Source organism: Shewanella sp. GXUN23E (assembly GCF_050865035.1).
Taxonomy (GTDB): domain Bacteria; phylum Pseudomonadota; class Gammaproteobacteria; order Enterobacterales; family Shewanellaceae; genus Shewanella.
On the sequence record NZ_JBOZWP010000001.1, the window covers coordinates 1 to 57,671 of the forward strand.

The window sequence follows — 57,671 nt, forward strand, 5'->3', positions numbered from 1 at the left end:
CAAAGAAAGGTGGTGGAGCTACGCGGGATCGAACCGCGGACCTCTTGCATGCCATGCAAGCGCTCTCCCAGCTGAGCTATAACCCCAAAATTCCTTTGCATTTGAGTGCACTGCCGTTTACCGACGCTCCCCTCAACTGCGAGGCGCATTCTATGCAGCACACCCAAATGTGTCAACGGCTTTTTTAGGAATTCATTCTGGTTGCTACAAATTCAATCGCCTTGGAGATTCTTTGTTCGCAACGGGCCTTTCCAATGAGCAACATGGTCAAATCCAGACCAGGAGACTGGCCTGCACCGGTCACTGCTACACGCAGTGGCATACCGACTTTGCCCATACCCACTTCCAGCTCTGCCGCGGTTTCTTCAATAGCGTTATGAAGCGCTTCCTGAGTCCACTCAGGTAAAGCAGCCAGCTTCTTCTGAATATGCTGCAGAGGCTCCAGCGCCACACCACGCAGGTGCTTCTTGGCGGCGCCCTCTTCAAACTCAGCGAAATCTTCGTAGAAGTAGCGGCTTGATGCAGCCAGTTCCTTCAGGGTCTTGGCGCGCTCAGCCAGGGCAGTAACAACTTCAGCCAGTGCCGGGCCATTGCTGATATCGATCTGCTGATCTGCCATATGCCATGCCAGGTGCTTGGCCACATACTCAGGATCCAGGCTCTTGATATAGTGCTGGTTCAGCCACACCAGTTTCTCGGTGTTGAATGCAGAAGCGGCTTTGTTGATATCGTCCAGCTTGAAGTATTGCTTCATCTCATCCAGAGAGAAGATTTCCTGATCGCCATGGGACCAACCCAGACGTACCAGATAGTTCAGCAGCGCTTCCGGCAGGTAACCGTCATCGCGATACTGCATCACACTCACGGCACCGTGACGCTTGGACAGCTTGGCACCATCATCCCCCAGGATCATAGAGACGTGCGCATACTCTGGAATAGGCGCACCCAACGCTTTGAGGATGTTGATCTGACGTGGCGTATTGTTGATGTGATCTTCACCGCGAACCACACAGGTGATACCCATATCCCAGTCATCCACTACTACGCAGAAGTTATAGGTAGGAGTACCGTCGCTGCGGGCAATGATCAAATCGTCCAGCTCTTCATTGGCAATCTCAATGCGGCCACGGACATGGTCATCAAATACCACACTGCCCTCTGTTGGGTTTTTGAATCGCACCACAAATGGCTCGTCAGTGTCGCGTGGCGCTTTATCACGGCAGCAACCATCATACTTCTGACGTTCCCCCTTTGCGGCCTGCTCTTCACGCAGCGCTTCAATGCGCTCACGACTGCAGTAACACTTGTATGCAGTGCCCTCTTCCAGCATTTTGGCGATGATTTCGTTGTAGCGGTCGAAACGCTTGGTCTGATAGTAAGGACCCTCATCCCAATTCAGACCCAGCCACTCCATACCTTCGAGAATGGCGTCTACCGCTTCCTGAGTGGAACGCTCAAGATCGGTATCTTCAATACGCAGAACAAATTCGCCCTGATTGGCGCGGGCTTCAAGCCATGAATACAGCGCAGTACGGGCACCACCTACATGCAAAAAGCCGGTTGGGCTGGGTGCAAAACGCGTCTTGATTGTCATAATGGGACACTAACCTATTTTGTCTGGCCTGAGGACTCAGGCTTTCACGGGAAAAAGTGGGTCATATTCTAACAGTCAAAAGCCAAAACGGAAAAGGGCAGCGCCCTTTGAGAATGTTCCGGCTCAGATTTAGCCAAGCCTCAATGCCAGGCTGGTGTAAAACCACTCCCCTGCTTTCATCTATGTCATCCAGCATGATCAATCAGTTGGCTTACTTAATTCCTAAAACAACTATGAATAGAAAAAAACCGCATAGGAAATGGGGTAGATTGAGTTTTACTTGAGAAAGTCGGGTCTACTAAGCTAACGCCATCACTCACGATAAAAGGAGGTTGCCATGGCCAATGTCAGTCAATCCGCCTCCCTGGATAGTATTGCGGCCTACCTGAAACTGGTTGGTAACTATGACGAGTCCACGGCCATGAAAGAGGCCAAGGAAGTCATGCACAATCTGGTGACCATGAGACAACGTGGCTTCATTACCGGCTGGTACTTTGACGAGCAGGGACATCTGGAATTATTGCCAAGCGATGCAGTCATTCACAAACTGAACAACGATTGAGCTCCTTTCATCCCAATCGTTGCTTCAACCGGTGAATACTCAGGCACTTATTCAACAACCTGGCATTTAATCAAGAGCTTGGTGCTTAATCAGGAATGAAGTGCTTTGACAACCTCACCCGACAATACCAATCACCGGGATAATCATGGCCGCCGGATGACTTATTGATTGCCTGGCAGCAAATCTCCCTGCATCAGCCCACCGCGCTTTGCCTGCCATAGCCACAGCATCAACAGTGCGATAATCACCACTGAGCCCAGCACCACTCCCGGCCAGCCGGCATGTTGCCAAAATGGCATCAGATAAGGACCACCCAGCGCCGCCCCCAGATAATAGCTGCACAGATACAAAGCCGTGGCTTTCGCTCTGTGATGCCGAGCGCGCTGCGCCACATAGGTATTACAGCAGGCATGGGTCAGGAAAAATCCCCAGGCCGTGATGAGAAATCCCGCCACGATAAACGGCAGACTGTCCATCAAAGTCAGCAAACTGCCCCCCAGCATCGCCAGGCTCGCAATATACCAGAGTCGATAAATACCTTTTCTGGCAATGACCCTGGCAGATTTGAACGACACCCAGGTGCCGCTGAGATAGCACAGAAAAATCAGCGTGGCCTCAAATCGTCCCAGCTGATAAGGCGCCTGCATCAGATGCAGCTGGATAAAGCTGAACTGGTTGACCATCACCATAAAGGCAAGGCCACCCATCACATAAGCCAAACGCAATCCCGGATCTTTAAGGTGCGAGGCAAAACCATTCAACACCTGCCTGAGCTTGCCCGATTCTGTCTGCTGCAATCCAGCAACCGGTTTGGGTAACAGCAGCAATACCGCCAAAGTGGCCAACAGCGTCAGCAGCGTCAGCGCCCACATGGCCTGCTGCCAGCTGAGATACTGGGCCACAAGCCCACCCAAAAGCCGCCCGACTATGCCGCCTACGCTGTTGGCACCAATGTAAAAGGCACCGGCAGTCAGCAACCACTGACTGCTGAGTTCATCGCGAAAATAGGCCATGGCGCAGGCCGGGATCACCGCCAGAATCGCGCCCTGAAGCAATCTGAGTCCCATCAGTTGTTCAAAATTGCCGGCGTACACTAACAGCGGATTGGATAACGACAGCAGGACAAGCGAAGCAACAATCAGCTGGTAGCGCCCATAACGGTCAGACAGCGCGGCCACCAGCAGCAGTGCCAGCGCCAATGAAAACACAGTGGCAGACAGCAACAAGGTCGACTGCCCCGGGCTGACATGAAATTGCTGGGCAATTAGCGGCAGCATCCCCTGCATGATGTAAAGATTGATATAAACGACCACTGACGCCAGGGATAACGCGCCAATCAGAGCTCTGGATTGATGGGACTTCAACAACACCACCGGACACCTTGCTGACCAAATACAGATAGCCAATGCTAGCAGTGCTGCAAAAATAACAATAATAGATATTTAACACAGCAAATATATGCAAATATTATATTTGGTCTGTTATCTCTACCGGCAATGACATGGAAATCCGGCAACTTCAGCAGTTTCATACGCTCGCCAAACGGCGCAGTTTTACCCTGGCCGCCGCAGAGCTCAACATGGCGCAGCCAGCGCTCAGCCAAAGCATCAAAAAACTGGAACAGGATCTCGGGGTTACTCTGGTGATCCGGCGTGCCGGCAAACAAAATGGCTCGGTGGCATTAACCGCTGAAGGCACAGTACTGGAGCAACATGCGCAGCTGATCTTAAGTCAGGTAAAAAACGCCCGCACCGAAATAAGGGCAATGGCACAGCTCGACGTCGGTCAGGTGCGTATTGCGGTCCCCGGTATGCTCGGCTCCTTCTACCTGCCCTCACGCCTGATGGCCTTTAAACATCAGTATCCCGGCCTGAAGCTGTCACTGTTTTCCGGCGGCACCCGGGATGCGCTGAGAATGCTGCAACAGGAAGAGGTGGATGTGGCGATTATTACTGCCGACGATCTCAGGCCCGAGTTTGCCCACAAACATCTGGTGAGGGAACAAATGGTGGTCGCCGTGGCCGATGACCATCCGCTGGCAACGCAGGAAAGTGTCACGCTGCAGGCGTTTTTCCAGCATGAGCTGGTGATGTTCAAAAAAGGCTACTTTCACCGTGAGTGGCTGCAACAACAGGCCGAGCAGTTGGGACTGAAACTGGATATCGCCTTTGAAACCAACCTGATCAACCTGATTAAACAGCTGGTTGCTCAGGGATTTGCCATCACCAGCATGTTGGATATGGCGGTATCGGCCAATGAAGGCATTGTCTGCAAGCCTTTCTGCCCGCCGGTATTTCTGGATTTGCATATTGCCTGGAAACAACAAAGGCCATTGGGTCAGGCCGACCGCGCATTTGTGGACTTCCTGCTGGACAATGCCTAAGGAAGGTGCGAATAAGTCCCGTGAGTGCTCTGCGAGTGCTGACCGCTTCCAGATGCGCGGCGCAATTTGAAGTTAATGGCCCTAGTCCTTATCGAGAGCTGCAACCAAGCAGATAGAGCTGTCAGCCTCGCCCTACAGGGCTTTCGAGCAATCACGATTTCTTTGGTATTCAACTTTGAAAGGCAACCAGCCTTCCTTTATCTGAATAGCCCGAACTCGCTTCTGCTCATAAGCCAGAGTGCCGCGAGGACTTGTTCGCACCATCCCTAACAAAAATGCCCCGGACCAGCCGGGGCATTTTCATTGCATCAATTTACAGCTGGCTGATCAGCGTTACAGCAGATCGAACCGGTCGGCGTTCATCACCTTGGTCCAGGCAGCCACGAAGTCTTTGACGAACTTCTCTTTGTTATCGTCCTGGGCATACAGTTCAGCATAAGCACGCAGCACTGAGTTGGAACCAAACACCAGATCTACCCGCGACGCCGTAAACTTCACAGCGCCGCTCCTGCGCTCACAGATATCGTAAGAGTTACGGCCGGTTGGCTTCCAGGTGTAATTCATGTCAGTGAGATTGACGAAGAAGTCATTACTCAGCACGCCGACTCTATCAGTGAACACACCCTGTTTACTGTCACCAAAGTTGGTACCCAGAACCCTCATGCCGCCAATCAATACTGTCATTTCCGGCGCGCTAAGCCCCAGCAGTTGAGCTTTGTCCAGCAACATCTCCTCTGGACTTACCACATAATGCTGCTTCTGCCAGTTGCGGAAACCATCCGCCAGCGGCTCCAGCACGGCAAAGGAATGCGCATCTGTCTGCTCGGCAGTGGCATCGCCACGGCCCGGTGCAAACGGTACCGGCACCTCGAATCCGGCTGCCTTAATCGCCTGCTCCAGTGCTACATTGCCGCCCAGCACAATGGTGTCGGCCACACTGATCCCAAACTCAGCGGCAATCGGCTCCAATACCGCCAGCACTTTAGCCAGACGCTCTGGTTCATTTCCTGCCCAGTCCTTCTGCGGAGCCAGACGAATACGGGCCCCATTGGCGCCACCGCGACGGTCAGAGCCACGGAACGTACGGGCGCTGTCCCAAGCAGTATTCAGCAGTTCCTGTTGCGTCAAACCACTGGCAGCAATCTTTGCCTTAACCGCATTCACATCATAATCAGTGCGACCTGCTGGCACAGGATCTTGCCAAATCAACACTTCTGCCGGTACATCCGGGCCGATATAACGGCTTTTGGGCCCCAGATCCCTGTGAGTCAGCTTAAACCAGGCTCGGGCAAACACCTCTGAGAAGTACTCAGGATCGTTATGGAAACGTTCAGAGATTTTGCGATACTCAGGGTCCATCTTCAGCGCCATGTCCGCATCAGTCATAATCGGGTTATAGCGAATACTTGGATCTTCCACATCTACTGGTTTGTCTTCCTCTTTGATGTCGATAGGTTCCCACTGCCAGGCGCCGGCCGGACTCTTTTTCAGTTCCCAGTCGTAACTGAACAGCAGATGGAAGAAACCATTGTCCCATTGGGTCGGATTGGTGGTCCAGGCGCCTTCGATACCGCTGGTCACAGTATTGCGGCCAATTCCGCGTGAGCTATGGTTGTTCCAGCCAAGGCCCTGCTCTTCAATACCTGCGCCTTCCGGCTCAGCCCCCAAATTGGCAGCACTGCCGTTACCATGGGCCTTACCCACAGTATGACCACCAGCAGTGAGGGCCACGGTTTCCTCATCATTCATGGCCATGCGCTCGAAGGTCACCCGCATGTCTTTGGCTGTTTTCAGCGGATCAGGATTGCCATCAACCCCTTCAGGATTGACATAGATAAGACCCATCATCACTGCCGCCAGTGGATTTTCCAGATCCCGCTCACCTGAGTAGCGGCTGTTTTCACTGCCACTGGGTGCCAGCCACTGCTGCTCGGAGCCCCAGTAGATATCTTTTTCAGGATGCCAGATATCCTCGCGGCCAAAGGCAAAACCAAACGTTTTCAGCCCCATCGACTCATAGGCTATGGTACCGGCCAGGATCATCAGATCGGCCCAGCTGATTTTATTGCCGTATTTTTGCTTGATAGGCCACAGCAGACGGCGGGCCTTGTCCAGGTTGGCGTTGTCCGGCCATGAGTTCAGCGGCGCAAAGCGCTGACTGCCGCTGCTGGCGCCACCGCGGCCATCAGCGATCCGGTAAGTACCGGCACTGTGCCAGGCCATGCGGATCATCAAACCACCGTAATGTCCCCAATCCGCTGGCCACCACTCCTGGCTGTCAGTCATCAAAGCTTTGAGGTCGGCCTTGAGCCCGTCGACATCCAGCTGTTTCACCGCATCGCGATAGTTGAAGTCAGTGCCATAGGGGCTGCTTTTGCTGTCGTGCTGATGCAGAATGTCCAGATTGAGTGACTTGGGCCACCAGCGTTGATTGGATGTTTCAGTGGACGTTGCACCACCGTGCATTACAGGGCATTTGTTGCTTGAACTCATATTCCGTTCTCCTCATCAGTCTCCGGCAGGCAATAGCCATTGTGCTTACCGAAGCCATCGATTAATCAAATTGGCATTCCTTCTCGATGACATCCACCGGAAAGGCTCAATACCGGGAAGCTCATATCAGCCATCCCAAATCAGGTATAGCGAAAGAGTAATCGAATTTTTAATTTACAGAAAACAGGATTAACCGATTAAGACGATAGCAAACCCAGAACGCCCTCTTTGAGATGATGAATGGGTCACGGCGTCCGGCAAGCATGCCCGTTAATATCAACGGCACTCTTTTGAGTCAGCCCGGGCATGACGGTTGTTACCAAAAAACTCCCCGGACGGAAGCCGGGGAGAGATGAAGCGAAATAACGTAAACCTCGGTTCAGCTGGCGTCAGCCTGGTTTTCCGGAGCTGCTGCCGCAAAAGCTGGCTGCATATTGCAGCTGTCCGCAATCCTGACGATATGGGGAAATGCGGTTAAATCCATATTAAACCGCCGCGCGTTATACACCTGAGGAACAAGGCAGACATCGGCCAGGGTAATGGTGTCACCAAAACAGTACTGCCCGGCCGATATTGCCAGCTGCGGCTCGATGGCAGAAAAACCGATATTGATCCAATGTCGGTACCACTCAGTTTTCGCCTCATCATCGACACCCAGCGTGCCGGTTAAGTATTGCAACACCCGCAAATTATTGAGTGGATGAATATCACAGGCTATCGTACCAGCCAGCGCCCTGACTTTGGCCTGGGTAACGGCATCGGTCGGCAATAGGCGTGGGACGGGAAACGCCTGCTCGAGATACTCGATTATCGCCAGCGACTGAGTCAGCACCTCGCCATTGTCCAGAACCAGAGCGGGTACCAGTTGCTGAGGATTCAGGGTGACATACTCAGGGCTGTGCTGCTCACCACCGTTATTCACCAAATGTACTGATTTATGAGCCGCCTCAATGTTTTTAATATTAAGGGCGATACGAACCCGGTAAGCGGCACTTGAGCGCCAGTAACCATATAAGGTCATCATGTGCTTACCCCTTATATTCAACAACCTGCTGATCTATGGCGCCAAAAATGCTGTGCCCTGCATCGTCAAACATCTCAATGCGCACCCGATCGCCAAACCCCATGAATGGCGTGGACGGCTTGCCGTCAGCGATGACCTCCAACATACGCTTTTCAGCCAGGCAGCTGGAGCCGGCGCTGCGGTCATAATTGGAAATGGTTCCTGAACCAATGATCGCGCCGCTGCCCAACGGCCGGGTTTTAGCCACGTGAGCAACCAGCTGGGCAAAATTGAACGTCATGTCCACGCCAGCATTGGGCTTGCCAAACAGCCCATCATTGAGGTGAGTCACCAGCGGCAGATGAACCCGGGTATCCTGCCAGTTGCCAGCCAGCTCATCGGGAGTCACCGCCACCGGCGAGAAACTGCTGGAGGGTTTGGACTGGAAGAAACCAAAGCCTTTGGCCAGCTCTGCCGGGATAAGGTTACGCAACGACACATCGTTGACCAGCATCAGCAGTTTGATGTGACCGGCAGCCTTATCCGCAGATATTCCCATGGGAACGTCGTCGGTGATCACCGCAATTTCCGATTCAAAATCAATCCCCCAGTCCTCGCTGGCCAGTGGAATACTGGCGCGCGGCGCAATAAAGCTGTCTGAGCCGCCCTGATACACCAAAGGATCTGTCCAGAAGCTTTCCGGCATGTCGGCGCCACGGGCCTTGCGTACCAGTTCCACATGGTTGACGTAAGCACTACCATCCGCCCATTGATAAGCACGCGGTAAGGGGGACAGACACAGGGTTTCATCAAAAGCCACTACGCCATCCAGAGTCCCGGCATTCAATGCCTGGTATTTTTGTTCCAGCCGGGGAGACAGCTCATGCCAATCGTCAAGCAATTGCTGCAGTGTATGAGCAATATCGGGCACGGCCACGGCATTGGCAAGATCACGGCTGACCAGCATCAACTGTCCATCACGACGACCATTCTGATATGTGGCTAGTTTCATTATCTTTATCCTTATAATTTTCGGCAGCGTCCTGCCCGACTGGCGTTAATTTCTACCTCATGTCCTGCGACAAATAAACAGCGTGAACTGAATCACACTATTTTAGTTGCCGGTCAGGTTTGTAAAGTCCCGATTACAGTAAGCAAATCTGCCCTGACAGCCAAAAGAAATGCCCGGGCAAATTGCGACGGGCATGTCTGAGAACCTGATTGAGAAACAGGTCAAAATGCGTGATTGGCCGCTTGGCTTAAGCACGCTGAATACTATTTGGGCTTATTGATCTTGTACTCACGCAACTTGTTGGCAATGGCCGTATGGGAAATACCAAGTTTTTTCGCCAGCTGGCGGGTACTGGGATAAGCCGGATACAAGCGTCTGAGCAAACTGGCCTCAAACTGCTTCATCGCGTCATCCAGCGAACCTTCAAATTGATGATCAAAATAACCAAAACCCTCGGCATAGGAAGGCAACTTCAGCTGCTCAACCGTCAGCTCGGCACTGCCATCCCACATGGACACCGCTCTGAACACGGCATTTTTCAACTGGCGTACATTGCCAGGCCAGGCATAAGTCAGCAAATGTTCACGGCACTGGGCTGAAATTCGCCGCACAGGGCTTGAGAGCTGCTGACTGTAATGTTCCAGGAACATCTCTGTCAGCGGCAGAATATCGACTCTGCGCTCCCGCAGCGACGGCAAATGGAAACTCAGCACATGAATTCTGTAGTAGAGATCTTCACGAAACTCACCACTCTGACACAGCTCTGCCAGATTCTTCTGGGTAGAGCAGATAATCCGCACATCGGCCCTCACCTCTTCATCACCGCCTATGCGCCGGAAGCTGCCATCCTGCAACAGTCTGAGTAATTTCACCTGAGCGGCACGGGACATCTCCGCGATCTCATCCAAAAATACCGTGCCGCCTTTGGCTTCTTCAAAGAAACCTTTTTTTACCACCTGACCATTACTGACATAACCAAAAAGCTCCTCCTCCGCCACGCTGTCAGGCAAGGCTGCGCAGTTAATGGCAATAAACGGCTTTTCCCGGCGCATACTGGCATCATGACAGGCACGAGCCATCAGCTCCTTGCCGGTACCGGTTTCACCGGTAATGAGCAGCGGCGCATCCAGCTGTGCCATACGTTTGGCCTGCTCCACCACCTGTTTCATTTTGTCACTGACGGCAAGCACAGATTCAAAACCGGCAATCTGGTTTTGCAGCGCATTGAACTGTTTGCCGACTCTGGCGGGAGATTTCAACGACACCACGGCGCCGGCAAGAATGCTGCTGTCATTCTCATCAGGCAGATAAATGGGTAACATTTCAGCCAGATATTCATTCTGACCGATATACACCCGGGTCGCCTGAGCCAGTACCTGCGACTCAGCCAGCCAGCGACTGAAATTAAATCCCTGAACCCAATGGTTCAATGGCTCATCCAGCACTTCATGTTCCCCCATTTCCAGGGTCATCAGTGCAGACTCGTTGACAATACGGATACGACCTTTGGCATCGAGGGAAAATACCGAGTCCGGGAGGGTTTTGAGCAAGGTTTTGAGGGCGTAGTGTTCCTGCTCAGAAGGCATGAATGACACAGTGCGCACATCGTTGACCGACTCGACTTTACGGATTTGTGGCATCAGGGCACTGAGGGTATTGAAGCTCACTTCGGCAAACTGAAAATATAAAAACCCTTTATTGCTGGCATCGATGGCAATGAGATTGATGCCGTAACGCTCCAGTACCACCAGAATATCCTTGGCCAAACCGATTCTATCCTGACAACTGACTTCCAAGCGCATGTTATGCTTCCTATTCAATGGTTTTCGGCTTTGTTATGATTCTGACTTTGCCAAAAATCCGGGGCTGTTCGCATTTGAGCTGCCGCAGAAGTCGTTGCGCTGCGCAAAATTGCTGGGGCATCGCCGCGACGAGCAGACAACAACAGATTGTCGGGGGATACCGCAGCCCGTTTTCAGACTATTGCTTGCAGACTATTGTTTTCAGAGCATGGAGCTCTTGACTGACAGCGACACAAAGCAAGACTGTAACGCCCCTCAACAGCTCAAATATCAGTATGAGCAGGGCCTGTCGGGATTCAGAAAAAGTGTTGATGTGTCCCTCTGAATGTCTTTCTTTGAATTTCCCGGGCGGCTCGCGGTATACGTTAAAAGGAAAAGTGCTGGCTGGCAAGAGTTGTTTACAGCATGTAGCGCCAGAGTAAATCGTCGTAGCGTAAACAGCCGCCTTGAAGCGGTGATTGCAGAAAAATAAACGCGTCACCAACAGTGACGCGTTTGTGATATTCAGCTCAGCGACCAACGATTACCGAGCTTGAAAAAGGTTTAACCTTACTTGGGACTCAATCTGTCCCCCGGGTTTCAACACTGTGGATAGCGGTGGCTGGCCACCCATTCAGTCCAGCAATAAGTCGGTTTTTGCCGCCATGATAAAATCATTGCGATGCAGTCCCTTGATGGAATGTGACCACCAGGTCACTGTCACTTTGCCCCATTCAGTCAAAATGCCGGGATGGTGAAACTCTTCCTCCGCCAAGTCTGCCAACTTATTGGTAAATGCCATGGCTTGTTTAAAGTTCCTGAACTTGTATACACGCTCAAGTTGCATGATGCCGTCGCGCACCTGCACACTCCAGTCTGGGATCGCCCTGATCAGCTCAGGTAATTCCGCATCCGTGACCTTGGGGGCGTCCGCCTGACAGGCTTCACACTTCATTTTTGCTAATTCAGACATCCTTAACTCCTTGTTATTCTATTTTATGCTGCCAAGGCACCGGGATAAACTGCCGGCATCCGCAGCCAATGCTGTCGCGCGAACTGTTTGCCTGTAACAAGCCCACAGAGACAGGCAAGTGCTACCGCAGATGCTCATCAACCGACCTTCACCTTGGGCTCAAACAAAGGCGCATACAACCCCAAGCGTTGAGCTTCACGCACTGCCGCCATAATGTCCATGCCCGCGATTTCATCCAGAAACTCAATATTGTCAATCACGTAATAAATAGGTTGCATGATATCGATACGATAAGGTGTCCGCAGTACCTGCAGCAAATCAAATGGCTTGCGCTGAGGTGCGTCGCCCATGGCATACAGGGTTTCTCCGGGTGAACTCAATATGCCACCGCCATAGATGCGCAGCGCCTCCCCGGGGGCCTGAACCAGACCAAATTCCACGGTAAACCAATAGAGCCTGGCAAGAAACACTCGCTCCTCTTTGCTGGCCGCCAGCCCCAATTTGCCATACACCTCAGAAAATCTGGCAAATGCCGGATTGGTCAGCAGGGGACAATGGCCAAATATTTCATGAAAAATATCCGGCTCCTGCAGATAATCAAATTCCTCTTTGGCACGAATAAAAGTTGCTACCGGGAATTGTTTACTGGCCAGTAACTCAAAAAATTTGCCAAAAGAGATCAGAGCCGGCACCGCCGCTGTTTTCCAACCGGTCGCCGCCATCAATATGTTGTCCACTTCAGGTAATTGGGGAATGCGGTCGGCGGGCAACGCCAGCGCCTTCAACCCATCCAGATACTGTTGACAGGCTCGCCCGGGCAAATTTCCGGCCTGACGGGCATAGAGTTGTCGCCAGGTATCATGTTCATCCGCCGGATAGGAAATCACCCCCTTCTCATCAGGCTGTCGTGCCGTGTATTGCGTGTGCTTGCTCATCCTGTGGCTCTCTCACAATCAGTGTCCTCAAGCAATAGTGTGACAGGCTGCACGCTTTGTTAACTTTTTGTAGAAAGGAATTCTGGTTGCTAAAGCACTCTGGACGTAAATCAGGCGTTACAAACCACAACATTCAGCATCAAAGCCCTGATGGCGGCGTTTCCATGTGTGTGGGCAATTGTTGACACACTCCCCAAAACCGCTTATTTCCCGGCTTCCACCAAGTTAGTGATGGCAATTGTAATCCCGACAATTACAATATGGCGTCGAATCAATAATGGAGATGCAATTCGCTCATGATTAAGCACAAAATCAGAAAGGCCGTGATACCTGTTGCGGGTCTGGGAACCCGCATGCTGCCTGCTACCAAAGCCATCCCGAAAGAGATGTTGCCCGTGGTCGATAAGCCTCTGATCCAGCATGTTGTCAGCGAAGCCATTGCTGCCGGGATCAAAGAAATTGTGCTGGTCACCCATGCCAGTAAAAACTCTATCGAAAACCATTTTGATACCAGCTTTGAGCTCGAAGCCCAGCTGGAAAAACGGGTTAAACGACAGTTACTGGACGAAGTTCAAAGCATTTGCCCAAAAGGGGTAACTATTATTGGTGTACGTCAGGCGCAGGCCAAAGGGCTGGGACACGCCATCCTGTGCGCCCGCCCGGTGGTGGGTAATGAACCATTTGCAGTGCTGCTGCCTGACGTGATTATCGATGATGCCGGCAGCGATCTGAAGAAAGACAATCTGGCCGAGATGGTCAATCTGTTTGATGCCACTGAGATCGGACAAATCATGGTGGAAGGCGTGCCCCATGAACTGGTCAATCAATACGGTATCGCCGATGTAGACGGTCATCGCCTGGCGCCGGGTGAGTCACACCCATTGATCCAGCTGGTTGAAAAACCGGCTCTGGACGAGGCGCCCTCTAATCTGGCAGTGGTGGGACGTTATGTGTTACCTGCCGCTATCTGGGAATTACTGGAAAAAACCCCGGCTGGCGCAGGAGAAGAAATACAGTTGACCGATGCCATCGCCATGCTGATGCAGCAGCAAACCGTCAATGCTTATTACATGAAAGGCAAAAGCCATGACTGCGGCAACAAACTGGGCTATATGCAGGCCATCGTTGAATATGGCATGCGTCACCCGGCCATTGGCAATGCTTTTACTGACTATTTGAACACTCTGACCAAAGGAATGAACTCATGACGATTCTGGTGACAGGCGGCGCAGGTTATATCGGCTCCCACACAGTGGTGGAACTGCTGAATGCCGGTGCTGATGTGGTGGTACTGGATAACCTGTCGAACTCCAGCATGGAATCCCTAAAACGTGTGGAAGAGATCACCGGCAAAAGCGTGACCTTTTATCAGGGTGACATCCTGAATAAAGCCCTGCTGAAAAAACTGTTCAGCGATCATAACTTTGAAGCGGTGATCCACTTTGCCGGACTGAAAGCTGTCGGAGAATCCGTCGCTCAACCACTGCGTTACTACGAAAACAATGTGACCGGCACAGTTGTCCTGTGCCAGGTGATGGCTGAGCATAATGTCAAAAATCTGGTATTCAGCTCCTCTGCAACTGTCTACGGCGATCCTGCAAGTTTGCCTATCACGGAAGACTTCCCCACCGGGGCCACCAATCCCTATGGTCAGTCAAAGTTAATGGTGGAACATATCCTGGCCGATTTGCATCACGCTGATCCGAGCTGGAATATCGCCCGTCTGCGCTATTTCAATCCTGTTGGCGCTCATGCCAGCGGTCGCATTGGTGAAGACCCCAATGATATTCCCAACAACCTGATGCCATTTATCAGCCAGGTAGCCGTCGGCAAACGTGAGTTTCTGAGTGTCTTTGGCGACGACTACAATACCCACGACGGTACCGGTGTACGCGACTATATCCATGTGGTTGATTTGGCAATAGGTCATCTCAAGGCTTTGGACAAACTGGCAACCCAACCAGGCCTGGTGACTTACAACCTGGGAACCGGCACAGGCTACAGTGTACTGGATATGGTGAAAGCATTTGAAAAGGCCTGTGGTAAACCAATTGCCTATCAGATCGCCCCCCGTCGCCCGGGTGATATTGCCGCCTGTTACGCCAATCCGGATAAAGCTATGGCAGAACTCGGATGGCAAGCGATTCACAGTATTGAAGACATGGCGAACTCAAGCTGGAAATGGCAGTCCAACAATCCTAACGGCTACCAGGCCTGAGTTACCAGCCCGTCAACAACCCCGCGTGCAGTTGATATACCGTGAGCGCGGGGTTGTTTCTCATTCCAAAAATCTGCCCCCCATCAAAACAAAACATAACGCATTGAATTAGAGCAGATAGTGTTAACTTGATGGCTATGCTGCCGCAAAGCACAGGCAAACGTTCCTGCATCCATGTAGCTTGCGACCCGACGAAGTCATAGTGGTGCTGCGTCAAGGCGACCCAACACAGTATCAAGTGCATTGAAACCCGCACGATCTGAATTGTTCAGACGATTAATGGAGCTGAATTAATTGCTCGCCGGCGCACAGGTCTGACGGAAACAACAAAGCCCGAGTCTCCGCTCAGGCCTTGTTGTTTTGATTTTGGAGTAATCCCGTGATTACCACCTACGCATTTTGTGACCTTTCAGAGCATAAAACAGAATGAACAGGTAACAGGGCAAACCTATCCAATAGGCAACTTGTGTGGAACCTGAGTAATACGCAATTTTGCCAAATGCCAGCGGCAAAATCGCGCCACCGGATATCCCCATGATCAGCAATGCTGATCCCTGGGCAGTGTATTTACCCAACCCCTCCAGCGCCAAAGGCCATACTGACGGCCATACCAGCGCATGCGCCATGCCCATCATGGCGACAAAAGTCACGGCATCAGGAATAACCGGAATGCCACTCCAGCCCCACAGTAAATCGGCAATCAAAGTGCTGTCAGTCGATGCGGTCGCCGCGCCAATAATGCATAAGGCTCCGGCAATGGCCGATAACATCAAAGCAGTTTGCTGGCTCAGAAACCTTGGAATACAGGTGACACCAATCAGATAACCGAACACCATGAACACCATGGTATAAGACGTCAGGGAAGCAAAGTTGATCACTCCCAGATTCTCGCCGAACAACCCAATGGTATCACCGGCAATAACCTCTACACCCACATAGGCAAACAGTGCAATGGCGCCAAGCACTACCTGTGGAAACTGCAATATGCCAGCCTTGTCACCATGTACCGCCTCTTCCTCTTCGAACTCGAGTTCAGGCAATGATGAGAACTTCACCAGCGCCACCAGAAACAGCAGAGCACCGGCCATATAGATGTAGGGCATGATAAGGCGGGAAGACAGCTCAGCCACCTGCGCCTGTCGCTCAGCAGCGGACAGTGCGGCCAGATGTTCCGAGTTAAAGTTCTCAAGTCCCGACAGTACCAGCGCAGTAAACAGCAGCGGCACAGCAACGCCGGCGCCTTTGTTGATAAGCCCCATAATGCTGATACGCATAGCCGCACTCTCACGCGGACCGATATGCACAACATAAGGATTGGATGCTGTCTGCAGGATCGTCAGGCCCGTGCCAAGTACAAATAACGCGATCAAAAATGCTGTGTAATCGGCACTTTTAGCGGCAGGAATAAACAGCAATGAGCCAACGACCATGATCCCCAACCCAAGCGCCATGCCATTTTTATAGCCTGTGCGCCTTAGAATAAAAGACATGGGCAACGCCATGACTGTGTAGGCAATGTAAAAAGCAAAGGTCACGAACAATGCCTGGAATTCGTTCAGTTCACAGATGATTTTCAGGAAAGGGATGAGTGAACCATTCAACCAGGTAACGAACCCGAAGATGAAGAACAACACCCCAATAATGGTCATGGGCAATACGCTTGAGCGTGGTTGCGCATCAACCTTACTCGCAACTGTCATTGTCATAATCCTGCTTCTTTATAATAATATTTCAATCAATTCCGGCAGTTATCCGCCGATCTTCAGCTCAAAGGCGATATCGTCACAGACCTTTGAACCCGCGTTAAACGCTCATCACCCAGCGGTTTCTGAAAGACAGACTATCAAGGTTACCTTCGCGTCATGGTACCTGAAAAGCCTCCCGGGCTATTCTTGATGTTAATGCAAGGTTTCAAAAAAGACAACGCTGTCATTTGTTTTTACCTGCGACAAACACATCTCAGACTTTGATAAAAATCTTTCTGCGATACATCCAGAACAAGAGCATCCATTCTACTGTCAACAGCCCAACAACAGCCAGCAATGGCTGCCATTGTGGCGTCACAGCGTTGATTATTCCGCCAAACAGGCTGTTGGACAGATAATCCCAGTGCATCAGACTTGAAGCCAGATAGATGATGATGGCATTCACACCGATGACGACAAATGGCATCATCGGCTTTTGCCACCCCAGCACATCTACCAGCAAATAGAACAGCGACAGCAACAGCAGACTCCAACCCACGCTGACCAGAACAAAGCTGCTGGTCCACAACTCCTTGTTTAAGGGCAATACAGGATCCAGCAACCACCCGGCTGCCAGCGACAACAGACCTGACAGCACCATCAAGCCAACCTTAGCGCCTTCATTTCGCCCGGATACAATTAGCCTGCCGGTAAACACCCCGGCCAGCGCATTGACAACAGCCGGTATGGTCGACAACACGCCCTCCGGATCAACCGGACGATGCCGGTAATGAATCCCGGGCAAAAAATGCATATCTACCCATGCATTAACTGAGATATCGGGAGTCAAACTGCCGGCCGGCACGCCAGGCAAAGGCAACCACAGGTGAACGGCAGCGTATGCCAGCAACAAGCCAATAGCCACCATGACCTGAGTACGCAATGAGGTATGCCAGACAAGCATCGCCGCCAAAAACCAGGCAAATGCAATTCTGCCCAGTACGCTGGCATAGCGCACTGCATCAGGATCTATCGGGATCCCCGTACCCCAGCCATGGTTGTAGAGAATACCCAGGCCCAGCAACAGCAGCAGTCGCACGACTGCATGACGGTATTTGGGCAGGCGCTGGCGAAATGGCAGCAAATCAAGACGCTGGGAAGACAGTCCGAGGGCAACGCCGGACAGGAAGATAAACAGCGGGAAAATTAAGTCGTAAAGTGTAAAACCATGCCACTGACTGTGTTTCATCTGGGCATCGGCAACCAGCCAACCAGACCAGGCCGTCAGGGCGAATAAAGCGGCAAACAGCTTTTCGCCCCCCAGGATCCAGAACATATCAAACCCCCTCAGGGCGTCAACAGACATGAGCCTGAGGCCTTTGCCTGATCTGCTGCGGTCAGCGGTTCCCTGGCTGAACTTGGGCATCATGCCTCCTGTCATTATTACCCTAAGGTTCTCTGATAAACCGCTTCACCCCTGATAAAACTGGTCTGGTTCACCAGCTGCGCATCCAGCAGGGCAAAATCGGCACGATACCCTGCTGCGATCCGTCCAAGATGGCTATCCATTCCCAGAAATTGCGACGGGTACAAAGATGCCATCCGCAACGCTTCTGCCAACGGTATGCCCAACTGTGTCACGGTATTACGTACCGCGGTCGCCATATCCAGCACACAACCGGCCAGCTCTCCGGTAACCGCATTGAGTCGGTCTCCCTGACGCACGACCTGAGTGCCAAACAACTCAAAGCTCTCCCCATGCGCCATACCAACCGGCGGCATGGCATCGGTCACCAGCATCATTTTGCCTCGTGGTTTCGCCTTAATGGCGATACGCGCCGCAGCGCGGTGCACATGATGACCATCGACAATAAGGCCGCACCAGGTGCGCTCATCATCAATGGCAGCGCCAACCACACCGGGTTCGCGGGAGCCCAAAGCCGACATGGCATTGTATAGATGGGTAAAACCGCAGGCACCGGCTTCAATGGCCGCTACCACTGTGTCATAGTCTGCGTTGGTATGACCCAGACACACCTTAACACCGGACTGAGTCAGCGCGCGGATGACTTCGGCTGACACATTTTCCGGGGCCAGTGTGACCACCTTTACCCCCAGATCCTGACGGGCAAATATGGCCAGCTCAGCGTCACTGATGCGGCGAATATGTGATTGCGGATGCACGCCTTTTTTGGGCACAGACAAATGTGGCCCTTCAAAGTGCACGCCCACTACCCCGGCGCTGCCACAGGCAATCGCCTCAGCGACCGCATCTGCAGCCGCCATCATCACAGTAACATCATCGGTAATGAGTGTCGGCAAAAAGGCCGTGGTGCCAAATTGGCTATGGGCTTGACCTATCAGCTCAATGCCGGAGCGGCTGGTATCAGCGTTGAATAACACCCCTCCCCCGCCATTGACCTGAACATCCACAAATCCGGGCACCAGAGTGCCCGGCAAACGCCGCTCAGCAAACCGGCTTTCACCATCAAGGGCCAGCACTATACCGTCCTGCACGTTGACCGGTACTGAACCAAGAAATTGTTCACCATCAAATACATTGTCGGCTATCAGGGTATATTTCATTTACGTAATTCTCTTGCTGTGTCAGCAAACGCCCCCACTATAGGGTCTGAGTGACTTTCTTGAGCCCCTTGGGATTGTCCGGGTCAATGCCCCGGGCAATCGCCACCGCCGCGACATCGATGTAAAAACGTTGCAAAAGTGCCAGCGGTGCCACTCTGGGATGTATCTGTGGCGACGTTTGGTGTAAATGGACCAGATCAGCGCCGCGGCTGGCGATGTTTTCAATTTGCGCAATATGGCTGGCATAGGATTCATCGGCTACACAGGCGTCGATCACCGTCAGCTTGTTTTCCACCAAAGTCACAGGGCCATGCAGAAACTCTGCACTGGAGAAGGCCTCGGCATGGATCCCGCAGACTTCCTTAAGCTTCAGTGCCAGCTCTTTGGAAATGGCATATCCCAGTCCGCGTCCCAGTACCACCAAATTACGCACATTTTCCAGGGACGCAGCCATTAATTGAGGCTCTGCATCCACCGCCTGCTGCAGCGCGGCTGGTAACCCGGCCACCGCTTGGCGCAGACTGTCACTCTGGGTCCAGGCGGCAGCCAATTGCAATAGCGCTGACAAGGTAGCCAGATAGCTCTTGGTCGCGGCAACGGCTTTTTCCTCACCGGCCTTGAGTGGCAACACCATATCAACGATGTCTTTGATTGGTGCGGCTTCATCATTGACCAGCGCCACGCAGTAAGCTCCGGCGGCTTTGGCCATTTTCGCCTGGGCCAGAATATCCGGGCTGCGTCCGGACTGAGAAATCACAATCACCAATCCGTCATTCAAACGCAGTGACTTGCCATACACGCTGGCCACCGACGGCGCCGCGGCAAAAGTCGGAATACCGGCTTCAATTTCAAACAGGTACTTGGCAAAAACCCCGGCGTGATCGGATGAGCCTCGTCCCACTATCATCACAAACCTGGGATCCCGTTCACGCAGAATGCCCCCAAGCTCCCCGGCTTTAACAGCATTGGCTGCAAGCTGCTCTGCAATCTTCAACGGCGCACTGCGCGCCTCCAGTTCCATAATGGTGTCAGTCATTTTTTCACCTTACGATTAATTTGAGTCGTTATTCTGATGGCATTGTTTGGCATACAAGGCGGCGCCATACTCAGGCGGCGCCAGCGTCGCTGAAATTGAACAAGCAATATCAGCAGCAAGCCAGGGGCGCAAAGGTTCCGCCAATCCACCAATCATTGAAAATCGCGGAGGCTTGATAGCCAGCAGGGCACGTGCCATATCGCTGATATACGCAGCGCCTTCCCGGACGATGGCCATGGCGACCTGATCGCCCTCTGCAGCACACTGCAGAACACTGCGGGCAAGAGTGGCATACACTGAAGACGACTTACCGGCCAGCATTTCGACAATTCCGGTACTGGTTTGAACCTGCAACTGAGTCTTGATACAGGCTTCCAACTCGGTGTGCGCGGCAAATCCATCCATGCTCAGGAGCACATGCTCTGCTGCGCGCAACCCAAGCCAGGCACCACTGCCCTTGTCTCCCAGCGCAAAACCATGCCCTCCCAGGCATATTTCCTGGCCATCCACTCTGGCATAACCACATGAACCTGTGCCGGTAATAATGACTGCACCATCCTGACCACCATGAGCGCCAATACAGGCGGTGTGCAAATCTGAGGTCAGATAAAGCGCCTTAAATGGATGCTGCCAGGCTGTCATGGCACTCAAAAGGCTGGGGACATTGAGTCCAGCAAGTCCGGCGCCGGCGATTAATTGACCGGAGATTTCCGCTGTCAGCCCGGCATCCGCCAGTGCCAGTGATGTGGCCTGCTCAATCGACTTGAATGCCTGTTCCAGGCCATGAAGTGGATTGGCGCGCCCGGCAACCCCCGAACCCAACAAAGTAAAATCTTCAGCGTAAATACTGGCCCGGCATTTACTGCCGCCACCATCAATACCAATATATCTGGGTAATGCTGTCTGGCTTGCCCCCATGACCTTCCTCTTCGGATAATACTCTTTCTGCAGGCTGTTCCTGTTAACAATGAAGCTTTCACGTCGACACTGGCACGACCGATTGCAACAATGGATTTATTCAGCCCTTTATAAGTTTAAGGGCATGTTACAGGATAAATGACAACGCTGTCATTATATTCGTTAACGAAATTTCAATATAAAACACAAAACACAACATCGATGACCACATCAATCAGGCTAATGTAATGAAAATATGTGCATTTCATAAAAAAGCCCCGTCAACAATTCACGGGGCTTACCGATGTTTGTCAGGGAATGTTCACCTATTTAAGGTTGGTCTACTGCCTGGGTGCGGCTGCGACGCTGACCATCAGGCGCAATGCTGCGGATCTCGACTGGCAAAGTGACATTGACGCCCTCGACGTAAGGCAGCCATTCACCGTCGGCAGTCCGGTACTCCATCGCCAGGCCGGGGAAAATCACATTGGCATACAATTTCCCATCACGCACAATGGCACCGGGAACCGGCAAACGGTACTCAACTCCGGCTCTGTCCAGCTTAGCCAGCTCTTTCTGACCAAGGATATTGGCAACCCGCTCCCAGTCAGCGGCCTGTTTTGCCCGCATCGCCGGAGTAAAATAACCTGAGTTAGCATGATACACCGCACCCTGATGGTTATATGGCACCTCCCATTCTGCCTTGTGCCAGGCACGCTCAGCCAACATCAACACACGAGGAAACAGCATATAGTCCACCAGCTGATCACTGCGCACAGTTTCACTCCAGAGCTGTCCCTGGATACCTTCAACACCTTTTCCCACTTCAATGGGCGCCGATATCAACTTACCTTGCTCATCCCGTTTCACTCTGTCATCTGCTTCATATGGCTGATTTTCAAGATCAGTCCATTGCTCAGCATTTGCCGGCAGGTTATCCGGCATAAAACTGAATACCTGTTTGCTGTTGTTGCGGCGTTGTGCCCAATAGTAACCATGCTCTTTGGGCGTGGCCTCATAGGGAAAATCGAAGTACAGCACATCCGGTGACGACACTATCGCCCGCCAGCCATAATTCACCTGCTTGTGAGCATTAATATGACCGCCGCTGGCAAGTGTATCCCATAGATGTGTCTGGGCATCTGCTGGCATATGTTCGACCCGGGTATGTCCCATGCCATCACTCCAGCCTGCAACGTCGATACCTTTCGCAGCCAGCATGCCGCTGATCCGCTCGATAAAATAGGGACCAAGCTGCGACATTTCGGTCACGCCGTGCGGATTGTCCTCGATAAAGGCTTCACAGGCGGGGGACTGGACCCAGGCTCCGGCGGTTTCATCCGCGCCAATATGGTACAGCGAGAGTGGCATCCCGGCCGCCTGGTGCATACCGGCTATCTCTTCGATTACTTTGTCGATAAAAGTAAAAGTTGATTCTATACAGACATTTAATGTGTTGTCGTCATAATATTGAATGGACGAATAGCGGGTTTGGTCTTCAAAGTCAGTGAGCAAATACTGCCTGGCCGCAACGTCATCGCCCGGGACCATTTTCTTCCGGTATCTGGCTTCCATTGCTTTGACTGCCGCCCGGCTGTGACCCGGCATATCCATGGACGGGATCACCTGTATATGACGGGCACCGGCATATTTGAGGATATCGATATAATCCTGCCGACTATAATAGCCATTCACATCGGTATCCGAATGAGGGCCACTGCCCAGTTGAGGCAGCAGGCAGCGGGTTTCACTGAGATCATGGCAACGTTTGCTGCCAATTTCGGTCAATTCCGGCAGTCCATTGATTTCCAGCCGCCAGCCTTCGTCATCCCCCATATGCAGATGCAATTTGTTGAGCTTGTAGGCATGCATCTGATCAATGATTTTGAACAGCTGAACTTTGTCATGAAAATTACGCGCGACATCAATATGCAGCCCTCGATAACCATAACGAGGTGCATCTTCCACCTCAACGGCAGCAAGTGTCAGCTCATCAGGCACAAGCAGTGCCGCCAAAGACACCAGACCATGATTTAAGCCAGCCACATCAGACGCAGTCAGCAAGATGACATCCTGACTGACTGTTAATCGGTATCCCTCAACAGGAAGTGAATCATTCAGGCTAAGACGCAACACAACCCCCTTGCTGGATTGCCTGACACCGAGAAACGCCAGACGTTCAAGTCCCGCCTGGATACCGGCATTAACATCTCCGTAGGGTACATCATCCCAGAGCAATCGGATCCCGGCTTTAAGGCTCACATCCGGCTGCGTGTCATCAATATGCAAATGGGAAGGCGCAGGAATAATGCCTGAATCAACCAGCTCGGGACGTAATGACGTGGCCGAATTGGCCTTATACAAATCAGCAGCTTTAACCCACTTCAAGTTATCAGATTCACGTCTCAGATATTGTTCTGCACGGCTAAAAGGCACCAAATGAGGCCGTATTTCCATACCGGTTGCTTTGTCAATCATCGTCTGAGTGCTGACAATTACTTCCGGGGTCAGCGTGCCGGAAGTGAGATAGTAATTGGGCATCACATCAGATTCGCCAAGCTGCCAAAGCTCACCGACAAACGGCAAGCTTACAGTCTCATTGGCCTTAAAGCCCCTGAATGCGGCCAAAGGCAGAATTCGATAAAGATCGCCCTTAACGTGCTCAATGGTAAACAGTGCGGAATCCACCGACAGAACCGGGCGCATCTGGCTGAAATAAATAGCCCAATCTGTCTGCGGCATATCCTTGTTGGTTGTGAAGTGTATTGCGGCGCGAAAACACCTGTCCTTACTTTTCGGACAATGTTCGCCAGGGACGTTGGTGAGCAACTCATACTGCACCTGCAATTGCTGCCCAAGCTCTGCCAACTGAGTCTGCGTCATTGTCGTCTGTCGGCTTTCAACGGCATTGCCCACAGGCATGGACTCGCTGCAGGCAGTTATTCCAAGCAGCAATACGGCTGCGGCCAGTCTATTCCTTGTCATGGCTGTCCTCTTATTATCGTTATCTATCCATAATCTCTGCCAAACATCCTATTAGCAGCAAGTTAAGCCTTGCTTAATGCCGGCATTGGCCATCAAAGGCTGGTAGCTGCAATCCTCAGATAAAAAAATGGCTGGCATCCCAAAGGACCCAGCCCATCATAGTTTCTGGGGAGAGACTATTAAACAACAAACCGTATGTCGCCCGACCGTCACAGGTTTGTACACAGTATTGGCAGCGAGGTGCAACACACCCAAATAACAGCTGCAAATGACTGAAAACATGAATAAGAGACCTCTTCCTATCCATGCAGACCTTACAAAAAACAGCGTGTCACACAAGCAAATGACAACGCTGTCATTTGAATTTACACAAAACACACAAAAAGATCCACATTATTAACGCATATTTTTTACTTGTTGATAGGCGTTTTCCGTCATGCACTTATCAAAATGCCCGGCACGACAGTATGACCAGCTCAAACTCTTTAATCGGCCTGGCTTCTTAAACACAGCCTATGAAACACAGGCGACCTCTGCGTCGATAATACGCCGACCAGGCCGCAACATCGCCACATCAGTGCCGCCGGGCGGTTGTCGCTTGTCATCCCACGGCACATCATAACGATCGGCCGTCATCGACCCGTTCTGGCCTTGTATTAGGTGCAGATGCCTGACTCTACTCCCACCAGCAACTTTGCGTGCTGACCTGCATTGCTCATACTGCCAGCGCTGCTGCAATGCTGACTATCAATCCACCGTCAGAGCAATGACCACCACTCAGTGACGATGACAGTATCCATATCTTTTATACCAACATCCGGAGGCAACTGATCGCGCCGAAAATCAAACACGCAATGCCTTTATCCGGACGCCAAACTGGCACCGGCATTACAGGCACAATGCCTGCCGCCGGCTGATACCGTCACAGATAATACCAACTTCATTGGCTATGTTGACCTTCATTCCTTTGACCATTTTCTTGTAGGAAAGAAATCCATCGCTACATATGACTGAATCATCAGCAATTCTTTCCTTCAGCAGACTGGTAAGATAGGTCCCATCAGCTAAGTCGAGGCACATATCGAAGACTTGACGATTTCGATCTCGTGCCATCAAAACAGGTACCCAGTCACCTTTACCTTGACCACGTCCCGCATTGTCGCCACCGCGTTTATGAGTCAATAGGCTCAGATTCCGCGCTCCTTTCTCTGAGTATCGAAATAAGGTTTCATCTATTTCGATGATCCCTGAAAGGCTATCTGCTTTCACTTGATTCGGAGCGGACAGAAAATGGTGTTTTAGTGGGACACATAAAGATCTTAAGGCAATCAGGACAGCGGTAACGTTGACGACCATTGTGTTTGCCCTGTTTTCTGATACCGCCGGTATGACAATGTACGCAGCGGGAGGTGATTTTATCGTTCTTCATCAACAAGTTAATACTTTAAGTATTGTCGACTTGCCGCTGCAGAGCAACGATAAGTCGTTGCTTTAACTCTGGTGATAATTCCGCGGTCTGTAGATCCAACTCAAGTAATAAAGAAGACATCATCGCGCTCCTTTTGTTGTTGCACTGTATAAATGCACAGCCAAACAACACTTAAGTAAAACATAACCAATGAAGTTGGTATAACCCTATGCCCGGCAACATCATTCCGTTGCATCCCTATTCCACAAAATCGTCAGCCAATTGATACTGTTGGCATATTTACGGTTACGCCCTTCGCCCACTGACATCGAGACCTTTGCAGATAGCGTCACTGAAGAATCGCAGGTATAAAAAAACCGGCTTTCGCCGGTTTCAGAAAAGAAGGTAAGCCGTTATGCCTGAGCTTCTGTCCGGGCCAGACGGTTGATCTGCCCCAAAGAAGTGAGATGACTGAAAATAGGTGCCAACAGGCCACGTTTACGCAGATCGCTGAACTGCTCATCACTCAGATCATTCAATTTTGCTTCATTGATCAGATAGATGCCATTGATGTTACGCTTTTCACCCTTCACTTCCACCGTCAGGGTTTGCGGCAGAAACAGATCCAATTCAGCCAGCACTTTGACCAATGCCCGGCTGGCCTGATCCTGTTGAAAGTGTTCAATCAGCGCATTTTTACGGGCGGCCAGATACTCGGTCTCTTCAGTGCCGTTAAACAGCGCCTCACCTTCTTCTGTGCCCACAGCACTGCTTGCTTCGCGAATACCAATCCAGACTCTTTCCTTATCATCAGGATTGAGCACCAGGCCCAGCGGATAATCGCGAACGACATGAGGCAGATACAAAGATTGCCATTGGCCATCTTTCACCATCAGGTTCTGACCAAGTTTAAGCCCCAGCATGGCCACAGATTGAAACTCACCTGTTTCACTGTTTTTCACGAACACTACCGGGTAATCGATAGCGGCGCGACCAATCTCATGCAGCGTGACAGGCACAATATGCTGATCGGCCAAATGACTGAAATCAACTTTGCCAATCTTTAAATCACCGTGTTTATTGCTGTCCAGCAGAGTAATAGGTTGCGTCATAACTTTCTCCATTCGTTATCGTTATTGTTACCGAAGAACTCCGTGCCCCGGTCGAACAAGTTCGGAAATATTCACAGGGCATCAATCTACACCAAATCTATTTACAGATCCCGGTTTGAGGCATGACAAATTCAAATTATCTTATGATTTCCCGGCTTCGGATGATCATGCCAGCTGTAACCCAAACTCTTTGATCTTATCTAATAATGCACGATGCGCGGGAAGTTGGGTCACCAGCTGCTGCGCCCAATCCCGGGTTTGTTCAGCCTGTTGTTGCAACTGAAGCCGCAACACATCGGACATTGCGCAAAGCTCGCTGGAATAATCCATGCCATACAGCACATATCGGTAGTTATCCAGATCAAAGGCCTCAAACCGGGTGGCAAAATCCTCAACCAGAGGAACGGATGTCCGCCATAGCTGCAAGCGCTCTTTCAATTCATCTGATACAGCGGACAACTGCTGATTGTCCCGCCAGAAATCGCTGTCGCGCCGATCTGACAACAGATAGTGTAACTTTACAAAATCCACCACCCGCGTCCAGGCATGGCTCATCACCCGGTTATAACGTGTCGCCAATAACTCCATTTGCTGACGATGCAGTGGCAATCGCTTGGCCAGCAGCTCTGCGGCGAAGTCAGTCAGCATGATGGAGGTAGCCTCCAACGGCTCCAAAAATCCCTGTGCAAGCCCCAGCGCCACGCAGTTTTTCGCCCAGCTAACCTTACGGTAACCACTGCTCATGGGGATTTTTCGAAACTCAACGCTGTCTTCATCGACCCCCAGATAACGGGAAAATTTACGACAGGCCTGAGCTTCTGTCATATGCCTGTCAGAGTAAACAAAGCCGGTTCCCCGACGAGAACTCAGGGCGATATCCCAAATCCATCCGGCCTGATGCGCGGTCGCCAGAGTGTAAGGCGGAATAATACTGTCCGGCGCGGTTGGAACCTGCAACGCCAGTGCCTGATTGATCAGCAGGGTATCAGACACATCCACAAACGGGACATTCAGGGATTGCCCCAGCAACTGACAGCGCAAACCTGAGCAATCAATATAAAAATCAAACTCCAGCTCTCCCACACAGTCCGTTTGCAGACTTTGAATGAAACCATCGAGATCCAGACGAGCTTGCAATACCTTTGCCTGAATATGGTTAACCTTAAATTTGACTCTGGCATTTTCTGCCAGCAGCGCGGCAAATTTCCGAGCATCCAGATGATAGGCATAGCCGAGCGTACCGATATATTCGGGCTCGGTAATGAGCTTAGGGGCTTTCTTCGCTTCACACACAGCATGCTGAACCGACACAGAGGCGGCATAATGCCCGCGTCGCTGCTCCAGCCACCAGGGAGTGAGATCGCAGCCCAGCAGATTGGGCCGGTCAAACAGATGGTGATAAAAGTTATCACGGCCATGTCGCCCGTGAGACAACCAGTTGTTAAAACGGATTGACTGCTTAAAGGTAACATCGGCGGCGCGGATAAAATCAGTCTCTCGGATACCAAAGGACTTCAGTGACTGACGTATTGCCGGCACAGTACCCTCCCCGACACCGATAGTCGGGATGTCAGGAGACTCAAGCAAAGTCACAGTCACGTCAGTGCGTCCCTGCAGAACTTTCCCCAGATGATTGGCGGCCAGCCAACCTGCGCTGCCCCCGCCCAGAATAGCAATCCTGAATGGTTTTTCCACGGCAACTCCTTGATATGAAAAAGCCCGGCTAAGCCGGGCCCTTTGATAGCTCAACAGGTTAGAAACGCAGCGCAACACCCAGCTTATAACGGGCCTCGCCTTCAAAGCTCCATACCGGATAATCGTCTTTGAATTCTTTGATTACGTTTTCATTATCCACTGCCGAAATACCTTTCTGAATGCTGTCTTCCTCGGTAAGGTTGACGGCTTCGAACGTCACATCGAGATAATCGGTCAACGCATAGGTCGCGCTCAAATCCAGTGTGCCATAGGGCTGATGCTCGCGGTTGCCATAGAATCCCGGCAGCTCACGGAGCATGTACTCACTGCGCCAGTTGTAGGCCAGACGTACGGCAAAATCATCCGTTTCGTAAAAGCCCATCAGGTTAACAGTGTGCTTGGATGAATCAGAGAATACACCTATACCATCCGGATAGTTTTCAGCCGGAGAGCTGGCATCAGCATAGGTATAATTGGCCTGATAACCCAAACCATTATCGAAGGAATCAAGCAACTGCAGCTCAAAACCTTCAATCCGACCGCCGCTGGCGTTCTTCTTGTAAGACACAGTCCAGCAGTCACCCAGATTGCCGTTACAGCTGATGCCTTCAGCAGCCGTCTTGTCATCCACAATGCCGATACTCTGATTGAGCTTCTGCTCTGTGGTGATGAACGAGCTGACATCCTTGATGAAGTATGTCACCGACGCCAGACCATCTTCAGAGAAGTACCACTCCAGCCCCAAATCAGCCTGAGTCGCCTTAAACGGCTTCAGTGCAACCGAACCTTTGTTCAGCTTCTCGTTGTTGGGCACATCATCATTCAGTCCGGGCAGAGTGGACGTCGCAAACAAGTCTGCATAGTTTGGACGGGAAATCACCTGAGAGGCCGTCACGCGCAGCAGCACGTCAGACGCCAGATCGAACACCAGGTTCATGCTTGGCAATACATCGCTGTAATCTGCTTTGTCAGTGCTCAACGCATCAGCAAATTGTCCCTGACTGTTCAGCACGTAGTAATCCGACGCCACCTCTGATGAGATGTAACGCAGACCGAAATCACCGCGTACTCCCTCGGCTTCAAAGGTCGCCATCACATAGGCGGCGAAGTTTTTCTCATTCAGGGTACCATAACCGGATTTATCCATTTTGAAGCCATCAATCGCGCTGTAGGCGTCATTGATCATGGCGTCAAAGTTGGCTTGCGGCAGGGTAAACCCGGCACCGGAAGACACTGTGCCGCTGTAGTAGCGGGAAGCATCATAGGCGGGCACACCATCTTTGACTATGGCGATGTCTGTCATCTGAGTCACATCGTGATCAGCGTAGCGAAGACCAGTCTTGATACTGCGGATCGCGCCAAAATCCACCGGAATGGTGACATTGAACTGGGCGTAGGTTTCTTCATCTGAATTGGGTTGTTTCTTCAATGACCAGCCCGCAGGAGAAAGCTGCCCGTTGAAATCGCCGGCATCAAAATACTTGTTGGCGATATCAATCTTGATCACATCACCGGTAGCATCATAGATACCGGCAAAATCTGCTGGATTACCGATGGAATTGCCATAGTTGGACGTCAACTTGGTGCCGCCATCCGATTGGCTGTTACCTACCATGGCGTCAATAGTGAACCCATCACCTTCATACTCGAAATCAAGGTTAATGGTGTCAGAGCTCATGCTGGCCTTACGGGCCCAGGTTTGCGCCCAGGCAAAGGCATCTTTACCTGTGTGAGTGATAGACGTACACACTCCGGCCGCGTTGGTGCTGTTACAGGTGCTTTCACCCTGTTGGGTTGGGAACAAAAAGATGGAGGTGTTGGCATTGTCAGCGTCCAGCTCCATGCTCAGGTAATTCACGCCAAATTCCAGGTTCTCGGTAGGACGATACTGAAAGCCGACATTGACGGTAGTACGCTCGCGTTGTTGCTGGAAAGTCGTGGGAACAATTTCCCCCCACTCCAACAGAGATTCGATACCATTACGCTGATAGTCTGTCTTGGCAAATGAACCGGAAGCCAGAAACGCGAAAGTTTCATCGTCATTTTTCCAGGAATACAGACCGGATAGCTGGGGATCCGTCTCTTCAGAAATCGTACCGTAATCACCCTTGGCGCTGACATAGACAATATTGGCATCCATATCCATTGGTTTGCGGGTGTTAACGATGACAGTACCGCCTATGCCACCCTCGACCAGATCTGCACGGGATGATTTGTAAACTTCAATCTCACCAATAGCTTCCGGAGGCAACAAGGTATAGTTAAAGCTGCGGTCAATCGCCTGCTGATCATACCAACCGGTTGACGCCACCGCATGACCATTAAGCAATGTACGGGTCAATTGGCTGGAAGCGCCACGGATAGAGACTTGCTGCCCCTGACCGAATTGACGGTTAACCGTCACCCCGGGGATACGTCCCAAGGACTCACCGATATCTGAATCCGGGAATTTGCCGATATCTTCTGCAGTTACCGCATCGACAACGGCATCAGCAAAACGCTTGGCATTCAGGTTTGCCTTTTGAGATGCCCGGATCCCCCGGACTTCAATCTTCTCAATATCATCGGCTGCAGGGGTCGTGGTATCCGCGGCTACGGAATGTAAAGAAACAGCGCCGCCAAGCAGCACTGCAATATTCGTCGCCAGTACAGATTTTCTAAAGGTTGATGGTCGCATCTCGTTTCCCTTCTTTAGTTTTTCTTATCGTTTTTTATATCCATAACCATTCCACCAGGAATGACAACGCTGTCATGTCTGGCGATAGACATTACACAAAAAATAACTACAACACCACAACAAAATAACCAATGGTTAAATTTTGATATTCAAGATACCAACCAAATGTGAACCGTTCAGGAATTTCGCCAATGTAAACAATATGTTGTGATAATAGTGATGAACTGGAAAGGATATTCATACCCCGAGGGAAACCATGACATCAGCCGGCTTTGCGATACAAACATTTGTTTTTAGATACAAATAAGCACAATAATTAGCGAACTTAAGGAGCAGCAGGAAATGGGAGTTCGTCGATTTATACAGTCGTGCTCATACTCTCCCAAGCCATTAATCACCATACATCAAAAAACGGACCCATTAATGAAAGTCACCATTCACGATGTAGCCAAGTACGCAGGCGTCTCCATCAAGACTGTATCACGGGTGACCAACAATGAACCGTCAGTCAAGCAAGCCACCGTGGATAAGGTTAACGAAGCGATCAGGGCGTTAAATTACCAGCCCAATCAATCAGCCAGAAGTTTGGCTGGCACCAAATCCTATGTGATCGGCTTCGTATACGATAACCCCAACGCTTACTACGTTATTGATATGCAAAATGGCATTCTGTCGGCTTGCCGTGAGCAGGGATATGAGTTGCTGATCCATCCTTGTGATGCCGCGCAAGAAGGGATTTGTGACAAACTGGTCGCTTTGGTTAATCAGGCCAGACTGGCAGGACTGGTGCTGACCCCTCCATTGTCTGAAGATCCTGCTGTGTTAAACGCCCTTGATGCCATTGATGTGAATTATGTTCGCATTATTGCCGGCGCTGAAGCAGACGGCCAGTCCGGGCTCAGTGTCCTGGTAGATGACCGCACCGGTGCAGTAAATATTACCGAGCATTTGCTGGCTCTGGGCCACACCCGCATCGCCTTTTTGACCGGGGAGATGAGTCACCAGTCAACACTTGAACGACTGGCGGGCTATCAACAGGCAATGTCGGCCAGAGGGGTTCAGATCCCCGAGCATTATATCGTTGAAGGCAAGTACTCATTCGAGTCCGGAGTCAATGGGGCCAAACAGCTGCTCGCACTTGAACAGCGCCCCACGGCTATTGTTGCCTGTAACGACGAAATTGCTGCCGGTGTGCTGGTTGCTGCCAGACTTGACGGCGTGGAAGTTCCAACACAATTGTCCATCGTCGGGTTTGAAGACAGCCCCTTCTCCCGTCAGACCTGGCCCAAACTGACAACCGTGCATCAGCCAAACAGCGAGATAGCCAGGGTCGCTACTCAGGTTCTCATTGCCACCAGACAACAACAAAAAGCGCCGAAATCAACCGTTTTCGTACCCGAAGCAATTATCAGGGAATCCAGCGACAAAGTTCCCCCAATAAACAAGATTTAATGGATGTACTGCGAATTTTGTCAGTAGACTATTTCCATTCTGTCCTTGGCCTTGGAAACAAATATGTCGAAAATGAACACCTTGGCAGTCGTTTTAGGCTGCTCACTGACTGCGTTCGCGGTACATGCAAATGAACAGGAATTTTCTCAGAAATACTCACCGCAGGAAGATCAGTTCCACCTCAGTGCATATGGCGACAACTATTTCCTGCCCTGGTATTACACAACTCAACCCAATCAGCAGTACTATGCCCCGCAAAATCCCAATGGCGGCGAGATCAGCAAAACCAACTTCCAGTTTCAGCTGAGTCTCAAATATGGCCTGCTTGCCAATATGTTTACCCAAAATGATGGTCTGTACTTTGCCTACAGCCAGATTGCCAACTGGCAAGCTTATGACAGCTCGGCGTATTTCCGCGATACCCAATATCAGCCTGAACTCTTTTGGGTATTCCAGCATGGGGACAACTCAGCGCAGTGGCAATGGCGACATACCAGCGTCGGCTTCATGCATCAGTCGAATGGTAAAGGCGGGAAATATGAACGCAGCTGGAACCGCTTTTATGTGGATCTGCAATTCGGCAGTGATGACTTGAGAGTAAACATCCGTCCCTGGGTCCGCACTTCAATTCACAACAGCCACAACTATAATCCAGACATTGAAGACTTTATGGGATATGGCGACATCCAACTGGCCTGGACACCCGGCAATCATCAGCTGAAGCTGACGCTCAGAAATCAGCTTGAAAGCAGTTTTTCAGAAGGATATGAGGAACTTAGCTGGCAATTCCCGATTTACAAACAACTGCATGGATATCTGAAATTGCAGAGTGGCTATGGGTTAACCATTTCGGACTACAATCACTATGACAATGCCGTTGGGATAGGTATTGCTCTGTGATTGGCGATGGGCTACAAGGACACTCACAGTGTCCTTGTAGCCAGTGGTGATTAAACCGCTTCTTCGTTTTCTTCACCGGTACGGATACGAATAACACGTTCAATATCCGTAACAAAAATTTTGCCGTCACCAATTTTCCCGGTACGGGCGGTCTCAACTATCACTTCCAGAGCCTGCTCCAGCAATTCATCCTGAATAACCAGCTCAATTTTCACTTTCGGCAGAAAGTCGACCATGTATTCAGCACCACGATACAACTCAGTATGTCCTTTCTGACGACCGAAGCCTTTCACCTCGGACACTGTCATGCCGGTGATACCAATGTCAGCCAGTGCTTCACGCACATCATCCAATTTAAACGGCTTGATAATGGCCTCAACCTTCTTCATTAACCACTCCTGGAATATTTATGTATCTATGGGGAACAACGTCTTAGCTTAGCACGAGCCGGATCGATTGATAAATCCCGTCGTGTTTTATCCGCGCAGCCTATCACTCAACTAAACTATAAAAGCACTCCCGGCATCCCCGGAAAGACTGCGCAGCAGGAACATACGAACCTCAAGGATGAGATGATGAACAGATATGTGGGATTTACTCTGGTCGAAGTAATGATAACCCTGACCATTGCCATGGTATTGATGATGGTCGCAGTACCGAATATGGGGAAAACCTACGATTTCTATCGTGCTGACAGTCAGATAAACACGGTACAGGATTTTCTGATTGCAGCCAGAAATCAGGCCATCAGCTATGGCACCCGGATAACCGTTTGTCCTGTCAGCGCCAACAGCTGCAGTAATGACTGGTCTCTTGGGCTGACGATGTTCATCGATAATGGCAATGGTAATGAAATCGATGGGGATGACCGAATCCTGCAGGTTATAGGGCCTTTCCCGGCGAAAGACACAGTTTCCTATTCAAGAAGTTCGATTCGTTTTCTGCCAACCGGACTGGCATCCGGCACCAACGGAACCTTTCGCTACTGCCCAAGCAGCAAAACCAGCACCCAATCACTGTCATTGGTCGTCAACAATGCGGGCAGAGTGAGGGATGGAGAAGGACCTGTGATCTGTCAATAATAGGTCAACAGTCAACCAATTGGCAGATGTAAACCCCCGCCAAGCAAGATATAATCACCTTACATTCATTACATTCCGGACACATCCAATGAGTGCAAGGTCGCAGGGATTTACTCTGGTTGAACTGATGATCACCGTGACAATTTTTGTCATTCTGGTCACAGTCGGTGTGCCTTCTATGAAAAACACCTATGAACAAATCCGCGCCAGCAGCGCCAACAGTGAGTTACAACAAGCCCTGGCTTTTGCCCGTTCAACGGCAGTTAGCTACGGCACCACTGTCACTGTGTGTCCGAATAATAATGGAGCATGTGGGAACAATTGGATTGATGGTTTTTTAATTTATCTGAGAAAACCTAATAACGAGATGGTCATATTGAAAGAGCACTCAGGCTTCAACAGTGATGACTACTTGGTGTATGACAAAGACAGTGTGAGTTTCAGCTCTACCGGCTTAATCACCGGGAACTTTGATACCGGCGTATTCAAATACTGCCCGGGCAGTCGTACATCAGCTTCCTCAGTTGCCACTGAGCTTTCCCGAAGCGGTAAAGTCCGCAGGAGCGATGCAGTTGTGACTTGCCCTGCGGCAGGCAGCGAATAATCAAGGTCAACCAATACCCTTACCGGGAGTTAATCCCGGCAGAATTCTTGTTCGGCCAATGCCTTTCAACGACATCAAAAACACTTATCAGCACTATCTGACGGTCTGCTTATCCAGAGCCTGGGCAGGCGCAGTGCTGAACTCATCATCCAGCCCTACACACTCTATCACCTCTTTTATGTACGGCGTTGGCTTACTGTTACTGAATGCCTGAGAACCCACTAACTTTGCCATCAACAGATTTCTCTGTTTCACGGGCCAACGATAGAAACCGATCTGCTCTCCAATCGTTGTGTTCAGATAACACTTATAATCCCTTTTATCTTCGGTTTTAGCATCAACAGCCGTTGCTGACAGCGCCCAAGTCACCAACACCAGACTTACCGAAATCAATCCTTTCATTACCAACACTCCGGTTTAGTTTTGGCACCCGTGGAACTCAGGGTGAGCGGCGTGCATTCCGCATCTCTGGCAGCCTGAGTTCCGAGTGCAATCGCTTTCACTTCAAATGACGCCCCGTTAACTGTTGCGTCAATCTGATACAAACCCCGTTCAGTTTCCATCGGATCTGCACCATATCCCAGCTCTTTCATGTCAGCGGTATAGCGTCTGAAATCCAAATAATGCTGCTCCTGCAAATTGGCAATGCGCATCATCTCTGCAATCGCATCTGAGCGTGCACCTTTGGCAACATACTTGGTATAGGAAGGATAGGCTATCGAAGCCAGGATCCCGACTATCACTACAACTATCATGACTTCTATCAGGGTAAATCCTTTGCCTTTGCGTCTGAATTGCATCCAATGCATATTTCACTACTCGTCGATATGATAATAAATTCGATTGGCTCCCAAACCGCCACCGACGCAGCGATTATCTCCGGCAGCACACCCCTTGACACTGTTGACGGGTGTCATTTCAGTGGCTGCTTTACCGATGCCAATCAGATACATATAACTATCACCGCCAACATTGGGCGGGATCACCAGTTGAGGAGTATCAGGTACGCGCTCACCAACTTCAAGAAATTCATGACTATAGGTACGAGTCCCACGATGCAAATCAAAGCTGTAGAGTCGCCCCTGCCCGGCAACCAGGCAAGAATCTGCTGTCCCGGTATCGCCCGGGACATAAGAGGTGAAATACACCCGCCCCTGAATGATTGATGCGCCGGCGAGGGACTTTTCTCCTTCAGCAGAAAAGTCATAAAACCATCCCCGCTTCTGACCAAATTCAATATTGTCTGCGGTGTTATCACTCGCTGGCGCACTGTCAGTGACGTCGTAGAGATTGGACAAGTACAAAGGCGCCGGTATGGGGCTATCGCCACTACCAGTGAATGATTGCGTGACCACATGTCTGTCCTGAAGGGCAAAAAACATATCATTACGGCTCTTGTCCGACGGACTGGGGCGCATACCACTCCCGACAACGACGGCGTCGTAGGGCACATTCTGATATGCCAGCGAGCTGGTTGTCTGCCCATTCTGGGAAACTGACACCTGGCTGATGTTGGTAAACATCGTCTGCGCCACTGCAGGTTCAGCAAAGAAGCGTCTGTCCGAGGGCACACTGGTGTTGCTCCCCAGCGCCGCAAATTTAAATGCAGTCCAGGGATTCTGACTACTCTCTGGATTAGGCCCGGGCATATCGATACGCCATACATTGCCGCCGGTATCAGTGGCATAAATCCTGTCTGTTAGATGATCGCTGTTACTGTCAAGTATCGCCACTGAGTTGGGGATGCTGTCGCTCAACCCATTCATATAAGTATTGGCGCTGGCAAGTCCAAAAGAGTGCACCAGGGCACCGGACTGGGCATCCAGCACAAACACCCCCCTTCCCATACTGTCAGCGCCCCCTATAGCAGTGGTGTCTTTGGTCACAGGAGCATAACCGCCACCGATGATAACGACCGGCTTTGCGTTCTTGGGATCGGTATTACCCGAAGGCCAGCCGGGGATGGTGGTCACCACTGGCTCTGACCAGGTCTGCCCAAGTTCGCTCAAACCAACGTCATCTGAACTGACTTGCCACAGCAGCTCAGGCGCGTCCGGGTCAGTAATATCAAGCCCATAGTAAGATTTCCCGCCACGACGCATACCAAAAAATACCCAGACTTTCTCGACACCCGACGCCCCCATTTTGATATAAGCCACCGGAGAACTGTCCAGTCCATATACCGAATGTACGCCACTGGGAATATTGGCCTTCAACTCGGGAAGATTAGCCAACAATTCGTAAGGCATAAACGCCCAACTCTCAGAAACTGCGTCCCCGGTATCACGGAACATGTGCAAAAAACCCTGGTTTGTCCCAAGCAGAATACGAATATCCGGACTGGTTGCCGTACCATAATTAATAGCCAGTGGTTTGGAGTGCAGCGGATCCCCCATTATGTCCTGACGACTTTCAGTGACATTGGTGTCCTGATCATCGTCATCCACATCCTGTCCACGCGCCCAGGCAAACACTTCATCCAGCTCAGATTTATCAATGCCCATATGATCCGCAAGCCCCTGACGCGAACCCGCAACCGATGCGGCATTGCTGACAGTAAAATCATTCAGTGCACCATCACCACCAAAATTACCGTAGAGTTTCCGGCTCGATGCCTTTCTAAGCACTTCAACTGCACCACCTAACTGCACATCATTGCCATCACCGCCGCCAGGAGCGCCGCCACAGGTTTCGGCGGATGTCCAATATGAGCAGGCGGCGTTTTTTAAGTTACCATCGTCGCCAATCGCGGGATTGCCATTTCTGTCAACAATGTCGCCATTGCCGGTCACCCGGAATTTCTTGAGGTTGCCCTGCCATCGAGGGCCTTTATTGGGCAAAAACATCGCGTAATACACTGAATCAAAAGTTTGAGTGCGATCGAAGTTATTGCTGGCAATTGAAGGAGAAGTAAAGCTGGCATTAACCTCCAGGATTTCGGTAAACACCTGCTGCAGAGCAGACTGCAACTGAACCGCATTCTTGGCGGCAAAGTACTTACCGCCACCGACTTCAGCCGCTTTGGTCAGCAATGGGGCAGCATTGGTGGCACCATCGCTGAAACCAATGGTAAAGGTGCTGACATTCTGGTCATCGGTCACATTGGGATTAACATCATGAGTGTTCATCCAGCCGGACAAGCTTGCCAGATAGTTGGACTGAACAGCGTTTTGATTTGCTCCGGGCAAATTTTTCACGGCAGTATTGGCGTTGCTGTCAACCGTCGGCTGGCCATCGGTGATCAATACTACATAAGCCCGATTCTGACAGGGTTTGAATGGCGATTCATACACCCCGTTCTTGATAATGGACTCATCCTTGGCGGGACGATTACCGACATACCAGTTGTAAACGCTACTGTCTGCATTGCCATACAACACGCTTTGGCCTGAATAATAGCGATAAACTTCATACAGCGTTTCACACAATGGGGTATTGGTTTCTGCCGGCAAAGAGTCAATTGTAGATAACAGCGTCTGACGATTGCTCTCATCCATATCACGAATGCCGGCAATAATCCGTCCACCATCGCGGCTGCCCTCAGAAGGCCAATTAAGATTAAAAATGGCCAAACCAAAATCTACACCCGGCGTGGTCACCACAGTGTCCTGCATAACTCTTTTGGCGATAGACAGACGGCTTTTGTAACTGGAGGTTTTAGTGCCGTGATACCAATTAATATAATTTTCGGTATAAACGGTGACGGGTCTGCCTGTACCAAATCCCGTTCTGAGCGCTTTTTCAACAGCAGTATCAACTTCATGTTGAGTAGAACCGCCATCGACCTCTGTGTAGATTACCGGCGCGACGACAGTCCCCAACCCGTCAACCGGCAAACCTGAGACCTGATTAGAGGCATTGGTAAAATTGCGGTTATCAATATCCTCGAAGCAATCCAGCGCAATCCCAACCGGTTGACTGTCGGTTGGCAGTTCTTTCCAGGCACCGGACTGACCGCTGAAAGTATATTCACGGATAAATCCGGTAAACATGCCGTAGTCTTCAAGATATTTCTTTGAAGTCGCGCAACCATTGATTGACTGAACAAAACTGCGACTGTCCCCCACCACCGGCATATGCTCGCTCGAATAGGTATAGTACAGTTTGGTTGCGCTGTTGACCGTATCATTTCTGGGGTAGAAGTCTTCGACATATTCCCGTGTTCCCATACTGCCGGAGTTGTCGAATATGATAAGTACCTGAGGTCGGGCACCGGTGCGGGAACTCGACTCCATCACATATAACTCAGTATCATCGGCAATACTGCCACCGACGAAACACGCAGCGGCCATAGTCATAGCCGCAACATATCGTCTAGATAACATGACTTAGCTTCCTGTTAAAACCTCTTGTTCTACTCCGGTAACCACGGTCAAACGCCCCAGATTGTCGCGGCCAAATTTTGCCTCGGTGGAAATCTCCATGCGACGGCAACTGATCAAATTGGTACTGCTGGCATCAGCGCTGCGCTGACAATTCACATCACCAAACTCGAGCGGATCAATGGTATTGGTACTGGTAATGCCGCTCAGCGTTCGGGTCTCGACAATGGTGGAATCCAGGTTGGCCAGTTGACTGCCGGATTTATCAGCCAGCTCAATCGCCTGCGCCCCCTGCGCCGCAGCCAACGCCTCGACTCTATCAGAGCCAGCTCCGGCCATACGCAAACTTTGGCTTGAGTTAACCGCCAATGCCACACCGATAACCGTCATCATCAACAGTACAATCAGCGAAAAAAACAGCACTACACCCTGTTGTTTCTTCATGTTCATCGCCTAATTTCGTATCAAAACCGGGTTTTCCAACACTATGGTTGATGCCACCACTTTACGCCTGAAATTATCCTCAAAGGGTCCCAACGTCAGGTCTCCCAATTGGTATACAGATTTATTGACATAACTGGCATCTGCCTCAATGGACCTGACCAGCAGGAACACCCTGAGAGCCACCAGACGCTGGAACAGTTCGTTATCCCACATCAAATTTGTCACATTCTGCGAAGGCATAAAGGTATCTGCAGTATCATCACCATCGTTGTCAAAGCCATAGAGTATCTGCATGTTCTCTATCCCTTCGACCAAAGGCTCGTCGTTATTCATCCCGCCCGACGTGAGTGTTTTGCGATGCAGCACCGGAATGTCATTGCTGTCGTTTCTCAGGTAATAAACATGGTGCTGGTATTCCCAGAATCGGCCATTGTCCAACGTCGGGGCAGCCTGATTACCGGTAAAAATCACTGCTTCATTAGCCGTTGTACCAATGTAATAACGATTGACATCATAGGGAGCCGTGACGTCTGGCCCCAGCAAGCGTTTGATTTGAATTACATCGGTTCCGGCCAGTACGCCATTCAGACAATCGAGAGAATCTGCCCCGCCCTGTTGGTATCCCCAAAGGCGCCGGAAGTGTGCGGCAGTTGTGTTGGGTAATGTCGCATTATTCACACCGCCACCGACACAATCATCGGCAGGGACTGCAGCAATAACCTGAGTATTGCCACCGGGAATGAGCTCAGTTCCGGTGATGTCACCAAAAAAACCCAACTGACTGAGATCAGGCTCCATCAACGCCAGCGCTATCCGGCCATTTTCCTGCAACTGATTAAACTGACTGGTCGTTCTGACGTTCCCCGAGGACATACTGAACATAGTGAATACACCCAGCGTCAAAAACAGACCTATGACCATGGCCACCATCAGCTCGACCAAAGACAATCCCTGCTGAGTATGTTTTGCATCCATTCGCTTCACCTAAATAATCACAGTAGTTACGGCATAAGCACGACGCTTGGCGGCATCCGCACTGTTAGAAAAACTGCATTCACCGAACCTGTCTACCGCACCACTGCTGTCTCTGAGTGTTCTGATCCCGCGCCAACTCAAAATGACTGTCACTTCACCATTGGCAGGATTAACCAGAATGCAGCCCTGAGCATTGTCCAGCGACCCAACATTATTATCCGCCACCATTTCCGTCTCTCCGCGGATAAGCGTTTCCCATTGATAAAGATCCCAAAGTCGGGTTTGCGAGGTATCGCAAATCACGTTGCCCCCTACTGCGACGTCACATTGCACAGCAGGAGCAGATAGTCCCCCCGTGTACGTGCCGGCGTAGGAGGTCAGCTCTGTTCGATTGAGTTTCATGCGACTAATGATATCGGACGCCAGATAAGCAGCCTGAGTTTGCTGAAAAGATTCGTAGCTGCCACGTTTGGCAACCAGATGAAGATTGAATATTCCGATAAGGCCGATGGTCAGGATAATCAAAGCCACCAAAACTTCGATTAACGAGAAACCGGAATGTGAGCGACCCATGCTGTCAAATCTCCTGAAATCGCCAGTTTTCTGACGCCGTCCTTGCAGATTTTCGTTATTATTCTGCTGATTAGTACAATACTACTCGAGTTAATGCGATATGACCAGTTTGTAAGCGCAGAGTAAAATTGAATTCTAACCAACCAGCAAAATCCAGCACACTTATCTGGCCCTGGCGGAAATTAACATCAAAAAATTTTCAGCCATAAAAAAAAGAGGCCGAAGCCTCTTTATTTCATCTGCAAAAATCTACTATTTGCACTTAAAGTCGCTGACAACCTAATTATCAGAGTTCAGCCTGAGCTCTGCCGGCACCGCAAACACCACATCTTCCTTGCGACCTTCAATCTCGGTCACCACACTGGGTGCCCGCTCAGCGATAGCTTCAACAACCTGTTGCACCAGAACTTCTGGAGCAGACGCGCCGGCGGTTACCGCCACTTTGCTGACGCCAGCAAACCAAGCAGCATCGATATCATCCCGGTTATCCACCAAATAAGCCTGAGTACCGGCTTTTTCTGCCAGCTCTCTGAGTCGATTGGAGTTGGAGCTGTTCTTGGAACCCACCACAATCAGCAGATCTACATCAGACGCCAGTTTACGCACCGCATCCTGACGATTCTGGGTGGCGTAACAAATATCGTCTTTACGCGGACCTTCGATCGAAGGAAATTTCGCCTGCAACGCCGCGATAATATCCAGTGTATCATCAACTGACAGCGTAGTTTGGGTAACAAAACACAGGTTGTCAGGATTTTTGACCTCAAGTGCAGCTACATCCTGAGGAGACTCCACCAGATACACACCGCCTGCTGGATTGTCGTACTGTCCCATGGTGCCTTCCACTTCCGGATGGCCCTCGTGACCAATCAGAATGCATTCGATCCCTTTACGACTGGCACGGGTCACCTGCAAGTGTACTTTGGTCACCAACGGACAGGTCGCATCAAACACTTTGAGGCCGCGACGTTTTGCCTCCTGGCGAACCGCCTGGGAAACCCCGTGGGCACTGAAAATAACGATACTGTCATCAGGAACCTGATCCAGCTCCTCGACAAAAACCGCGCCGCGGTCTTTCAGATTCTGCACCACATAACGATTGTGAACCACTTCATGACGCACATAGATGGGTGGCGAAAACAGTTCCAACGCACGCTCTACAATGCTGATGGCACGATCCACACCGGCACAGAAGCCACGTGGATTGGCAAGCATAATGTTCAGCTTGGTATCGGCAGGAGATTGAATAGGCTGTTGCATAAATTAAAGTTCCTGCATCACTTCAAGTTCGAATGTCACCGTATGACCGGCCAACGGATGATTCAAATCCACTGTGACTGAGTCTCCGGCAACATCCCGGATAATACCGGGGATCTCAGCGCCACCAGGGCCGGCGAAGCTGATGATCACACCCGGTTTAAGTTCCATATCGGCAGCAAAACGTGCTCTGTCCAAATGATGAATAGCATCCGGGTTCACCTCACCAAACGCATCTGCAGGCTTCAGGGTAAAGCTGTGCCTGTCACCAACATGCAGTTCAGCAAGCTGCGCTTCAAACGCGGGGCTCAGACTGCCATCGCCGATATTCAACCGTGCTGGTTTACCCGCTGCGCGGGTGCTGTCAGCCGTTGAGCCATCGGCCAGCAAAATATTCATATGGCACAAAAGTGCACGTTCAGACATCCAGTTACTCCTTAACTGCCGAATCTGTGTCATTTTGTTCCTTTGGTGACATGAATGCGTCCCAAATGATCAATGCCGCCCCGACGCAAATTGCCGAGTCAGCAATATTGAATGCCGGGTAATGGCTGGTTTTCCAATAGAAATCCAGAAAGTCGACCACATAGCCATGCATCAAACGATCGATAAGATTTCCCAGCGCGCCGCCGATGACCAGCGTATACGCCAGGTTCAAACGCCATAATGCAGCGCTCTGGCGTCTGAGCCAATAGGTCAGAATGACACTGAAACCAACGGCAATGACGGTAAACAGCCAACGCTGCCAACCGCCGGCATCACTCAGAAAACTAAACGCGGCACCGTAGTTACGCACATAAGTCAGATTGAAGAAAGGCAGAATTTTGATGGACTCATAGAGATCAAAATTCGCCAGCACCCACTGTTTGGAAAGCTGGTCCGCAAGGAAAACCAGCACCACCACCCAGTACCAGCGCAAGCCGCTGTCACGCCAGCTTGCGGGCCCTTTGTCCATTTCATTGGCCATAGTGGTGCTCTCCAAATCAGGCGAAGCGGCGATCTTCGCCTTCGCCTTCAATGTTGGTCACACAGCGCTGACACAGGGTTTCATGACCTGTGATTGTGCCCACTTCTTCGCGGTAGTGCCAGCAGCGCTCACATTTTTGTGCTTCGCTCTTGGCAATCGCCAGCTTCAATGAAGGCATTTCAGTTTCCGCAGCATCGGTGGCCTCAGTCAGCGGCAACACAGTCACTTTGGAAGTCAGCAGCACAAAGCGCAGCTCATCACCGATGCGCGCCAGCTCTGCCGCCAACGCGTCGTCAGCAAACAGGGTCACTTCAGCTTCCAGCGAACCACCAATACGCTTGTCACGGCGGGCCTGTTCAATCACCTTGTTCACTTCATCACGAACGGTCAGCAGTTGCTGCCAATAGTCATCACTCAGATCGCTGTCCAGTGTCACTGACTTGAGGCCATCGAACCAATGCTGGGTGAATACATAGTTGTCGCGCTTACCCGGCAGCAATTGCCAGATTTCATCCGCAGTAAAGCTCATAATCGGCGCAATCCAGCGCACCATGGCTTCTGCAATCAGGAACAGTGCCGACTGACAGCTGCGACGGGCATGGCCTTCACGCTTGGCGGTGTACTGACGGTCCTTGATGATATCCAGATAGAAGGCGCCCAGCTCAACAGAGCAGAACTGCATCAGTTTCTGAGTAACAATGTGGAACTGATACTTGTCATAGGCAGCCAGCAGCTCTTCCTGCAGCGCGGCTGCACGGCGAACAACCCAGCGATCCAGCGCTACCATATCTTCAATGGCAATCATGTCAGTTTCAGGGTTGAAACCGTTCAGGTTTGCCAAAAGGAAACGACAGGTGTTACGAATACGGCGATAGGCATCGGCGCTGCGATTCAGAATTTCATCAGATACCGTCATTTCACCGCTGTAATCGGTAGCAGCCACCCACAGACGTAAAATGTCGGCACCCAGTTTGTTGGTCACCTGCTGTGGGGCAATCACGTTACCAATGGACTTGGACATCTTACGGCCCTTGCCATCCACAGTGAAACCATGGGTCAGCACCTGCTTGTAAGGTGCCTTGCCATTCATGGCAGTCGACAGCATCAGGGATGACATAAACCAGCCACGGTGCTGATCAGAACCTTCCAGATACAGGTCAATATCGGCGCCATGGAACTCAGGACGGGCAGCTACCACGGTTTCAAAGGTAGAACCTGAGTCGTACCACACATCCAGCGTGTCAGTTACTTTACGATATTGTTCGGCTTCGTCACCCAGCAACTCTTTGGCGTCCAAATCCCACCAGGCCTGAATACCCTGCTGCTCAACACGGTGCGCCACGCGCTCCATCAGAGAAACGGAATCAGGGTGCAGTTCATCGGTTTCGCGATGTACAAACAAGGTGATCGGCACGCCCCAGGTACGCTGACGAGAAATACACCAATCAGGACGGTTCTCTACCATCTTCTCGATGCGGCTCTCGCCCCACTCAGGGATCCACTGGGTGTCTTTAATTTCACTCAATGCCTGAGTGCGCAGACCTTTGTGATCCATGGAGATGAACCACTGTGGCGTTGCACGGAAAATAATCGGGGTCTTGTGGCGCCAGCAATGTGGATAGCTGTGACGGTATGCTTCGTAATGCAGCAGCGCGCCGGTTTCTTTCAGCTTCTCAACCACGGCATCATTGGCTTTAAACACATGCATACCGGCAAAGAATTCGGTATCAGGCTTGTACACGCCGTTGTCGCCAACCGGGTTAGCCACTTCCAGGCCGTACTTCTGGCCGACCACAAAGTCGTCCTGACCGTGACCTGGAGCTGTGTGTACTACGCCAGTACCGGCATCTGTAGTTACGTGGTCACCGAGGATTGCAGGCACGTCAAATGCATAGAATGGGTGCTTGAAGCGCACCAGTTCCAGCTCAGCGCCCTTGATGCGGCCCAGCACGTCATAAGACTCAGCGCCAAAACGCTTCATACAGGCTTCGAACAATACCTCTGCCAGGATCACCGCGCGGCGCTGACCTTCAACCTGGTACTCAACCAGCACATACTCAAGCTCTGGCGCTACCGCCAGACCACGGTTGGCAGGCAGGGTCCACGGTGTGGTCGTCCAGATCACCATGGAAACCGGCAACGCATAACCTTGAACGCCAAATTTGGCGGCGACAGCAGCGCTGTCAACGGCTTCAAAAGCAACGTCGATAGCAGGCGAAGTTTTGTCTTCGTACTCAACTTCCGCTTCAGCCAGCGCAGAACCACAGTCAGTACACCAATGAACCGGCTTAACGCCTTTGGTCAGGTGGCCATTGTCGATCACTTTGGACAGAGACCGGATGATGTTGGCTTCAGTGCCAAAATCCATGGTCAGGTACGGCTTGTCCCAGTCACCCAACACGCCAAGACGGATGAAGTCAGCCTTCTGCCCTTCTACCTGAGTGTGAGCATACTTACGGCACTCTGCACGGAATTCGGCAGCAGAAATTTTCTGACCTGGCTTGCCCACTTTTTGCTCGACTTTAAGTTCAATCGGCAGACCGTGGCAATCCCAACCCGGGATGTAAGGCGCATCATAGCCAGACAACGTCTTGGACTTGATAATAATGTCTTTGAGGATCTTGTTAACTGAGTGACCAATATGAATGCTGCCGTTGGCGTATGGAGGGCCATCATGCAAAATAAAAGGCTTGGCACCGGTGCGGCTTTCACGGATTTGTTGATACAGACCATCCTGGGTCCAACGGTTCAACATTTCCGGCTCACGGTTAGCCAGGTTGCCTCGCATCGGAAACTCGGTTTCCGGCAAATTCAAAGTAGATTTATAGTCGCTCATTGATCCTATACCATTAATTCAACAGTCATTATTGCTGTTGATTCAGCTAGCGTCGTTGTTGAACAAAGCCTTGGCTTCGTCTACATCTTTCAAGATTTGTTTCTTCAGTGCATCCAGGGACAGAAAAGGCTGTTCATCCCGGATTTTGGCCACCAACTCCACTTCAATCTGTTTACCATAGATGTCACCATCAAAGTCAAACAGATGAACTTCCAGTTGGCATTGCTGCCCGTTCACCGTGGGGCGAAAACCAATATTGGCCACCCCTTCATAAACATCGCTGTCTTGCCAGCGGGCTCTCACAGCGAATACACCGCGGATGGGCACCACTTTACGCTTCAGGGCCACATTGGCAGTGGGAAAACCCAGCGTTCGGCCGATTTTCTGACCATGGGCAACCTTTCCGGTGATGGTAAACGGATGCCCCAGCATACGTCTGGCTTGTTCCAGATTTCCCTTTACCAACTCGTTACGCACAGCAGTAGAGCTGACGCGCTGATCACCTATCAGAAAGCTTTCAGTGCTTTCCACCGCAAAACCATTTTGCATGCCTGCACTGCACAGCATGTCAAAATCACCGCGTCTGTCTTTACCAAAGCAGAAGTCATCACCGATGACCAGATAGCGGATGCCGAGTTTTTTGACCAGTAATTGGTCGATAAACTCGTCTGCATCTATGTTGGCAAACTTATGGTTGAAGTTGACGCAAATCACCCGGTCAACCCCCAACTCCTCAAGCAACATGAGTTTGTCGCGTAACAGACTCAATCTGGCTGGCGCCTCCGCCCCCCGGAATAGCTCCTGAGGTTGTGGCTCAAACAGCATCACAGTCGCAGGCAATTTATATTGCTCAGCCTTGGCAAGCAACTTGGCGATTACCTTGGCGTGACCACGATGTACGCCATCGAAGTTTCCTATTGTCAGCACACAGCCATGATGTGCAGGCAAAATATTGTAAATACCGCGGATAAGTTCCATATTTTCTGCTATTCCACGACCGCACAACGTAAATTGGCGGATTATATCTCAGCTGTTAATCAGAATCAGCACCAGCTTTCATTTTCCAGGGATGCACTCCCATCAAAATCAAGCTCAGCAGATACACCGCAGCACCAGCCAGAATTAACCTGACAAGTTCAAAGCCTCGCTCACCAATATGCCAGCTCAGCCAAACGTGCTGCTCAGGTAACATATAAAGCAAGACTAACACCATTGCCGCAGTCGCCATCAAAACTTTTGCAAAGAACACCCAGGTTCGACGGCTTAAACAGTACACTTGCTTACGTTTTAACCCCTGATACAGCAAAGTGGCGTTCAACAGGGCCGACATCGAGGTCGCAATAGCCAGACCGACATAACCAAAAGGCACGGCAAAAATCAGGTTAAAGACCATGTTGCTGACCATGGCGATGATGCCAAAACGTACCGGCGTGCGAGTGTCCTGCCTTGAGTAATAGCCAGGTGCCAGAATTTTCACCATCATAAAACTCAGCAAACCCGCACCATAGGCCATCAATGAGTAAGACGCCATTTCGACATCGTTCAGGCTGAATGCGCCGCGCATGAACAGTACCATCAGCATTGGCTTGGCAAGTACAATCAGGCCCAGCATGGCTGGCATGCCCAGCAGCAATATCGCCCGGACTCCCCAATCCATGGTTTGCGCAAAACCTGCGCCCTCTGCATTGACATGCTTTCTGGAGAGCGCTGGTAAAATCACCGTGGCGATGGCGATACCAAACAACCCCAATGGAAATTCCAGCAAACGGTCTGAGTAATAAAGCCAGCTGATAGAGCCGGTAACCAGGAAACTAGCGATCAGAGTGTCCAGCAACAGATTGATCTGCGATACAGACACACCAAATAACGCTGGCAGCATCAGAGTTCTGATTTTCACCACGCCAGGGTGGTTCCAGCCCCACTGGGGTTTAACCAGGGCGTTTTCACGCATCAGAAACGGAATTTGAAACAAAAACTGCACCAATCCGCCGATAAACACCCCAAGCCCCAGGCCAATTTCAGGCTGTTCCATGCCAGGTGCGATGTAGATGGCGGCGCCTATGATAGCCACATTGAGGAATACCGGGGTAAAGGCTGAAACCGCAAACCGGCCACGGGTATTGAGTATCGAACCTGCCAACGCGGTAAAAGTGATAAACCACAAATACGGGAAAGTAATTTTAAGTACTGTCGAGGCCAGCTCAAATTTGGCTCCCGCTGGCTCATCATGCAGCCAGGCCATAAACCAGCCAGTACCGAACAGCGCGGCGATTACCGGCGATGCAATAACCCCGACAAGCGTGACCACAGTCACCAGAAATCCCAGAGTACCGGCTACTTTGGACAGCAGTTCGCGGGTTTCCTGGGGGGTATGTTTTTCCTGATACTCAGTCAATACCGGCACAAATGCCTGGGCAAACGCCCCTTCAGCGAACAGCCGACGCAAAAAGTTGGGGATCTTGTTGGCGAAGAAAAACACATCAGCACTGCTGCCCGCCCCCATCAAATTGGCAATCACAACATCCCTGACCAATCCCAGGACACGGGAAATTAAGGTCATGGCACTGACAATCATGCCAGACCTCAGCAATTTCTTACTCAAAATACCCCCGAAGAAACTCAAAAGTTTTGCCACAGTGACGCAATTTTTCCGTTGCGACACTGTCATACAGCCTGATTTGCTGGTAGAATTGCGCCACATTTTACATGAGTTGGGCTGAAGATAGCCAAGCTGGGTTGGATAAATTTATCTTTATGATGGATATTCCGTCCCTGTCATTGACAAAGTGACAGAATGCAGGCATATTCCTCGGCCTTTGAAAGTATTAACCCCATTTTTAGGAGTTGCACCTTGGCTAATAGCAAGACTGCAAAGAAGCGCGCGCTTCAATCTGAAAAGCGTCGTCAGCACAACGCCAGCCGTCGTTCTATGCTGCGTACCTACGTTAAAAAAGTTATCGCTGCTGTTAAAGCTGGCGATCACGCTGCCGCTGTTGAAGCTTTCGCAGCTGCACAACCAATCGTTGACCGTATGGCGACCAAAGGCCTGATCCACAAGAACAAGGCTGCTCGCTCTAAGGCTCGTCTGAACGCTAAGATCAAAGCACTGGCTGCTTAATTCTTCGCTCAGATAAAAAAGAACCGGCTTACGCCGGTTTTTTTATATCCCGGATTACTGATGAGGTAATACCGGGATTTTTCGTGGTTAACTTAACGACTATAGATGTCGTGCAACAGTTGAATCACTGCTTTTACTTCTTCACTTTTCAGCGAATAGTAAACGGTCTGCGCTTCCTTGCGGGTCGCCACCAAATTGTCCTTGCGAAGCCACGCGAGATGTTGGGACAAAGCGGACTGGCTGAGACCCAGCTTCTTGTTCATCTCCCCCACACACATCTCACCTTCATTGAGCAAATAGCACAGGATGAATAAACGGCGTTCATTCGCCAGTGCTTTCAGCAGGACAACAGCGTGATCTGCTCGTTGTTGCATTATTTCGATATTCATGACGAGCGTTTTCTCCTAATACAAACCCCTCACTAATATAGCTTCGGCTTACAGAGTTAGTCGGGACATAACCCACACTTTTTGCTAGATTGTTTTTAAAAATGGGATGTACGTAAAAAAATTCAGGGAAACTCATGAAAACCAAAACAGTCTATTGTCTTTCAGGCCTGCTTTTAGGGTTGTTGACCGCTTGCCAACCCTCAGATTCAAATCTTAAAAATCAAAATGTTGCGTTGCAATTACAGCAAAAAGCGCTAAATTCAACACTGGGTTATGACCTGGTCGAATCACTCACAGTAGAGGTAGGGCCACGCCTCCCCGGCACAGACAAAGATATACAAGCTGTTAACTGGGCCGTAAACAAATTACAGAGTCTGGGCTTTGACAAAGTCTATCGTGAACCTGTTCAGGTCCCGGTGTGGCATCGCGGCCAAGCCCATGCAGCCGTAACCTCGCCATACACGCAATCATTGGTTATCACCGCATTGGGGGGCAGCGTTGCAACCCCAGAGGAAGGCATAACAGCAGATATTGTCCGTTTCAACAGCCTCGCTGATCTGAAACAGGCAGCCCCGGAAAGTGTTGAGGGGAAGATAGTATTCATCGACCATAAAACCGAACGCCATCAGGATGGCCACGGCTACGGAAAGACCGCGCCTGGTCGCAGTCAGGGCGCCGCAGCCGCAGCTCAGAAGGGAGCCGTCGCTATCGTTATTCGGTCAATTGGTACCGACAGCGACCGTCTGGCGCATACGGGGATGATGCGTTATCAGGAGGGCATAAAGCCCATTCCTGCTGCCGCAATGTCAAATCCCGACGCAGATTTAATCAACAATATGTTGAAGCGTTCAGACAAAGTCACACTGCAATTGTTCCTGTCCCCTGAGTCTCAGGGAACCGCAACATCTTATAATGTCATTGCAGAAGTCACAGGCAGCAGCAAGCCGGAAGAAATTGTGTTGATAGGAGCCCACCTCGATTCCTGGGATGAAGGCACCGGTGCAATTGATGACGGCGCCGGCGTAGGTATCGTCACCGCAGCAGCCAAACTCATTCAGGATTTACCACAAAAACCAGCCAGAACAATCAGAGTGGTACTCTATGCCGCTGAAGAAATTGGTTTGGTGGGCGGTAAAGCATATGCCAAAGCCCATCAGCATGAGCTGCATAACCACTATATTGCAGCGGAATCAGATTTTGGTGCCGGTCGCATCTACCAACTGGATTGGAACGTCAATGAAGCCGCTGTAAACGCCCTACAGCAATTAACGGTTGAAATGGCTGATATCGGCGTCATGCCGGGTAATAATGAGGCTTCAGGTGGGCCAGACGTATCCATGCTGCCAGCCCTTGGCGTTCCTGTTGCCAGTCTGCGTCAGGATGGCCGGGACTATTTTGACTGGCATCATACGCCCAATGACACTCTGGATAAGATAGACCCGGCAGCCTTGGCACAGAATGTTGCCGCTTACGCACAGTTTGCCTGGTTGATGGCGCAATCAGAGATAATATTACGACCTGTTGCAGAAAAACAAAGTCAGTAAATTACAGCCTCAAAAACGCTGAAAGCGGCCAATGGGCCGCTTTCGATTCATCCTGATACTCTTTGCTCTGCTGATAATGCCAACTGATGTAACCAACAATTTTGCCTTCACAGCTAAAGCTGTATCAGACACAGTTCCCACTATTCAAACAGTAAGTCAGACATGATCCCTGAGGAATACCGGATTGAACTCATCTGACAGTGCCTCACAGTAGTAATAACCTGCGGCATCGAACTTATTAAGATCTGCCAATGTGTTGATATCGTTTTCGATTATGTATCTTGCCATCATGCCACGGGCCTTTTTGGCATAAAAACTAATCACTTTATACTGACCATTCTTCAGGTCTTTAAATACCGGTGTCACGATACGGCCGTTGACCTTTGCCGCTTTAACTGCCTTGAAATACTCATTGGAAGCCAGATTCACCAAGATATCATCGCCCTGCTCCTGAAGAGCCTGGTTAATCTCGCGGGTAATGATATCCCCCCAGAATGCGTACAGGTTGTTCCCGCGGGGATTTTTCAGCGACGTTCCCATCTCCAGCCGATATGGCTGCATTAAATCCAGGGGTTTTAGCAAACCGTAGAGGCCAGAAAGGATCCGCAGATGTTGCTGGGCCTTATCGACATCTGGGGCCGACAGGGTATCGGCATCTAACCCGGTATATACATCTCCCCGAAAAGCGTACAGCGCCTGTTTGGCGTTCTCAGGAGTGAAATGTGGCTGCCACTGCGCAAATCGGGCGACATTCAGTCCGGCAATGTTGTCGCTCACTTTCATCAGCGAAGCAATATTGGCCGGAGTCAATTCACGACAGACGTCGATTAACACCTGACTGTGATCGAGTAAACCGGGTAATGTGAACTTATCCGTGCCAGCCGGAGTGTCATAATCCAACGTTTTCGCCGGTGAGACGACAATCAGCATTTTCCTGTCTCCAATAGTTATTAGCGTCCCAATCATACTGAATCGATAAGAAAAAACCACGCCGCAATGGCGTGGTTTCGGCAATATGGTCAACCGTTTATCCCGAACGGTAAAAACCGATTCAGGAGTGTTTGGTCTTTGATGATGCAGACAGATCCTGCCAAATATCCTCTTCTACCTGACCATTCAGCTCAGGGAATTTACTGCGGTCAAACTCAGGCGTCTTACCCGCTCTAACCTGATCCCGATAATCGTTAATCACCCTGACAGCCAGACCGGACAACAGCAGCAATGCAATAATGTTGACTGTCGCCATTAACCCCATGGACACGTCCGCGAGATTCCATACCAGGCTGATTTTGGCTACCGCGCCAAACATTACCATTCCCAGTACACATACCCGGAACAGTGGCAGAACGGCCTTACGGTTGCCAGCCAAAAACAGAACGTTGGTTTCCGCGTATGAATAGTTGGCAATGATTGAAGTAAAGCAGAACAGCAAAATTGCTATGGCCACAAAGCCACCGCCCCAACCACCCACATGATTGGTCATCGCTGTAATGGTCATTTTAATGCCATCACTGCCGGTACTGACATCACCTGACAACAGGATAATCGCCGCAGTTGCAGTACAGATCACTATAGTGTCAGAAAACACGCCCATCATCTGCACGAAGCCCTGGGATGCTGGATGATTTGGGTTTGGTGAGGCACTGGCCGCAACGTTTGCCGCACTACCCATACCCGCCTCATTAGAGAACAAACCGCGGGCAATACCCGCCTGCATTGCCTGAGCTACGGTATAAGCCACACCACCGGCAGCAGCCTCCTGCCAACCAAAAGCACTGTTAATTATCAGCATGAAGACATCCGGCAATTTTTCGATGTTCATGACAACGACAACAAAAGCAATGAAGATATAGGCAAGCGCCATTACAGGCACAATGACTTCAGAGACTTTGGCAACTTTACGTAACCCACCAACGATGACAAACGCCGAGGTAATAACCAGGAAAATCCCCATATACAATGGGCTGATATCAAACACTACTTCCATGGCACCTGTGATGGTATTGGCCTGTACCGCGTTGAATACCAAACCAAAAGCAATAATCAGGAAAATAGAAAACAGGACACCCATCCAACGTTGGCCCAGTCCTTTTTCCATGTAATAAGCAGGTCCTCCACGGAACTGTCCGTCCTGATCCCGGGTTTTATATACCTGTGCCAGTGTTGACTCAACCATGGCTGTTGCCATACCCAGCATGGCAATGAGCCACATCCAGAACACTGCACCCGGACCACCTGCACCAATCGCTACCGCAACACCGGCCATGTTTCCGGCACCAACCCGGGCGGCCATACTGGTACAAAACACCTGAAATGATGACAGTCCGTCATCGCAGCCCTGGCGGCTTTTAGACATAACCTTGAGAGAGTGTTTGAAATAGGTGATCTGAATGAACGCCAATCTCAGGGTGAAATACAGGCCGGCACCCACCAGCCCGTAAACCAGAAGCTTGCCCCAAAGCAACGCATTGAGGAAATTTACTGTTGTTTCTAACATATCGTTTTACTTCTTCCCGTAACAAATCACCACCGACACCAGCGTGCCGACAAAATTTGTAATGAATGAATCCTTTCAGATGAAAAGACATGGATGGCAGTTTTGCTGTTATTCAAGTTATCCATCCGCGAGCGATGTCAGTCGCGGTTGCTGCATCCGACGGGGCAAAATAGCATAGTCATTTCCGAAATCCGCATGATCAAGTTCACAATTAACCACTTAGCTGACACTAAAGTCACAGCATTTAAACACAAAAGATCAAGCCAATGAACAAACCAACGAATAGATCACAGACTTGACTGAGTTAATGTGTTTTTGGCAGACGAATAAACCACCGACAATCACTACAAGCAACGCATCCCACTCAGAAATGGGCTCTAAGATTACAACATCCAAGCCGAACATCAACCCTCACCACCCAAAGTCAACATACATTACAGGCACAGCGATACAACAAATTAAATAACAAGCCATTTTTTATTACTTCTTATTGCTATTTGTGCCAGCGATGTATCAATATAGGGACGTAAACACTGTTTACGGGGTAAATAACTATACATCCAAGCCCGCCCAGTACTACGAGAGAAGGAGACAACTCAGTGAAAAGTCTCCGGATCAATATCAAGATGGAGAAGATATGATGAACAGAATGCTGTCTGTTGCGTTGCTGTCGGCGTTGCTGCCTGTTGTTACTGCAGCCAATGCCAAAGACGATGATGGTCTGAGCCCATGGTATATAGGTGCCGGTATTGGGGTTAATGACTATGAATACAATTTCCCGGATAAGATTAATCAGGATGATAATCCTACCGCTTGGGAAGGGTTTGTCGGTTATCAGCTAAGCGACTTCTATGCTTTTGAAGTCGGTTACCGTAACTTGGGCAAAGCTCAGTGGGTTGACTGGTCCAATGTTCAGAATGATGCCGGTGCCAGAGGTCTGACATTCAGCTTGGTTGGTACCATCCCAATTTATGGTGACTTCCACGCGATTGCTGAAGCAGGTGCCATGCACTATCTGCTGAAAAATTATCGTAACTGGGGTGCTAATACCTACAGCGACTCAGGTTGGGCTCCCTATGCAGGCGTGGGTTTGGGATACTTTATTACCGACAATCTGCAGTTAGCTGTCAAGTATCGTCGATACGGCGGTCTTGAAGATGACAGATACAACACTCTGGATATGGACAGCAATTATTATGGTGCAACGCTGAGCTATCGTTTTGGCAGCGCCAGTAAGCCAGCTCCAGCACCTGCACCAATGGCTGAACAGCCAGTCATTGCTGATGCAGATCAGGATGGTGTACCTGATCGTGTAGATCAGTGTCCTGATACTCCTGCACAATATATGGTAGACAGTAATGGCTGTACTGTTTTTGAAGAAACAGTGCAAAACCTGCGTATCGACGCCAAGTTTGCCAATAATTCTGCAGAGCTTGATCAAACGTCTCTGGATGAAGTCGCTATACTGGCGGACTTTATGAACCAGAATCCAAACTCCACTGTGGTCATCAAAGGATTTGCATCCAACACAGGCAATCCTGATTACAATATGAAGCTGTCACAACGCCGTGCAGAATCTGTTGCCAAAGCGCTGGAAACCCGCTTTGGTATCGCTGCCAATCGTATTTCAGCCCGTGGATATGGCGTAACTCAACCGCTTATCCCTGGAACATCAAAAGAAGCCAACGAGGCCAACCGCCGTATTGAGGCTGATGTCACGGTCGTCAACATGGTGCCTGCTTCCAGGTAATTGAGTTTCAAAAAATTGATAATCAGATCAAGCCGCTGCCAGTCAGCGGCTTTTTTATTGAGATATCCCCTGCATTTTTTTGTCCATTGCGATTAAACTGGATGCCCATTTGAGGCGGTTGACAAGATGTATCGCTGCACAACAACTGTACAGTTCCCGGCTTATGAGCCCATCATCAATTTTGTAGTTTTTTTTCACCAACAGTTGGAAAAAAGCGTAAAATCGCTTCTAATACTGACCTGCAATCTATAGCTAAGGCTGTCACCGAGAAGGATATTTTTTCCATGGCCAATACACTAGAGCAATTGAAGTCCCTGACCACCATCGTTGCGGATACCGGCGATATCGAAGCCATCAAACGTTATGCCCCGCAAGATGCCACAACCAACCCCTCTCTGGTGCTGAAAGCCGCACAGATCCCCGAATATTCTCCCCTGATCGACGATGCCATCAGCTGGGCTAAAGCTCAGAGCAATGATCTGCAACAGCAGCTCGAAGACGCTGGCGACAAACTGGCAGTCAATATCGGTGTGGAGATCCTCAAATACGTGCCCGGCCGCATTTCAACTGAAGTCGATGCCCGTTTATCTTTTGATAAAGCAGCCTCCATCGCCAAAGCCCACAAGCTGGTTGACCTATACCAGGCTGCAGGTATCGATAAATCTCGTATTCTGATCAAATTGGCCTCAACCTGGGAAGGTATCTGTGCTGCCCGCGAACTTGAGCAGGCAGGCATCAACTGTAATCTGACATTACTGTTCAGTTTCGCTCAGGCACGGGCCTGTGCTGAAGCCGGAGTCTATCTGATCTCTCCTTTCGTTGGTCGCATTCTGGACTGGTACAAGAAAGAAACCGGTAAAGACTATACTGCGTCCGAAGATCCAGGTGTGGTGTCAGTAACCGACATCTACAACTACTACAAGCGCCACGGTTATCATACTGTCGTCATGGGAGCCAGCTTCCGTAACACCGGTGAAATCATCGAGCTGGCAGGCTGCGATCGCCTGACTATTGGTCCTTCACTGCTGGAAGAACTGGCCAATAGTGAACAGAAAATCGAAGCCAGACTGCAACCTGCAACCGAAATTGTTGCACCTGCCGCAGCTATGACCGAAGCACAGTTCCGCTGGGAATTGAATCAGGATGCAATGGCTGTTGAAAAACTGGCAGAAGGGATCCGTAACTTCGCCATCGATCAGGGCAAACTGGAAGAAATGCTGATCGCGCGTCTCAACGGCTGAGCAAAGGAGTGCAAAATGAGCAAACTAACGGATTGTCCGAGCTGGCAAGCTCTGGCGAGCAAGGCAAACGAGGTTGCGCACATGCGTTCTCTGTTTGCCACAGATCCACAGCGCTTTAACAGGTATTCACTGACTGCCGCAGGGCTGATGCTGGACTACTCCAAAAACCGCATCGATCAGAATCTGTTCGGGCTGTTGATGGAACTGGCCAGAGATTGTGATATTAAGGGCAAAACTCAGGCGATGTTCAGGGGTGATATTATCAACACCACTGAAGGACGTGCAGTTTTGCATACTGCACTGAGAGCACCGGCAAATGCAGATATTCGCGTTGATGGTGTGAATGTTGTCAATGAAATCCAGACGACATTAGCCCAAATGGAACAGTTTGTTGATTCCGTCCGGGACGGCCAGTGGAAAGGCTACACAGGTAAAACCATTACCGATGTTGTCAGCATTGGTATTGGTGGTTCATTCCTGGGCCCCAAAATCGCTTCAGAAGCATTGCGTCCATACTGGAGTGATTCACTCAAGTGCCACTTTGTCGCCAATGTCGATGGCACGGCCATTACAGAAAAACTCAAATTGCTGGATCATGAGACAACCCTGTTCATCATGTCCTCAAAGTCATTCGGTACTCAGGAAACCCTGACCAATACGCTCACCGCGAGAGATTGGTTCCTGG

The 57,671-nt window shown here is 50.6% G+C and carries 48 protein-coding genes and 1 tRNA gene (1 of these 49 running past the window's edge); 13 read left to right on the top strand and 36 right to left on the bottom strand.

What is annotated here, in order from left to right:
* Window positions 1-10 precede the first annotated feature (10 nt).
* Both ACRRUX_RS00005 and gltX read right to left on the bottom strand, forming a co-directional pair.
* Window positions 11-86, bottom strand: a tRNA-Ala gene (locus ACRRUX_RS00005).
* Between the two features lie 98 nt (window positions 87-184).
* A complete protein-coding gene (gene gltX, locus ACRRUX_RS00010) occupies window positions 185-1,594 on the bottom strand; it encodes a glutamate--tRNA ligase (RefSeq protein ID WP_432526127.1) in 1,410 nt (469 codons plus the stop codon).
* A gap of 337 nt (window positions 1,595-1,931) precedes the next feature.
* Here gltX and ACRRUX_RS00015 point away from each other — a divergent pair, with 337 nt between their 5' ends.
* Window positions 1,932-2,156, top strand: coding sequence for a hypothetical protein (locus ACRRUX_RS00015; protein WP_432526128.1), 225 nt, complete (start codon window positions 1,932-1,934; stop codon window positions 2,154-2,156).
* A gap of 161 nt (window positions 2,157-2,317) precedes the next feature.
* On the opposite strand, the gene ACRRUX_RS00020 is transcribed toward ACRRUX_RS00015, so the two are convergent.
* Window positions 2,318-3,526 carry an MFS transporter gene (locus tag ACRRUX_RS00020; RefSeq protein WP_432526129.1) on the bottom strand — a complete coding sequence of 403 codons (1,209 nt, stop codon included), beginning with the start codon at window positions 3,524-3,526 and terminating at the stop codon, window positions 2,318-2,320.
* Between the two features lie 131 nt (window positions 3,527-3,657).
* Between ACRRUX_RS00020 and ACRRUX_RS00025 the strand changes: the two genes are divergently transcribed.
* A complete protein-coding gene (locus ACRRUX_RS00025; RefSeq protein WP_432526130.1) occupies window positions 3,658-4,539 on the top strand; it encodes a LysR family transcriptional regulator in 882 nt (293 codons plus the stop codon).
* 333 nt (window positions 4,540-4,872) lie between these two features.
* Here the strand turns inward: ACRRUX_RS00025 and katG are convergent, their stop codons facing one another.
* The 6 genes from katG to phhA form a co-directional block, all read right to left on the bottom strand.
* Window positions 4,873-7,032, bottom strand: coding sequence for a catalase/peroxidase HPI (gene katG, locus ACRRUX_RS00030; protein WP_432526131.1), 2,160 nt, complete (start codon window positions 7,030-7,032; stop codon window positions 4,873-4,875).
* A gap of 379 nt (window positions 7,033-7,411) precedes the next feature.
* Entirely contained in the window at window positions 7,412-8,053 is a 642-nt protein-coding gene (maiA, locus tag ACRRUX_RS00035) for a maleylacetoacetate isomerase (protein WP_432526717.1), read from the bottom strand.
* A 7-nt stretch (window positions 8,054-8,060) separates the two neighbouring features.
* Window positions 8,061-9,047, bottom strand: a complete 987-nt coding sequence (locus ACRRUX_RS00040) for a fumarylacetoacetate hydrolase family protein (protein ID WP_432526132.1) — start codon at window positions 9,045-9,047, stop codon at window positions 8,061-8,063.
* A gap of 263 nt (window positions 9,048-9,310) precedes the next feature.
* A complete protein-coding gene (gene tyrR / locus ACRRUX_RS00045; protein ID WP_432526133.1) occupies window positions 9,311-10,849 on the bottom strand; it encodes a transcriptional regulator TyrR in 1,539 nt (512 codons plus the stop codon).
* A 613-nt stretch (window positions 10,850-11,462) separates the two neighbouring features.
* On the bottom strand, window positions 11,463-11,801 hold the full coding sequence (locus ACRRUX_RS00050; RefSeq protein WP_432526134.1) for a 4a-hydroxytetrahydrobiopterin dehydratase: 339 nt from the start codon (window positions 11,799-11,801) through the stop codon (window positions 11,463-11,465).
* Window positions 11,802-11,938: 137 nt separating this feature from the next.
* Window positions 11,939-12,736, bottom strand: a complete 798-nt coding sequence (phhA, locus tag ACRRUX_RS00055) for a phenylalanine 4-monooxygenase (RefSeq protein ID WP_432526135.1) — start codon at window positions 12,734-12,736, stop codon at window positions 11,939-11,941.
* Window positions 12,737-13,032: 296 nt separating this feature from the next.
* Between phhA and galU the strand changes: the two genes are divergently transcribed.
* Both galU and galE read left to right on the top strand, forming a co-directional pair.
* Complete coding sequence (gene galU / locus ACRRUX_RS00060) at window positions 13,033-13,944, top strand: UTP--glucose-1-phosphate uridylyltransferase GalU (RefSeq protein ID WP_432526136.1); 912 nt, start codon at window positions 13,033-13,035, stop codon at window positions 13,942-13,944.
* Window positions 13,941-14,954, top strand: a complete 1,014-nt coding sequence (galE, locus tag ACRRUX_RS00065) for a UDP-glucose 4-epimerase GalE (protein ID WP_432526137.1) — start codon at window positions 13,941-13,943, stop codon at window positions 14,952-14,954. Before galU ends, galE begins: the two co-directional genes overlap by 4 nt.
* A gap of 383 nt (window positions 14,955-15,337) precedes the next feature.
* Here galE and ACRRUX_RS00070 read toward each other — a convergent pair whose 3' ends face one another.
* The 11 genes from ACRRUX_RS00070 to ACRRUX_RS00120 all read right to left on the bottom strand — a co-directional run bounded on the left by ACRRUX_RS00070 (window position 15,338) and on the right by ACRRUX_RS00120 (window position 31,035).
* Window positions 15,338-16,660, bottom strand: coding sequence for a sugar MFS transporter (locus tag ACRRUX_RS00070; RefSeq protein WP_432526139.1), 1,323 nt, complete (start codon window positions 16,658-16,660; stop codon window positions 15,338-15,340).
* Between the two features lie 253 nt (window positions 16,661-16,913).
* Window positions 16,914-18,065, bottom strand: a complete 1,152-nt coding sequence (gene nagX / locus ACRRUX_RS00075; RefSeq protein WP_432526719.1) for a transmembrane glucosamine N-acetyltransferase NagX — start codon at window positions 18,063-18,065, stop codon at window positions 16,914-16,916.
* Window positions 18,066-18,082: 17 nt separating this feature from the next.
* Window positions 18,083-19,225: an N-acetylglucosamine-6-phosphate deacetylase gene (nagA, locus tag ACRRUX_RS00080; protein ID WP_432526140.1), complete on the bottom strand. Its 1,143-nt coding sequence runs from the start codon at window positions 19,223-19,225 to the stop codon at window positions 18,083-18,085.
* A gap of 37 nt (window positions 19,226-19,262) precedes the next feature.
* Window positions 19,263-20,261: a glucosamine-6-phosphate deaminase NagB-II gene (gene nagB-II / locus ACRRUX_RS00085; protein WP_432526142.1), complete on the bottom strand. Its 999-nt coding sequence runs from the start codon at window positions 20,259-20,261 to the stop codon at window positions 19,263-19,265.
* Between the two features lie 15 nt (window positions 20,262-20,276).
* On the bottom strand, window positions 20,277-21,179 hold the full coding sequence (gene nagK / locus ACRRUX_RS00090; protein WP_432526143.1) for an N-acetylglucosamine kinase: 903 nt from the start codon (window positions 21,177-21,179) through the stop codon (window positions 20,277-20,279).
* Window positions 21,180-21,488: 309 nt separating this feature from the next.
* On the bottom strand, window positions 21,489-24,143 hold the full coding sequence (locus tag ACRRUX_RS00095; protein ID WP_432526144.1) for a family 20 glycosylhydrolase: 2,655 nt from the start codon (window positions 24,141-24,143) through the stop codon (window positions 21,489-21,491).
* A gap of 888 nt (window positions 24,144-25,031) precedes the next feature.
* Complete coding sequence (locus tag ACRRUX_RS00100; protein WP_432526145.1) at window positions 25,032-25,412, bottom strand: transposase; 381 nt, start codon at window positions 25,410-25,412, stop codon at window positions 25,032-25,034.
* Window positions 25,399-25,572 (bottom strand): transposase-like zinc-binding domain-containing protein, encoded by a 174-nt coding sequence (locus tag ACRRUX_RS00105; RefSeq protein WP_432526146.1) that lies wholly within the window; start codon window positions 25,570-25,572, stop codon window positions 25,399-25,401. The genes ACRRUX_RS00100 and ACRRUX_RS00105 overlap by 14 nt, the downstream gene beginning before the upstream one ends.
* A gap of 392 nt (window positions 25,573-25,964) precedes the next feature.
* Window positions 25,965-26,663: a SapC family protein gene (locus ACRRUX_RS00110; protein ID WP_432526147.1), complete on the bottom strand. Its 699-nt coding sequence runs from the start codon at window positions 26,661-26,663 to the stop codon at window positions 25,965-25,967.
* 165 nt (window positions 26,664-26,828) lie between these two features.
* A complete protein-coding gene (locus tag ACRRUX_RS00115) occupies window positions 26,829-28,358 on the bottom strand; it encodes a tryptophan halogenase family protein (protein WP_432526148.1) in 1,530 nt (509 codons plus the stop codon).
* A 58-nt stretch (window positions 28,359-28,416) separates the two neighbouring features.
* Complete coding sequence (locus ACRRUX_RS00120; RefSeq protein WP_432526149.1) at window positions 28,417-31,035, bottom strand: TonB-dependent receptor; 2,619 nt, start codon at window positions 31,033-31,035, stop codon at window positions 28,417-28,419.
* Between the two features lie 423 nt (window positions 31,036-31,458).
* On the opposite strand from ACRRUX_RS00120, the gene ACRRUX_RS00125 reads away from it, so the two are divergent.
* Complete coding sequence (locus tag ACRRUX_RS00125; RefSeq protein ID WP_432526150.1) at window positions 31,459-32,487, top strand: LacI family DNA-binding transcriptional regulator; 1,029 nt, start codon at window positions 31,459-31,461, stop codon at window positions 32,485-32,487.
* 63 nt (window positions 32,488-32,550) lie between these two features.
* On the top strand, window positions 32,551-33,387 hold the full coding sequence (locus ACRRUX_RS00130; RefSeq protein ID WP_432526152.1) for a phospholipase A: 837 nt from the start codon (window positions 32,551-32,553) through the stop codon (window positions 33,385-33,387).
* A 50-nt stretch (window positions 33,388-33,437) separates the two neighbouring features.
* Here the strand turns inward: ACRRUX_RS00130 and ACRRUX_RS00135 are convergent, their stop codons facing one another.
* Entirely contained in the window at window positions 33,438-33,776 is a 339-nt protein-coding gene (locus tag ACRRUX_RS00135) for a P-II family nitrogen regulator (RefSeq protein WP_432526153.1), read from the bottom strand.
* Between the two features lie 183 nt (window positions 33,777-33,959).
* On the opposite strand from ACRRUX_RS00135, the gene ACRRUX_RS00140 reads away from it, so the two are divergent.
* Both ACRRUX_RS00140 and ACRRUX_RS00145 read left to right on the top strand, forming a co-directional pair.
* Window positions 33,960-34,469, top strand: coding sequence for a GspH/FimT family pseudopilin (locus tag ACRRUX_RS00140; protein WP_432526154.1), 510 nt, complete (start codon window positions 33,960-33,962; stop codon window positions 34,467-34,469).
* A gap of 88 nt (window positions 34,470-34,557) precedes the next feature.
* A complete protein-coding gene (locus ACRRUX_RS00145) occupies window positions 34,558-35,073 on the top strand; it encodes a GspH/FimT family pseudopilin (protein ID WP_432526155.1) in 516 nt (171 codons plus the stop codon).
* A 93-nt stretch (window positions 35,074-35,166) separates the two neighbouring features.
* On the opposite strand, the gene ACRRUX_RS00150 is transcribed toward ACRRUX_RS00145, so the two are convergent.
* The 12 genes from ACRRUX_RS00150 to murJ form a co-directional block, all read right to left on the bottom strand.
* Window positions 35,167-35,475 carry a TapY2 family type IVa secretion system protein gene (locus ACRRUX_RS00150; protein WP_432526156.1) on the bottom strand — a complete coding sequence of 103 codons (309 nt, stop codon included), beginning with the start codon at window positions 35,473-35,475 and terminating at the stop codon, window positions 35,167-35,169.
* The gene (locus ACRRUX_RS00155; protein WP_432526158.1) at window positions 35,475-35,873 is read right to left on the bottom strand and encodes a type IV pilin protein; all 399 of its coding nucleotides are present in this window, start codon (window positions 35,871-35,873) and stop codon (window positions 35,475-35,477) included. Before ACRRUX_RS00155 ends, ACRRUX_RS00150 begins: the two co-directional genes overlap by 1 nt.
* Before the next feature lie 15 nt (window positions 35,874-35,888).
* Window positions 35,889-39,398 carry a pilus assembly protein gene (locus ACRRUX_RS00160; protein ID WP_432526159.1) on the bottom strand — a complete coding sequence of 1,170 codons (3,510 nt, stop codon included), beginning with the start codon at window positions 39,396-39,398 and terminating at the stop codon, window positions 35,889-35,891.
* A gap of 3 nt (window positions 39,399-39,401) precedes the next feature.
* Window positions 39,402-39,839: a pilus assembly PilX family protein gene (locus ACRRUX_RS00165; RefSeq protein ID WP_432526160.1), complete on the bottom strand. Its 438-nt coding sequence runs from the start codon at window positions 39,837-39,839 to the stop codon at window positions 39,402-39,404.
* A 9-nt stretch (window positions 39,840-39,848) separates the two neighbouring features.
* Entirely contained in the window at window positions 39,849-40,814 is a 966-nt protein-coding gene (locus tag ACRRUX_RS00170; protein ID WP_432526161.1) for a PilW family protein, read from the bottom strand.
* 9 nt (window positions 40,815-40,823) lie between these two features.
* Complete coding sequence (gene pilV / locus ACRRUX_RS00175; protein WP_432526162.1) at window positions 40,824-41,387, bottom strand: type IV pilus modification protein PilV; 564 nt, start codon at window positions 41,385-41,387, stop codon at window positions 40,824-40,826.
* Window positions 41,388-41,666: 279 nt separating this feature from the next.
* On the bottom strand, window positions 41,667-42,611 hold the full coding sequence (gene ispH, locus ACRRUX_RS00180; RefSeq protein WP_432526722.1) for a 4-hydroxy-3-methylbut-2-enyl diphosphate reductase: 945 nt from the start codon (window positions 42,609-42,611) through the stop codon (window positions 41,667-41,669).
* Between the two features lie 39 nt (window positions 42,612-42,650).
* Window positions 42,651-43,070, bottom strand: coding sequence for an FKBP-type peptidyl-prolyl cis-trans isomerase (gene fkpB / locus ACRRUX_RS00185; RefSeq protein WP_432526163.1), 420 nt, complete (start codon window positions 43,068-43,070; stop codon window positions 42,651-42,653).
* Between the two features lie 4 nt (window positions 43,071-43,074).
* Window positions 43,075-43,599, bottom strand: coding sequence for a signal peptidase II (gene lspA / locus ACRRUX_RS00190; RefSeq protein WP_432526724.1), 525 nt, complete (start codon window positions 43,597-43,599; stop codon window positions 43,075-43,077).
* A gap of 28 nt (window positions 43,600-43,627) precedes the next feature.
* On the bottom strand, window positions 43,628-46,447 hold the full coding sequence (gene ileS, locus ACRRUX_RS00195; RefSeq protein WP_432526164.1) for an isoleucine--tRNA ligase: 2,820 nt from the start codon (window positions 46,445-46,447) through the stop codon (window positions 43,628-43,630).
* A gap of 42 nt (window positions 46,448-46,489) precedes the next feature.
* Window positions 46,490-47,425, bottom strand: coding sequence for a bifunctional riboflavin kinase/FAD synthetase (ribF, locus tag ACRRUX_RS00200; protein WP_432526165.1), 936 nt, complete (start codon window positions 47,423-47,425; stop codon window positions 46,490-46,492).
* A gap of 55 nt (window positions 47,426-47,480) precedes the next feature.
* The gene (gene murJ, locus ACRRUX_RS00205) at window positions 47,481-49,049 is read right to left on the bottom strand and encodes a murein biosynthesis integral membrane protein MurJ (RefSeq protein ID WP_432526167.1); all 1,569 of its coding nucleotides are present in this window, start codon (window positions 49,047-49,049) and stop codon (window positions 47,481-47,483) included.
* Between the two features lie 249 nt (window positions 49,050-49,298).
* Between murJ and rpsT the strand changes: the two genes are divergently transcribed.
* Window positions 49,299-49,565: a 30S ribosomal protein S20 gene (gene rpsT, locus ACRRUX_RS00210; RefSeq protein ID WP_115135739.1), complete on the top strand. Its 267-nt coding sequence runs from the start codon at window positions 49,299-49,301 to the stop codon at window positions 49,563-49,565.
* A 92-nt stretch (window positions 49,566-49,657) separates the two neighbouring features.
* Here the strand turns inward: rpsT and ACRRUX_RS00215 are convergent, their stop codons facing one another.
* The gene (locus ACRRUX_RS00215; protein ID WP_432526168.1) at window positions 49,658-49,954 is read right to left on the bottom strand and encodes an ArsR/SmtB family transcription factor; all 297 of its coding nucleotides are present in this window, start codon (window positions 49,952-49,954) and stop codon (window positions 49,658-49,660) included.
* Between the two features lie 134 nt (window positions 49,955-50,088).
* On the opposite strand from ACRRUX_RS00215, the gene ACRRUX_RS00220 reads away from it, so the two are divergent.
* Complete coding sequence (locus tag ACRRUX_RS00220) at window positions 50,089-51,498, top strand: M20/M25/M40 family metallo-hydrolase (protein ID WP_432526169.1); 1,410 nt, start codon at window positions 50,089-50,091, stop codon at window positions 51,496-51,498.
* Between the two features lie 156 nt (window positions 51,499-51,654).
* Here the strand turns inward: ACRRUX_RS00220 and yaaA are convergent, their stop codons facing one another.
* Together yaaA and ACRRUX_RS00230 are read right to left on the bottom strand one after the other, a co-directional pair.
* Window positions 51,655-52,428 carry a peroxide stress protein YaaA gene (gene yaaA / locus ACRRUX_RS00225; RefSeq protein ID WP_432526170.1) on the bottom strand — a complete coding sequence of 258 codons (774 nt, stop codon included), beginning with the start codon at window positions 52,426-52,428 and terminating at the stop codon, window positions 51,655-51,657.
* A 121-nt stretch (window positions 52,429-52,549) separates the two neighbouring features.
* The gene (locus tag ACRRUX_RS00230; protein ID WP_432526171.1) at window positions 52,550-53,995 is read right to left on the bottom strand and encodes an alanine/glycine:cation symporter family protein; all 1,446 of its coding nucleotides are present in this window, start codon (window positions 53,993-53,995) and stop codon (window positions 52,550-52,552) included.
* Between the two features lie 637 nt (window positions 53,996-54,632).
* On the opposite strand from ACRRUX_RS00230, the gene ACRRUX_RS00235 reads away from it, so the two are divergent.
* The 3 genes from ACRRUX_RS00235 to pgi form a co-directional block, all read left to right on the top strand.
* The gene (locus ACRRUX_RS00235) at window positions 54,633-55,745 is read left to right on the top strand and encodes an OmpA family protein (protein WP_432526172.1); all 1,113 of its coding nucleotides are present in this window, start codon (window positions 54,633-54,635) and stop codon (window positions 55,743-55,745) included.
* 284 nt (window positions 55,746-56,029) lie between these two features.
* Window positions 56,030-56,986: a transaldolase gene (gene tal / locus ACRRUX_RS00240; protein ID WP_432526173.1), complete on the top strand. Its 957-nt coding sequence runs from the start codon at window positions 56,030-56,032 to the stop codon at window positions 56,984-56,986.
* Between the two features lie 15 nt (window positions 56,987-57,001).
* Window positions 57,002-57,671: the start of a glucose-6-phosphate isomerase gene (pgi, locus tag ACRRUX_RS00245; protein ID WP_432526174.1), read on the top strand. The gene runs 968 nt beyond the window's last position; 670 of the gene's 1,638 nt are visible here — the first part of the coding sequence; its start codon is at window positions 57,002-57,004; the stop codon falls past the right edge of the window.

What these genes read in the sequence shown, in the direction of transcription:
- ACRRUX_RS00095 (WP_432526144.1), bottom strand. Translation starts at nt 24,143, where the DNA reads ATGACAAGGAATAGACTGGCCGCAGCCGTATTGCTGCTTGGAATAACT.
- nagK (WP_432526143.1), bottom strand. Translation starts at nt 21,179, where the DNA reads ATGGGGGCAAGCCAGACAGCATTACCCAGATATATTGGTATTGATGGT.
- nagA (WP_432526140.1), bottom strand. Translation starts at nt 19,225, where the DNA reads ATGAAATATACCCTGATAGCCGACAATGTATTTGATGGTGAACAATTT.
- ACRRUX_RS00220 (WP_432526169.1), top strand. Translation starts at nt 50,089, where the DNA reads ATGAAAACCAAAACAGTCTATTGTCTTTCAGGCCTGCTTTTAGGGTTG.
- galU (WP_432526136.1), top strand. Translation starts at nt 13,033, where the DNA reads ATGATTAAGCACAAAATCAGAAAGGCCGTGATACCTGTTGCGGGTCTG.
- yaaA (WP_432526170.1), bottom strand. Translation starts at nt 52,428, where the DNA reads ATGCTGATTGTCGTCTCACCGGCGAAAACGTTGGATTATGACACTCCG.
- galE (WP_432526137.1), top strand. Translation starts at nt 13,941, where the DNA reads ATGACGATTCTGGTGACAGGCGGCGCAGGTTATATCGGCTCCCACACA.
- ACRRUX_RS00140 (WP_432526154.1), top strand. Translation starts at nt 33,960, where the DNA reads ATGATGAACAGATATGTGGGATTTACTCTGGTCGAAGTAATGATAACC.
- ACRRUX_RS00110 (WP_432526147.1), bottom strand. Translation starts at nt 26,663, where the DNA reads ATGACGCAACCTATTACTCTGCTGGACAGCAATAAACACGGTGATTTA.
- ACRRUX_RS00155 (WP_432526158.1), bottom strand. Translation starts at nt 35,873, where the DNA reads ATGCAATTCAGACGCAAAGGCAAAGGATTTACCCTGATAGAAGTCATG.
- ribF (WP_432526165.1), bottom strand. Translation starts at nt 47,425, where the DNA reads ATGGAACTTATCCGCGGTATTTACAATATTTTGCCTGCACATCATGGC.
- ACRRUX_RS00150 (WP_432526156.1), bottom strand. Translation starts at nt 35,475, where the DNA reads ATGAAAGGATTGATTTCGGTAAGTCTGGTGTTGGTGACTTGGGCGCTG.
- ACRRUX_RS00025 (WP_432526130.1), top strand. Translation starts at nt 3,658, where the DNA reads ATGGAAATCCGGCAACTTCAGCAGTTTCATACGCTCGCCAAACGGCGC.
- ACRRUX_RS00215 (WP_432526168.1), bottom strand. Translation starts at nt 49,954, where the DNA reads ATGAATATCGAAATAATGCAACAACGAGCAGATCACGCTGTTGTCCTG.
- fkpB (WP_432526163.1), bottom strand. Translation starts at nt 43,070, where the DNA reads ATGTCTGAACGTGCACTTTTGTGCCATATGAATATTTTGCTGGCCGAT.
- ACRRUX_RS00050 (WP_432526134.1), bottom strand. Translation starts at nt 11,801, where the DNA reads ATGTCTGAATTAGCAAAAATGAAGTGTGAAGCCTGTCAGGCGGACGCC.
- ACRRUX_RS00015 (WP_432526128.1), top strand. Translation starts at nt 1,932, where the DNA reads ATGGCCAATGTCAGTCAATCCGCCTCCCTGGATAGTATTGCGGCCTAC.
- ACRRUX_RS00130 (WP_432526152.1), top strand. Translation starts at nt 32,551, where the DNA reads ATGTCGAAAATGAACACCTTGGCAGTCGTTTTAGGCTGCTCACTGACT.
- ACRRUX_RS00070 (WP_432526139.1), bottom strand. Translation starts at nt 16,660, where the DNA reads ATGACAATGACAGTTGCGAGTAAGGTTGATGCGCAACCACGCTCAAGC.
- ACRRUX_RS00120 (WP_432526149.1), bottom strand. Translation starts at nt 31,035, where the DNA reads ATGCGACCATCAACCTTTAGAAAATCTGTACTGGCGACGAATATTGCA.
- ACRRUX_RS00105 (WP_432526146.1), bottom strand. Translation starts at nt 25,572, where the DNA reads ATGAAGAACGATAAAATCACCTCCCGCTGCGTACATTGTCATACCGGC.
- lspA (WP_432526724.1), bottom strand. Translation starts at nt 43,599, where the DNA reads ATGGACAAAGGGCCCGCAAGCTGGCGTGACAGCGGCTTGCGCTGGTAC.
- gltX (WP_432526127.1), bottom strand. Translation starts at nt 1,594, where the DNA reads ATGACAATCAAGACGCGTTTTGCACCCAGCCCAACCGGCTTTTTGCAT.
- phhA (WP_432526135.1), bottom strand. Translation starts at nt 12,736, where the DNA reads ATGAGCAAGCACACGCAATACACGGCACGACAGCCTGATGAGAAGGGG.
- ACRRUX_RS00040 (WP_432526132.1), bottom strand. Translation starts at nt 9,047, where the DNA reads ATGAAACTAGCCACATATCAGAATGGTCGTCGTGATGGACAGTTGATG.
- ACRRUX_RS00165 (WP_432526160.1), bottom strand. Translation starts at nt 39,839, where the DNA reads ATGAAGAAACAACAGGGTGTAGTGCTGTTTTTTTCGCTGATTGTACTG.
- ACRRUX_RS00170 (WP_432526161.1), bottom strand. Translation starts at nt 40,814, where the DNA reads ATGGATGCAAAACATACTCAGCAGGGATTGTCTTTGGTCGAGCTGATG.
- tyrR (WP_432526133.1), bottom strand. Translation starts at nt 10,849, where the DNA reads ATGCGCTTGGAAGTCAGTTGTCAGGATAGAATCGGTTTGGCCAAGGAT.
- ACRRUX_RS00160 (WP_432526159.1), bottom strand. Translation starts at nt 39,398, where the DNA reads ATGTTATCTAGACGATATGTTGCGGCTATGACTATGGCCGCTGCGTGT.
- ACRRUX_RS00125 (WP_432526150.1), top strand. Translation starts at nt 31,459, where the DNA reads ATGAAAGTCACCATTCACGATGTAGCCAAGTACGCAGGCGTCTCCATC.
- ACRRUX_RS00135 (WP_432526153.1), bottom strand. Translation starts at nt 33,776, where the DNA reads ATGAAGAAGGTTGAGGCCATTATCAAGCCGTTTAAATTGGATGATGTG.
- nagB-II (WP_432526142.1), bottom strand. Translation starts at nt 20,261, where the DNA reads ATGACTGACACCATTATGGAACTGGAGGCGCGCAGTGCGCCGTTGAAG.
- nagX (WP_432526719.1), bottom strand. Translation starts at nt 18,065, where the DNA reads ATGCCCAAGTTCAGCCAGGGAACCGCTGACCGCAGCAGATCAGGCAAA.
- maiA (WP_432526717.1), bottom strand. Translation starts at nt 8,053, where the DNA reads ATGACCTTATATGGTTACTGGCGCTCAAGTGCCGCTTACCGGGTTCGT.
- ACRRUX_RS00235 (WP_432526172.1), top strand. Translation starts at nt 54,633, where the DNA reads ATGATGAACAGAATGCTGTCTGTTGCGTTGCTGTCGGCGTTGCTGCCT.
- ACRRUX_RS00230 (WP_432526171.1), bottom strand. Translation starts at nt 53,995, where the DNA reads ATGTTAGAAACAACAGTAAATTTCCTCAATGCGTTGCTTTGGGGCAAG.
- katG (WP_432526131.1), bottom strand. Translation starts at nt 7,032, where the DNA reads ATGAGTTCAAGCAACAAATGCCCTGTAATGCACGGTGGTGCAACGTCC.
- pilV (WP_432526162.1), bottom strand. Translation starts at nt 41,387, where the DNA reads ATGGGTCGCTCACATTCCGGTTTCTCGTTAATCGAAGTTTTGGTGGCT.
- tal (WP_432526173.1), top strand. Translation starts at nt 56,030, where the DNA reads ATGGCCAATACACTAGAGCAATTGAAGTCCCTGACCACCATCGTTGCG.
- ileS (WP_432526164.1), bottom strand. Translation starts at nt 46,447, where the DNA reads ATGAGCGACTATAAATCTACTTTGAATTTGCCGGAAACCGAGTTTCCG.
- ACRRUX_RS00145 (WP_432526155.1), top strand. Translation starts at nt 34,558, where the DNA reads ATGAGTGCAAGGTCGCAGGGATTTACTCTGGTTGAACTGATGATCACC.